Origin of the sequence: Tsukamurella spumae (assembly GCF_012396015.1) — a bacterium.
Classification (GTDB): domain Bacteria; phylum Actinomycetota; class Actinomycetes; order Mycobacteriales; family Mycobacteriaceae; genus Tsukamurella; species Tsukamurella spumae.
In genome coordinates, this window is record NZ_JAAXOQ010000026.1 from 1 (window position 1) to 57,271 (window position 57,271).

A 57,271-nucleotide genomic window follows, 5' to 3' on the forward strand; every position below is an offset into this window, starting at 1 on the left:
ACCGTCTTACCGCTGCGGATCTGATCCCAGAACGGACGCTCCCGCTCCGCCGGGCTCTTCGGTCTTCCCATCAGACAACACCTCATCTACCTCAGATGTTGCGCTGACCCCTTGGACCCAAGTGCGGTTTTCCCCTCCGTAACGGTGTTCAATCGCTGTCCGGGTCAGGTCCAGGCCTTTTCGATGGCCGTACCGCCGTCGGTGAAGGGCAGGTCCTTACCGACGGTGTCCGGCCGGTCCAGCACGGAGGCCACGACCAGCGCGACGTTCGCGCGCGACGTGCCGGGGTTGTCCGCGGACCGCGTCGCGTCCGGATCGACGCGGCCGGTGGGCTCGTCGAGGGTGAGGCGGCCGGGCATCAGCACCGTCCAGTCCAGGTCGGAGGCGCGCAGGGCGACATCGGCCGCGGCCTTGGCCTCGGCGTAGGCGAAGAACGGATCCGATTCGGGGACGCCGTGATCGGGGGCGGCGCCGAGGTACGACACCATGACATAGCGCTTCACCCCGGCCTGCTCGGCCGCGTGGATCGAGCGGATCGCGGCGTCGCGGTCGACGGCGTAGGTCCGTTCCGGGTTCCCGCCGCCCGCGCCCGCGGAGAAGACGATCGCATCGGCTCCGGCAAGAGCGGCCGCGATCTCCTCCTGGGTGGCGCTCTCGACATCGAGGACCCGCGGCGTGGCTCCGGTGGCGGCGATCTCCTCCGATTGCGCGGGGTCGCGGATCCAGGAGGTGACCGTGTCGCCCCGGGAGCTGAGAATGCGCGCCACAATCAGCGCGATCTTGCCGTGTCCACCGATGATCGTGACAGCTGCCATGCGTTCCAACGTACGCGCTCGCCCGTGTGGTCGATCGTGCCCGCTGCGCGGGAAGAATCGACCACGGCCGTGACGCCGGAACCGCACGCCGGTCCGATGCGTCCAATTGACATGGGGGACGGATCGAAGCGCTCGGCCGAGTCGTCGGCACGGCGCGGGCAGCGGAAGCTCGCGGAGCACCTCGCCGACCACGACGGCGTGATCACGCGTTCGGCGGCGCTGAGACTCGGCCTGAGCTCGTCGGCGATCGACAGACTGGTCCAGGCGAAGCTCTGGATCGGGCTCGGCGGCGGCGTGTACCTCTCCGCCACGCACACATTCACGGACGAGGCCCGATTGCGCGCTGCGGCGGGCGCCACGGGCGGTGCCGTCGACGGTGCGGCCGCGGCCTGGTGGCACGGCATCGCGATGTCGCCGCCGGACTCGGTATCGCTGACGGTGCCTCGCAGTCACCGGAGGGCGCCGACGGTCCCGTACCTTCTGGAGGTGCACCGCCGCGACCTGCTGCCGGCCGATCTCGATGTCGTTCGCGGGCTGTCGGTGACCGCGGCCCCGCTGGCGGCGCTCGAGTCGGCCGCGGTCGGGGGCAGCGCGCTGCTTGATCGCGCCCTGCAGGAGGGGATCGTCACCGTGGGCGGACTCACCGCCGCGATGACGCGCAACGCCGGGCGACGCGGAATGGCGGAGGCCCGCCGCGTGCTGGCGGTGATCGCGGGCGACGCGGAGTCCGAGGCGGAGCGGCTGTTCCAGAGGATGCTCGAACTGCATCACCTCACGGGGTGGCGCGCACAGTTCCCCTTCGGAGTCTACTCGATCGACTTCGCCTTCCCGGCGCACCGGCTCGCGATCGAGATCGACGGCTGGGCCTTCCATTGCACCCCGGAACGTGCGATGAACGACGCGCGCAAGCAGAAGCCTGGTCCTCGCCGGATGGCGAGTCCTCCGGTTCGGCTGGCATCAGCTCGACGGTGACGGTGAGGCGGTGATGACGGACGTCATCACCGCCGTGAACGCGGTCGCCGCCTGAGGTCGATAGTGCCCGGTAGGTGGGAGGAATCGACCACGGTGTCAGCCGCCGAGCGGCATCGTCGCGAGGCGCAGGGCGAGTACGAGCAGCAGCACGCCGATCCCGAGACCGATCGCGCGCCACACGCTCGGCCGGCCCAGCACTCCCGCCATCCGTCGCGCACCGAACCCGAGCAGGCAGAACCACAGGACGCTGGCGACGCAGGCGCCGAGTGCGAACCACGCGCGGTCTCCCGCGTACCGGGTGGATGCCGACCCGAGGAGCAGCACGGTGTCGAGGTAGACATGTGGATTGAGCCAGGTCAATGCCAGCACGCCGGCGACCACCGCGAGGACCGACGACGCGCCGTCACCGCCCGCGACCAGGCCGGCGGAGGTCCGTGCGGACCACAGCGATCGAAGGCCGTACCCGACGAGCACCACAACGCCGACCCACTTCACGGTCTCCAGCAGCACCGGCCGCCCGGACACGGCGGCGCCGAGCCCCGCGACGCCCGCCACGATCAGGACGACGTCCGAGGCGATGCACACCGCGACGACCGCCGCGAGCCCGCGGCCGCGGACTCCCACCTGGAGCACGTAGGCGTTCTGCGCGCCGATGGCGACGATGAGCGAGACGCCGAGGCCCATGCCGGCGAGAAGTGCGGAGGTCATGACCACGACGCTAGGGTCCGGGCGGCATAAGTACGAATGCGATTAGAAGATGACCCATTAGAATGACTTCATGCTCAGCGGGCATCATCTCGAGACCCTCGTCGCCGTGGTGGAGGAGGAGAGCTTCGGCGCGGCGGCGGCACGGCTGCGAATCACGCAGTCGGCGGTCAGCCAGCGGATCCGGGCCCTCGAACAGCAGGTGGGGCACGTCGTCGTCACCCGCGAGGGACCGTGCCGCCCCACAGCCCAGGGCGAGGTGCTGCTCGGGCTCGCCCGCGGCGTCGCCTCCCTCGAGGCCGACGCGCTGGGCCGGCTGGCGGGCGACGCACCGTCGACCGTGCTGGACGTGGGCGTCAATGCGGACTCCCTCGCCACCTGGTTCCGGGACGTGATCTCGCGCGTCGCCGCGGAGCCCGACGGTCCGCTGCTGCGGCTGGTCGTGGACGACGAGCACCACACCGCCGACCTGCTCCGTGCGGGCTCGGTCCTGGGGGCGATCACCACGGACCCCGAGCCGGTGCAGGGCTGCTCGGTGGAGTACCTGGGCACCATGCGCTACCTGCCCGTGTGCACGCCGGCGTACGCGGAGCGGTGGCGTGCGGGCGGCCGCTGGCGCTGGCGCGAGATGCCGATCGTCCAGTACGACCTGCGCAAGGACGAGTTGCAGACCCGAGTGCTGCACCGCCGCGGGATCGAGGGCGGACCGCCGATGCACCGGATCCCGTCGTCGGAGGCCTTCGCGCACGCGGTCCGGGCCGGACTCGGCTGGGGCAGCCTCCCGGAGGCCGACATCGGCGACGCCATCGACCGCGGGACGCTGCTGCGCCTCACGGACGACACCGTCGACGTGAAGCTGTACTGGCAGTCCTGGCGGTTGCACACCCGCGCCGTCGGATGGCTCACCGATGCCATCCACGCCGCGGCCGCGATCCACCTGCGCTGATCGCCGACGCGGTCCCGTCGGACACCCGCTAGGCCGTTCCCAGCAGTGTCATGTCGTTCGCGATGATGTCGGCGGCGATGAGGGTGCCGGTGCCGCTGCCGGTTCCCGTGCCGTCGGCCCGGGTGTGCACGGAGTTGACCACCCCGACGGCGGTGAAGGTCCCGTCGGGCCACTTCGCGTAGACCGGTCCGCCGGAGTCCCCTTCGACGGCGGGCACGCCCGCCCACGTGACGCGGGTGCCCGATACGTCGTCGAGCACCCCGCAGTGCCGGCCCGTGCGGGCCCCGACGATGCAGATCTCGGGCCGCTCCGCGCGCAGGCGGTCCGGGGTGCTGTACCCGGTCACGGGCCCGATCGCCGGGGCGACCGGCGCGACATCGCGGCCCGCGACCTGGATGATCGCGATGTCCTGCCCGCGCGCGCTGCGGGTCGCCTTGATGTACTCGCCGAAGGGGACGCTGCTGTCCGCGGAGGTCAGGTACCGCGCCACGGGGTTGCGGTCCGGCCGCACCTGCCGCGCCGCCTCGGCGCAGTGCCCGGCGGTGAACGCCACGACCTGCCCGTTGGGATAGCGGGCGAGGAAGCCCAGCGTGCAGATGCTGGAGTACACCCCGAACGGGTCGGCGTAGGTCGCGATCCCCGCGCCGGTGGTGGGCCGCGCCGCGACCGCGGCCGGGATGCCCGGCGCGACCACGTCGTAGGGTGCCACGCTCGGTGTCGTGACCACCACCGACGGGCTCGGCGGTGCCTCCGGCGCGGGGCCCGGGGACTCCGGGAGCGCGGTGCACGCCGTCGACAGCGCCAGTAGGCATGCCGCCGCGCCGGCTCGGTGGAGGGCGATCACGGGCGTCAGGCGCGCGAGCGGATGGCCTCGGCGACCGCGGTGATCGCGAGCGCGCGCACCAGGTCCACCTCGGCCTCCACGGCGCCGGTGGCGGCGGAGATGAAGGCGTCTCCGTCGAATCGGGTGTGCGGCGGGTCGATCGCGCGGGCGAGGCCGTCGTGCGCGCCCTGCGCGAGGATCAGGCACTCGATCTTGCTGAGCCGGGCGTTGGTGATCACCACGCCGATGGTGGTGTTCTCGCGGTTCCCGCCGCGCTCGAAGGGCTGATAGCCGAAGTCCGCGGTGGCGGTCGACTCGCCGGTGCGGATGTCGCCGAAGGCGTTCACGGCGCACAGTGCGCCCACGATCACCTCGCCGGCGCGCACCTCGGCGTACCCCAGCCCGGCGTCGTGGAGGTTCTCCAGGCCGCGGGCCTTGCCGGTGGTGGCGCCGGTGCCGGCCCCGATCGGGCCGTGCAACTCGGCATCGGCGGACGCGGAAGCCGTTGCGGCGTAACCGTCCTCGGCGGTGGGGCGCACCTTCGGGTCTCCGACCATCAGGTCGAACAGCCCGAGGGTGGGCACGATCGGGACCCGCCCGGCGACGGTCCGGACGCCGCGGCCCTCCTCCTCGAGGCGGCGCATCACCCCGTCGGCGCTGGCGAGTCCGAACGCGGAACCCCCGGTGAGCACGGCGGCGTGGATCTCCTCGACGGATCGCTCGGGGGCGAGCAGGTCGAACTCGCGGGAGGCGGGGGCGCCGCCGCGCACCTCCCCGGACCCGACGGTTCCGTCGGGGAAGGTCACGACCGTGCAGCCGGTGCGGGCCGCGGTGTCGGTGGCGTGGCCGACGCGGACGCCGGGGATGGTGACGATCGCACTGACGGGCATGTCCCTCAGGCTACGACGGTGCGCTGTCCCGCGGGCCGGACGGTCAGGAGCGGGTGGGCGCGTACGCGGCCTCGTAGGCGCGACGCGTCTCGGCGCGGCGGCGGATCACGGAGGGGTTCTCGAGCTCGGGGTCGAGGCCGTTCTTCTGCAAGCGGCGGACGCGGTTGGGGACGATGTAGACCGCGTTGTAGAAGAGAGCCAGTAGGGCGCCCAGCAGCACCGTCGCGCCGCGCAGCCACAGCGATCCGGGCAGCAGCAGTACGAGCAGCGCGTACACGGGCACGAAGGCCAGCTGACCGCGCAGCAGGTGCCGGGCGATCCAAGTGCGGCGGGTCAGGTTGTGGCGCACCCACTCCCGGTTCCGCTCCGGCAGCGAGCCGGTGTAGATCCAGGCGAGGTAGTGCAGCGGATCGGGGCGGTGGACGGTGTTCACGAGGTCTCCTTAAGGGCACCCGCGGCGAGTGCCTTGGCGTTGATGGTGGTGAGGACGCGGTGCAGGTCCTCCAGCTCGGCGAGGCTCGCACCGAGCCTCTCGACGACGGCGGGCGGCACCGCGAGGGCCTGCTCGCGCAGCGCGCGGCCGGCTTCGGTGAGCTCGACGTCGATCCGGCGCTCGTCGTCCGCGGCGCGTCCGCGGGTGAGTAGGCCCTGTGCCTCGAGCCGCTTGAGCAGCGGGCTCAGCGTGGGGGAGTCGAGCTGCAGCGTCGCGGCCAGGTCCTTGACCGACCGCGGCGACGAGTCCCACAGCGCCAGCATGACCAGGTACTGCGGGTGGGTGAGTCCCATGGGGGCCAGGATCGGCCGGTACACCGAGAGCACGGCGCGGTTGGCGAGCGCGAGTGCGAAGCACACCTGGCGTTCCAGGGCGAGCGGATCCGCGTCGGTCATGGTCTCGGTCATGACTCCGACGGTAGCACTTGAGTAGTGCACTAATCAATAGTGCACAAACTATTCCTTGGGGTCCTCCCACGGCGCCTCGTCGGCGGTCGGCAGGTCGCCGGGCAGCAGGTCGCGCCGGAAGCCCCGCCACGTGGGTTGCCGCAGGTGGCCGCCGCGGCGCAGCGACGAGTACCGGACATCGCCGATCACCTTCGGCAGCACCCACACCGCATCGCGGGCGTCCGCGTCGTCGAGCGGCGCGGTGAACGGCGAGCGCCGCATCCGCAGCGGCTCCAACTCTTCCTGCAGGGCCGCCAGGTCGCGATCCGAGAAGCCGGACCCCACCGACCCCAGGTACAGCAGCCCGGTCTCCGCGGGGAGGCCGACCAGCACCGAGCCGATCCCGTTCGCCCGCGAGCCCTTCCCGGGCTTCCAACCGCCGATCGCGACCTGCAGGTCGCGCCAGTTCTTGTGCTTGAGCCAGGCCCGCACGCGCTGCCCCGGCAGGTACGGGGAGTCGCGGCGCTTGGCGATGATCCCCTCCCAGCCGAGCTCCGCGCTCAGTGCTGCCGCCTGCGCGCCGTCGGCGGCGTCCACGAGGCCGGGCAGGCTCACCGCGGTGTCCGCTTCGAGGAGCGGTGCAAGGCCTTCCAGCACTTGCCGGCGCACCGTCCACGGACGGGTGGTGAGGTCGACTCCGTTCAGCGCGAGCACGTCGAACAGGAACAGTTGCACGGCCCCGGCCCGGGTGTCGCCGGCCGCCATCAGGTGGAACGACGGTACGCCGTTCGCGTCGAGCACCACGGCCTCGCCGTCGAGCACGACATCCATTCCGTCGAGATCGTGTGCGAGCGACTCGAATTCGGGGAACTCCCCGGTCACCACTCGCCCGGAGCGGGTGCGCAGCGAGACGGTGCCGCCGCGCACCGTCGCGATGATCCGGTAGCCGTCCCACTTGCCCTCGAAGGCCCAGTCCGCGCCGGACAGCCGGTCGATGGGGGATTCGGTGGGGAGCATGGGATCCGGCGCCGCCGTGGTCGCCGGGACCGACGCCGGTGCGGACTTGTCCTTCGTGAGGTGCGCCAGCCAGTTCTTCTCGCCGGTGCGGATCAGCGCGTATCGCTTGCCCTGCAGGCGATTCCCGTGCAGCGTCACGATCACCTCGCTGCTGCGCCACTTCTCCAGCTCGTAGGTGCCGTGATCCCAGACGGTCACGTCGCCGCCGCCGTACTCGCCCTTCGGGATGCTGCCCTCGAACGCGGCGTAGTCCATCGGGTGGTCCTCGGTGCGCACGGCCAGGTGGTTGACGGAGGGGTCGTCGGGCAGGTTCTTCGGCACCGCCCAGGAGGCGAGGACCCCGTCGTGCTCCAGGCGGAAGTCGTAGTGCAGGCGGCGGGCGTGGTGCTCCTGGATGACGAAGATCGGATCGCCCGCCGACGGTGCGCCGCCGAAGGGCTCGGGAGTCTTCCGCGCGTCCCGCTTGGCGCGGTACTCGCCCAGGTCCACGGGCGCCGCCGGTGCCGCAGCCGGCACCGCCGGTGCCGCAGCCGGCACCGCCGGTGCCGCAGCCGGCGCCGCCGCGGCGACACCGTCGTCCAGTCCCGCCAGGAGGTCACCGTCGGACAGGGCGCGCGCGAGGACCTCCCCGAACTCGAGCTGGCGCAGGCCGGGCCGGGCGAGCTCGCCCCAGGTGCGCGGCGCGGCGACCCACGGATGGTCGCGTCCGCGCAGGGAATAGGGCGAGACGGTGGTCTTGGACGCGCTGTTCTGCGACCAGTCGACGAAGATCCGCCCGCCGCGGTGGTCCTTCGCCATCGACGCGGTGACCAGCTCGGGCGACTCGGACTCGAGCTGCGCCGCGATCGCGTGCGCGACCTTCCGTGCGCCCTGCGAGGAGATCGCCCCGGGGAGCGGTGCGTACACGTGCAGCCCCTTCGAGCCGCTGGTCACGGGGTAGGCGGTCATGCCCATCGCGGTCAGGAGGTCGCGGATGCGCAGCGCGAGGGCGGCGCAGTCGTCGAGGGTGACCGCCGGACCGGGGTCGAGGTCGAGGACGAGGCGGTCGGGCGGGCCGGGGACCGCCGGGCCGGCGGGGGCGGCACCGTCGGCCACGAAGGTCCACTGCGGCACGTGGAGTTCGAGGGCAGCCTGCTGCCCGAGCCAGACCATGCCGGCGACGCTGTCGATGACCGGGTAGAGGGACTCGCCGTCGGAGTGGTGCTGGCTGCCGCGGCGGATCCACGCGGGCGCGTGACTCGGCAGCCGCTTCTCGAAGAAGGCCGTCTTGTCGACCCCGTTGGGCCAGCGCTTGCGGGTGAGCGGGCGGCCGGCCAGGTGGGGGAGCGCGAACGGGGCGATGGCCTGGTAGTAGTCGATGATCTCGGCCTTGGTGGTGCCGGTGGCGGGGTAGAGCACCTTGTCCAGGTTGGTCAGCTGCACGGCGATGCCGTCGACCTCGCGGTTCTCCCGGATCTGCGCCACGGTCCCATTATCCGGCTCCCGACGGGTCTGGCAGTCGGTTCGCCGGGTGATGCACCGGGCGCATCCCCTCTGCTGTCAGCCGATCATGCGGAGGAAAGCGGTGACCTGGGGTGACTCGGTGTGGCGGTGCACCAAGGCAGTGCCCCCCGCCGCGGACGGCGCGGACGCACTGCCAGACGAGGTCGTCGGGGATTGCGGTTCCCATGGGAATGACCGCGAAGTCGGCCTCGCCCGCGACGACTGCCGCGACGGGATCGTCCACCCTCATTTCGGAAATGGGCGGGGCGGCTTCCGGGCGAGGATGCGAGCCGTTCGTGGAGCGGGCGAACAGCTCGAACCCGACCAGGCTCTCGGCGGCTGCGACCGCGCGCGTGACGGTGGACTGCGCGACACCGTGCGCCCGGGCGGTTTCGTGGATGCTCCGCGTCCGCACCACCGTGGCGACGAGACGGAGCCGGTCGATGTCGGTCATGCGCGGATGGTAGGCGGGTGGGCTGACATGCTGTGACCGTGCAGGTGCCCGGTTCCCTCTGTCCCGGTGACCCGTGCCCCGTCGATGAGAGGTGATGCGCCCCGCGCATCGCCTCGCGATCGCACTGCACTCCGGCACGGCCGTCGACGGTGCGCCGCCCGCTCGCGAACGCGGGGTCTCGCAATCTGCACTCACACCAGTCACAATGGTCACATGCGCGCGATATGGACGGGTGAGTTGTCGTTCGGGCTGGTCAACGTGCCCGTGAAGGTGTACTCCGCGATCGAGAGCCACGACGCGAAGTCGCACCAGGTGGACGCGAAGGACGGGGTCCGGATCCGGTACAAGCGCGTCCGCGAGGGGACCGACGACGAGATCGAGTTCGCGAACATCGCCAACGCCTACGAGTCCGAGGGCGGCGACACCGTGGTCCTGTCCAAGGAGGACGTGAAGTCGATGCCGGTGGAGAAGCACCGGGAGATCGCGGTCACGGAGTTCGTGCCCCGCGAGGATGTCGACCCGATCATGTTCGACAAGCCCTACTACCTCGAGCCCTCCTCCAAGTCGCCGAAGGCCTACGTCCTGCTGCGGCAGGCGCTGCAGGAGACCGACCGCCTCGCCATCTGCACCTTCACCCTGCGCAACCGCACCCGCCTGTGTGCGCTGCGGGTCGTCGACGAGGTCATGGTGCTGCAGACCCTGCTCTGGCCGGACGAGATCCGCAAGGCGGACTTCCCCGCGCTCAGCGAGGAGGTGAAGATCCGGCCGCAGGAGCTGGCGATGGCCGCCTCGCTCATCGACTCGATGGCCACGGATTTCGACCCCGATCAGTACGAGGACGACTACCAGGTGCAGCTGCGCCAACTCATCGAGGCCAAGGCCACGGGCGGCACGGCATTCCCCGAGGCGCCGGAGGAGGAGTCCGAGGACGACGAGGTGGCCGACCTGCTCGCAGCGCTCAAGGCCTCGGTGAAGAACCGCGAGGCGCAGGCCGAGCGGCCGGCCCGCAAGCGCGCCGCCGGCTGATCGGGTTCACGCGCGGGCGCGGGCCTGCAGCTCCCGGACCACGGCGTCGAGCCAGCCGCCGACGTTCGCGCGGGCCTCGAGGGTGTCCGGATAGCGGCAGCGCAGGTGCAGGCCGGACTCGTCGAGGATGAACCAGAGCATCACGCCGTCGGTGCGGATCGTCGCGCCGACGTACTGGGCATCGAGTCGGGCGGCGTCGATGCGGACAGGAAGCCGCCGCAGGTCCAGCCACGAGATCGCGAACATGCCGGGCGCCTCGGGCATCCCGCCCCACTCCTCGAGCACGTCGGCGAGCGGCCACGACCCGAGCCGCACCGCCTCCTTCACCGCCTCCGCCGCTGCGGTCGGCTCCGCCGACGGGGAGTCCAGCACCGAGTTCGTGATGAACCAGCCCACCGAGTCGTGCCAGGTCTCGTCGTAGCGACTGTGCACCGGGAACACCGCCCGCAGTGGGGCGCCCGCGAGGTCCAGCGTCACCCGCGTCATCGCGGCGACGGTCGCGGACAGCGTCGAGACGCCCGCCGCACGAGCCGCGTCGGCGAACGCGGACACCTCGTCGGTGCCCAAGACGTCGCGCACCTCGACCCGTTCGACGTAGGGCTCGGGCGCGCCGAGCGGAAGCGGGAACACGGGCATGACGCCGCCGCTCGCGGTCAGGATCTCCCGCCACCGCCCGCGCACCTCGCCGGGGGCGCGGGGACGCTCGCGCAGGGCCCGGGTGTGATCGACGAAGGGCGGCACCGGGTCCGACGACGGTGCGCGGCCCGCACCGATCTCGTCGAGCGCGGCGAGGAGGTCGCGCGTGATCACCAGCATCGACCACATGTCGGTGTGTGCGTGATCGGCCGCCACGATGACCGTCGGGCCGGCGGCGGTCTCCAGCACGCACAGCCGGTGCGCCGGACGCCGATACGGGGAACAGGCATCGTCGAGCACGTCCCGCAGCGCATCACCCACGGCCTGCCCCGCGCCGATGGGGTGCTCGACCCAGGCTCCCGGCCCGACGGTGAGCTCGTGCAGGGTCGGGCCGTCGGGTCCCGGGAGGAAGGCGGTGCGCAGCGTGCCGTGCCGAGCGATGACCGCGAGCCACGCCTGCGCGAGCTGATCGCGCGGTACCGGTCCGGGCGGCCGGAAGGACAGGGCCATCCACGATCCGGGGCGGTCGCCGGCGCCCACGTGTCGCGCCTGGTCGAAGGACACGGGCAACTCCCGGCCCGGCTCCGACGCGGTGACGTCGTATCCGTGGAGCCGGCCGAAGGGCAAGCGCAGGTGCGCGACATTGGTCAGTCGCATGGCCGGTACCCTAGCTCTTCCACGCACCGTCCGCCCGGCGAGAGAAGACCGATGACCAGCTTCGACGTCCCCGGCGCCCGACTCGCCGCTGAGTTCAGCGACGAGGGCGGCCACCCCGTGGTCCAACTGCACGGGCTGACCTCCAGCCGCGCCCGTGACCGCGTGCTCGACCTCGACCTCGGGCGCGGCCTCAGCGGCACGCGCCTGCTGCGCTACGACGCGCGCGGGCACGGGTTCTCCACGGGCCGTGCCGTTCCCGACGACTACCGCTGGCCGAACCTCGCCGACGACCTGCTGCGGCTCCTGGACCACTGGTTCCCCGGAGAGCGGGTGCACGGCGTCGGTCCGTCGATGGGGACGGGCACGCTGCTGCACGCCGCGGTCCGCGAGCCCGGCCGGTTCAGCGGGCTCACCCTGATGGTGCCGCCCACCGCCTGGGCGACGCGCATCGCCAAGGCGGACGAATACCGCGCCGCCGCAACGCTGATCGAGGAGCGCGGGCTGGAGGAGTTCCTCGCCGCGGGAGAGGGTGCCCTCGCGCCGCCGGCCACCGTCGAACACCCGCCGACGCGACCCGATGTCACCGAGGCGCTCCTGCCCTCGCTCTTCCGGGGCGCCGCGGCGAGCGATCTCCCCGCGCTCGGGGAGATCGCCCGCATCGACGTGCCGGTCACCGTCCTGGCCTGGATCGACGATCCGGCGCATCCGGTCTCGACGGCCGAGGAACTCAGCAGCACGCTCCCGCGGGCGAGATTGTCGGTCGCTCGGACTCCGCGTGACGTGCAGGAGTGGCCGTCGGTGCTGCTCCGCGACGTCGCGGGCTGAGCCGGGATACCGCGACGCCGACGAGGCACAGGGCGCCGCCCAGCAGGCCCCACGCGGTGGGCGTTTCCGCCAGGAAGGCCCAGCTCAGCAGGATCGACAGGCCCGGAACCGCGTAGGACGACGAGGCCGTGACCCCGGCGGGCGTGTGGGCCAGCGCGTAGGCCCAGAGCAGGAAGGCGAGGGCCGTGGGCACCAGGCCCAGGTAGATCACGCCGACGGTGCTCGACAGCGGCGCGGCCGCCAGCTCGTCGAAGAGGCGGGGTGCCCAGGGCAGCAGGACGATCGCGCCGACGCCCGCGCCCAGCGCGGTCGCGGTGAGCGGATCGACGGTGCGCAGCACCAGCTTCTGCGCCACCACGCTGATGCCGTAGAGCAGGGCCGCGGCGACCGCCAGGGCGACGCCGGAACCGTCGTGCCGGCCGTCGCCGGTGACGGCGATGACCGCGGCGCCCGCGAAGCTGATCGCGATCCCCACCAGGAGCAGCGGCGGGAAGCCCTCCTGCAGGAAGGCGCCGGCCAGCACCGCGACGATGATCGGCGCGATGTTCACGAGCAGCGCGGTGGTCCCGGCGTCGAGGTGCCGCTCGGCGGCGTTGACCAGCACGGTGTACAGCGCGAACCACAGCGCGCCGTACCCGATCGTGAGCGCGAGCGTCCGGCCGCGCGGCAGCCGGACACCGCCGTTGTACAGGGCGTTCATCCCCCAGATCACGCCGAGGACGGCGGCGCCCACCAGCAGGCGGCCCTCCGCCATGGCGACGGGGGAGACGTGCGGGCCGATCCCGCGGATCACCACGAAGGCCGAGGCCCACGCGAACATCACGGCCACGAGTGCCAGGGCGGGGAGTCGCTTCGTCATGGCTCAACCCTGCGTCCGCAGCGACGTAAGCACAAGCGAACGTTTCTGCATTATCATTCAGTGGTACTGAATGGAGGCCGCCTCATGCTCGACGCACACCGGCTCATGATCTTCCGCTCCGTCGCCGCCACCGGTTCCGTCGCCGCGGCGGCGGTCAGTCTCGGCTACACGCCGTCGGCCGTCTCGCAGCACGTCGCCGCGCTGCAGCGCGAGACGGGCCTCAAGCTGCTCGAGCGGGTCGGACGGGGCGTCGAGCTCACCCCCGCGGGCCGGGTGCTGGCGACCGAGGCCGAGGGCGTCCTCGCGCACCTCAACGACCTCGGCGCCACCGTCGACGACCTGCGGGCCGGAAAGGCGAACCGGATCACCATGAACGTCTTCGCCACCGCGGGCACGCACTGGATGCCCGCGGTCGTCCAGACCCTCAGCGCGGAGTTCCCCGACACCCGGCTGCGCCTGCGGATCGAGGACGAGGTCACCGAGATCGCCGCCCGCCGACCCGATCTCGCCGTCGCGGTACGGCAGGAGCACGGGCAGGCCACCGCGGTCGCCGGCTTCTCGCACGAGGACCTGGTGGTCGAGTCGTACGTGGCCGTGGTGCCCGAGCGGCACGCGTTCGCAGGCCGGGAGGTGGTGGACATGGCCGAGCTCGAGCACGAGAGATGGATCGACAACGACGTGCGGCGCGGCGCGTGCCGGCAGGCTGTCCTCGATGCCTGCGCCGCAGCGGGATTCACGCCACGGTTCGTCGTGGAGACCACCGACTACCCGTCCGCGCTGCGGTTCGTGGCCCGCGGCGTGGGGGTCACGGTGCTGCCCCGTCTGGGTGCGACCGAGCTGCCGCCCGGCACCGTCGCCGTCGACGTGTGCAATCCCGCGCCCCGGCGCACCATCGTCGCGTACGTCAAGGATTCGGAGTGCCGGAACCCGGTGGTGCGCCGCGCCATGCACTTGCTGCGGGAGGCCGCCGCGGAGGCGAGCCGGGCCTAGTCACCCGGATCAGTCACCCGGATCGCGGAGCCGCGCGGCCACCAGCACCGTCGCCGCTCCCACCGCCAGCGGCACGAGTACGGTGACGGCGAATCCCGCATGGCCCCACGGGAGTACCTGTGCGAACACGATCCCGGCGCACGCGATGGTCAGGGCCGTGCCCACGGATTCGGCCAGCTTGAGGGCGCTGGAGTTCGCGCCCTGTTCGTCGGCCGCGCTGGCGCCCAGCACGAGCACCGACAGCGTCGGGTAGGACAGGCCCATGCCGAGGCCGCCGATCGCCCAGGCGACGAAGAGCGCGGGCCACGGGGCGTCGGCGGCGAAGCACGCGGCCACCCCGGCCACCGAGCCGAACACGAGGGCCGCCCCGAGCAGCGGCAGTCGCCGGCGCACCGCCCCGGTGGCGGGGATCCGCGCCTGCACCTGCGCCCCGCCCGCCCAGAGCAGGGCGGCTCCCGTCATCACGGAGCCGGCGGCGAAGGGCGACATCGCATCGACGTGCACGAGATACAGCGGCACGTAGATCTCGGCCGCGAAGAAGGTGCCCGCCAGGAGCAGTTCGGTGAGCACCAGCCGCGGAATCCCACGGCGCCCCAGCAGGGTTCCGGCGGGCAGCATGCGACGGGTGGCGGCCACCGCGATCAGGAGGCACGATGCCGTGAGCACCAGGAACCCCGCGCCGCCGCGGGGCGCCGCGAACTGGGCCGCCGCGGTCGCCACCCCCGCCACCAGGGCGGCGAACAGAACCGCACGGTCGGGCGGACCGTCGGAGACGAATCCGGACTCGTCCAGCCCGACGGTGGCCCGCAGCATCGCGACCAGGGCAGCGGCGGCCGGGAGCGCGATGCCGAGGAACACCCAGCGCCAGCCCACGGTGTCGGCGGTCAGGCCCGCGATCACCGGGCCCACGAGCGAGGGCACCACCCACGCGGTGGAGAACGCGGCGAAGATCCTCGGCCGGTCGTCGTCGGCTATCAGGCGGCCGACCATGGCGTAGAGCACCACGCTGAGCAGTCCGCTGCCGAGGCCCTGCACCGCCCGGCCCAGCGCCAGCACGGTCATGCTCTGCGCGGCGCCGACCACGATCAGCCCGGAGACGAACAGGATCCCGCCCGCCACCAGCGGCGGGCGGACCCCGCTGCGATCCACCCACGGACCGGCCCAGGCGATCGCCACGATCATGGCGGCGAACGCGGAGCCGAAGGCCGTCGAGTACTCGGCCGTGGCGCGGAACTGCTCGGCGGCCCGCGGCAGCACCGTCCCGACGGCGAGGGCCTCGAAGGCGATGAACGAGATCAGCGCGACCGAGCCGACCCGGAACCACCGCAGCCCGCTCGTGCGGCGCTGCGGGCCGGCGTCGGTCTCCATGCTCACCACAGCGACGCTAATACCTCGACCGCGGTTGATGACAACCTGAAATTCAGTTGATTCCGGACGTGCGAATCGGCAACGTGGAGGGGTGTTCACCGATCTCGGTACGCGCTGGAACGTGCCCCGCATGTTGCGCCCCCTCCTGCGCAGGAACTACCGGTTCCTGTTCGTGACCCTGCTGTGCGCGCTCATCGCGGACGGCATGTGGATGATCGCGATGGTCTGGCAGGTCATCCGCATGGGCGGCTCGCCCACCAGCGTCTCGGTCGTGTCCGGCGGCGCCGCGGCGGGCCTGCTCGTCTCGACCCTCGCCGGCGGCGTCCTCGCGGATCGGCTGCCGCAGCAACGCATCCTGTTCGTGCTGGAGATCGTCAACGCGATCACGATCGGCAGCGTCGGCGTGCTCGTGCTCACCGACGCGGTGACGGTGCCGATGATGCTGCTCGCCACCTTTGCCCTCGGCCTGGTCTCCGGGTTCTACTTCCCCGCGTACTCGGCGCTGGTGCCGCGGCTGGTCTCGCCCGGCGAGCTCCTCGCGGTCAACGGCTACGAGTCGGCCGTGCGGCCGGCGGCGTCCATGGCCGCGGGGCCGGCGATCGCGGGCGCCCTGATCGCGGTGCACTCGCCGGGTCTCGCCCTCGTCGTCGCCGGGTGCCTTCCGGTCCTCGGAGCCCTGTTCGTCTCCCGGATCCGCCTCGAGCCCGACGGTGCCGTCGACGACGGCTCCGACGGGCGCGAGCCGGGGCATCCGTTGCGCGAGTTGTGGGAGGGCGTGCAGTACGTGCGTCGCACGCCGTGGCTGCTGGCCACGCTGCTGTTCGCGAGCCTGCTCGTGCTCCTCGTGTCCGGCCCGCTCGATGTGCTGTTGCCCTTCGCCATCAAGGACCACGCCGGCGGCGGACCGTCGGACCACTCGATGATCCTCGCGGCCTACGGTTTCGGCGGCGTGGCGGGCGCCCTGCTCATGGCCTCGCGCAAGCTGCCCCGCCGCTACCTCACCGTGATGATGTGTCTGTGGGGCGTCGGCGCGCTGCCGCTCGCGGTGTACGGAACCGCGACGAACATCCTGGTCATGGTCGTGGCGGGCTTCGTGCTGGGCGTGGTCTTCGAGGCTCCGGTGGTGATCTGGGGGACGCTGCTGCAGCGCCGTGTGCCGCGCCGCCTGCTCGGCCGGGTCTCCAGCCTGGACTTCTTCGTCTCGCTGGTGTTCATGCCGCTGTCGCTGGCCCTGGCGGGTCCGGTCAGCCATGCGATCGGCCTCACCGCGACCTTCGTGCTGGCGGCGGTGCTGCCGATCCCGCTCGCGGCGATCGCGATCCTCGCCGCCCGGATGCCGCGCGACGAGCTGGAGCACCCGCTGCCCGACGACGACGCGCCGGTTTCGCCGACTGTGAACGCTCCGCCCGCCGAGCGCACCGTCGGATAGGGTGAAACCCATGACGAGCGGGGTGGCGAGCATCAAGACGCACGAGTCGGCGGAGGCTGCGCGCCCGCCGCTGCTGCGCGAGGTGTTCGGTCGCGTGCTGCGGCAGGAGCGGACGCGGCAGGGCCGCACGCTCGCCGAGGTCGCGGGCGAGGCGGGCGTGTCCACGCAGTACCTCTCCGAGGTCGAGCGCGGCCGCAAGGAGGCCTCGTCGGAGGTCCTGAGCAGCGTGTGCGACGCCCTCGGCGGATCGATGATCGAGTTCGTCGGCGGCGTGCACCGCGAGCTGCTCGGCACGCGCCCGCGTCCCGTGGCGCTCGCCGCCGCCTGATCGCGCCGCGACCGCTGTCGCGGGCCCGCTACTTCTTCGTGGTCGGCGGCTCGTCGACGGTGCCGGCCTCGGTCGCGTCGGCATCCTTCGCGACGACGGCGTCCTTGCTGTACCGCAGCAGGTGCGGATGCACCGCCCGGAAGCCGCGCGCGCGGTAGGCGCGCAGGCTCCTGGTGTCGATCCCGGGCTCGTCGGCGATCGCCTGCGTGAAGTTGTCGTCGATGAGCACGGTGCCGGGCCGGGCCGCACTGGTCAGGCGGGCCGCCAGGTTCACGACGCTGCCGAAGAGGTCGCCGTAGCGCTGCAGCACCTCGCCGTAGGCCATGCCCACGCGCAGCTGCGGGAACTCGATCTCGATCGCGTCCAGCTCCGGGTATTCGTGCGGCTCCTGCAGTTCCAGGCCGATCCGCGCGGCGTCCGCCGGATTCTCCGCGGCGAACATGACCTCGTCGCCCACGCCCTTGATGATCCACCCGCCGCCGCCGTAGATCACCGCCTGCATGCGCGCCTCGAAGGTCGCGACGAGCGTGTTCAGCTCCTCGATCGCGAGGCCGCGGGAGAGCCGGGTGTAGCCGACCATGTCGGCGAAGCCCACCGCCATGTGCGCCGTGAGCGCATCGGACGAGTCGAGCGTCACCAGGCGCTGCGTCGCGGTCGACAGGTGCCGGCGCCACACGTGCGCCTGCAGGTTCTCCATCCGGTCGATGACATTCGCCACGCCGGCCGAGGGGTCCTTCACTCCGGCGGCCGCGGCATCGTCGAGGTACTGCCGGACCATGCCCGCCTGCCACTCCGCGAGCCGGAACATCGCCTGGCCCAGCGACTGCGCCGCGGGCACGACGGCCTCGCGATCGATGACGCCACCGCTGAACAGTTCGCCGAGGTCCTTGACGATGGCCACGTCGTCGCGCGTGAAGGCCCGCTGCTCGTCGTCGCGGAGGTCGGCGAAGCCCGCGGAGGTCCACCACAACCGCAGGTCCGCCACGTCGATGCCCGCCTGCTCCGCGAGCTCCTGAAAGGTGAACTCGCGCTCGCCCGGGAGGAGCAGAGCGTCGATGTCCGGATTTGCGGCGTCTCCCATGGGACCACTGTATGGGGCCTACGCTGGAGGACGTGACGATCAGTGTCTTCGAGCTGTTCTCGGTGGGTATCGGCCCGTCGAGTTCGCACACCGTGGGGCCGATGCGAGCGGGGGCCGATTTCGCCGACGAGCTGCGTTCCCTGCCGTCGGCGGTGCGCGCTCTGCACGTCGATCTCTACGGCTCCCTCGCCGCGACGGGGCGCGGGCACGGCACGCAGCCCGCGCTGCTCCTCGGGCTGGAGGGCAACCGCCCGGAGACGGTGGATCCGGACTACGTCGACAAGCGCGGCGCGGAGATCGAGGCCACGTCGATCGTGCGGATCGCGGGCCGGGACGAGGTGTCCCTGAGCGCCGAGCGGATCGTGCTGCACCCGCTCACCGTGCTGCCGCGGCACACCAACGGCATCCGGTTCCGCGCCGAGCTCGCCGACGGTACGGAGCACGAGGCGGTCTACTACTCGGTGGGCGGCGGCTTCGTGGAGCGCGATTCCGGTGCGGAGACGGTGAACCCGCTGGCGGGGACGTCGGATGTTCCGCACGATTTCGAGACCGCCGCCGCGCTGCTGGAGAGCTGCCCGCGTACGGGCCTGACGGTGCCGCAGCTGATGCTCGACAACGAGGTCGCGCTCCGCCGCGCGCGGACGGGCGAGGACGAGCACGCCGCCGAGCGGGAGGTGCGGGCCGGGCTGATGCACGTGTGGTCGGTCATGGAGGCGTGCATCGAGCGGGGTTTCCACTCCGAGGGAATGCTCCCCGGCGGCCTCGGGGTCAAGCGCCGCGCGCCGGGCCTGTACCGCCGGCTCGTCGAGTCCGACGGTGCCGATGCCATGGACTGGCTCAACGTGGCGGCCATGGCCGTGAACGAGGAGAACGCGTGCGGCGGGCGGATCGTGACGGCGCCGACCAACGGCGCCGCCGGCATCGTGCCGTCGGTCCTGTACTACGCGCTCAAGTTCCGCTCCTCGCTGGCGGCGCGACGCGAGCAGGTCGTCTGCGACTACCTGCTGACGGCGGCGGCGATCGCCGTGCTCTACAAGCGGCGCGCGTCGATCTCCGGTGCGGAGGTGGGCTGCCAGGGCGAGGTCGGCTCCGCCTGCTCGATGGCGGCGGGGGCGTTGGCGCAGATCATGGGCGCCACGCCGGCGCAGGTCGAGAACGCCGCCGAGATCGGCATCGAGCACAACCTGGGGCTCACGTGCGATCCGATCGGCGGGCTCGTGCAGATCCCCTGCATCGAGCGCAACGCCATCGCGTCCGTGAAGGCCGTGAATGCCGCCCGCATCGCCCTGCACGGCGACGGGACGCACCGCGTCTCGCTGGATCAGGCCATTGAGACCATGCGCCAGACCGGCGCCGACATGCTGTCGAAGTACAAGGAGACCTCCCTCGGCGGCCTCGCCGTGAACGTGCCGGAGTGCTGACGCGAACCTGTCGGGGGTCGTCGCTAGGGTGGCGGGCATGGACGTGCTGACGGTGGCGGCGGTGTGTTTCCGGGACGAGGCCGGGCGGGTGCTCACGGTGCGCAAACGGGGGACGGACGCGTTCATGCTGCCCGGCGGCAAGCTGGAGCCGGGGGAGGCGCCGATCGACTGCGCGGTCCGCGAGATCGACGAGGAGCTGGGCGTTCGCCTCACCACGGCGGATCTGACGCACCTGGTGTCGTGGCGCGGCCCCGCCGCGAACGAGGCGAACACCGATATCGAGTCCACCGTCTTCGCCACCGCGCTGCGGGTCGAGCCGCGGGCGGCGGCGGAGATCGCGGAGGCGCGCTGGCTGGACCCGGCCGACCACGGCGGCGTGACCATCGCGCCGATGCTCGCGCAGTACCTGTTCCCGCGCCTCGCCGGCGCATGAGGATCTCGCAGCCGCAGGCCCGCCGGATCGCGCTCGCGGCGCAGGGTTTCGAGTCGGGGTTCGCGGGCAACGCCGCCCCGACGATGCGGCAGGTCCAGAAGACGATCGACCGGCTCAAGCTGATCCAGATCGACAGCGTCAACGTGGTCGCCCGCAGCCAGTACCTACCGGTCTTCGCGCGGCTCGGCGACTACGACACCGCGCTGCTCGACCGCGCCCGCGACCGGAATCCGCGGCGGCTCGTCGAGGCGTGGGCGCACGAGGCTTCGCTGGTGCCGCCCGAGACCTGGCCGCTGCTGCGGCACCGTCGGACCGCGGACCGGGTGGCGCAGCGGTTCGCGAGCTACGACGCCCGGCACCCCGGCCAGTTGGACCGGCTGCGCGGCGCACTGGCCGAGCTGCCGCCGCTCACCGCCCGCGCGCTCGAGGCGCACCTCGAGCACGAGCAGGTGGTGGAGAAGACGCACTGGGGCTGGAACTGGTCGTCGGTGAAGGAGGGGCTGGAGGTGCTCTTCCACGCGGGCGAGGTCACCAGCGCCGGCCGCACCAGCCAGTTCGAGCGGCTGTACGCGCCCACCACGTCGGTGCTGGGAGAGCTGGCCGAGCACGAGGTGTCCGACGAGGAGGCGTTCGTCGAGCTGCTGCGGCAGTCGGCCACGGCGCACGGCATCGGGACGCTGCGCTGCCTGCGCGACTACTTCCGGCTGTCCACGGCGCAGGCGGCGCCCGCCGTCGAGAAGCTCGTTGCCACCGGCGAACTCCTGCCGGTGGAGGCGGACTGGTGGCCGGGCACCGTCTACCTGCACGCGGAGGCCAAGCGGCCCCGGGCGATCGCGGCGCGGGCGCTGCTCTCGCCCTTCGACCCCGTGGTGTGGCAGCGGGAGCGGGCGGAGGCGCTGTTCGACTTCTTCTACCGCATCGAGATCTACACCCCCAAGGAGAAGCGGGTGCACGGCTACTACGTGTTGCCCTTCGTCCTCGGTGACCGGATCGTGGCGCGCTGCGATGTCAAGGCCGATCGTGCGGCGGGGGAGCTGCTGGTGCACGCCACGACCTGGGAGCCCGGCGAGCGCGATGCCGATTCCGAAGCCGCGCTGGAGCAGACGGTCGCGGAGATGGCCGGCTGGCTGGGACTGGAGTCCTATCGGCTCTGAGCCGGGGCGTCGCGGCCGGCCTCCCGCGGTGGTGCGGCCTCGGCGTCGGTGTGCTGGACGCCGTCGATCAGCAGCTCGCAGCCCGTGGTCAGGAGGACCTCCAGCTCGGAATCGGGCTGTTCGAGCCACTGGTCGTAGGCGGCGAGGGCGACGCCGAGCGCCATCCACGCGATCGTCTGCGGCGCGTGGTCGGAGACCGCGACTCCGAGGTGACGGGCGACGTGCTCCGCGATGACCTGTCGCCAATCGGCGTACATGATCATCGAATGCGCCTGGAGCGCGGGCACGGACAGGAGCAGACGCATGCGCCGGCGGTGGTGCTCGCGTTCCGATTCCGGTACCTGATTGAAGGCGACGATCGCGTCGCGGAGCTGGGTGCCGAGCGTCCCGGTGCCGGCCGCCTCGTCGAGGAGACCGCGCAGGCCCTCCAGATGATCGTCGAACTCGCCCCAGGCGAGTGAGTTCTTCGACGGGTAGTAGCGAAAGAGGGTCCGCCGGGCTATTCCCGCGGCGGCGGCGATCTCGTCGATGCTGGTCTCGTCGAAGCCGTTCTCGATGAACAGGTCCACGGCGATGGCGCTGAGCCGGCCCCGGGTGGTCGCGGAAGGACGGCCGCCGAGCGGTCCGCTGCGTCCACCACTGGCCATCGTCGCCATCCTTTTTCTGCGCGTTCCCGCCGGTCGGGGACTGTTCGCGATCGTACGGCAGGACGAATTCCGACGAACCCCTATGATTTTGCACTGAGTGCCATTACTGTGTGACGGGAACCACAACAATCACGATGAGGAGGTTGGTTCATATGTCCGACAAGGAAACTACGACGCACGACGAGCTCGTGACGGAATCGTTGGTGGAGGAAGTGTCCATCGACGGCATGTGCGGCGTGTACTGATGCCCGTCGCGCACGCGTCGGCTCCCGGCGGCCCTGTGGCCGCCGGGGCTGACGCCCCCTTCGATCCCGATCTGGGCTGGACGATCAACCCGCGCGTCGCGGTGCGGCCCGAGCCCTTCGGTGCGCTGCTCTACCACTTCGGCACCCGGAAGCTGTCCTTCCTCAAGAACCTCGTCGTCGTCGACGTGGTGCAGCGCCTCCATCTGCAGCCGAGCGCCTCAGCAGCGCTCGACGCCGCGGGCGTGGCCGTCGACGATCGCGCACCGTACCTCGATGCGCTCGACGCACTCGCCCGGTCCGGGATGATCATCCCGGCCTTCCCTCAGGAGTGAGACCATGACCACCCTCGAACGGCCCAGCCCCGCCCCGGTCGGGCGACTCGTCGATCAGTTCGAACGCGGACTCGACGCCCCCATCTGCCTCACCTGGGAGCTCACCTACGCCTGCAACCTGGCGTGCGTGCACTGCCTCTCCAGCTCCGGTAAGCGCGATCCGCGTGAGCTGAGCACCGAACAGTGCAAGGCCATCATCGACGAACTGCAGCGCATGCAGGTCTTCTACGTCAACATCGGCGGCGGCGAGCCGACGGTGCGCCCGGACTTCTGGGAGCTCGTCGACTACGCGACCGATCACCAGGTCGGTGTGAAGTTCTCCACCAACGGCCTGCGGATCACGCCCGAGGCGGCGCAGCGGCTCGCCGCGTCCGACTACGTCGACGTGCAGATCTCCCTCGACGGTGCCACCGCCGAGGTCAACGACGCGGTCCGCGGCCCCGGCTCCTTCGCCATGGCGGTCCGAGCCCTGGACAATCTCGCCGCTGCGGGCTTCAAGGACGCCAAGATCAGCGTCGTCATGACCCGCCAGAACGTGGACCAGCTCGACGAGTTCAAGGCCCTGGCCGACCGCTACGGTGCCACCCTGCGGATCACCCGGCTGCGGCCGTCGGGACGCGGCGCCGATGTCTGGGACGATCTGCATCCGCTGCCCGAGCAGCAGCGTCAGCTCTACGACTGGTTGGTGGCGCACGGCGACGGCGTGCTCACCGGCGACTCCTTCTTCCACCTGTCCGCATTCGGCGGCGCCGGCGGTGGCGGAGCCCTGCCCGGACTGAACCTGTGCGGCGCCGGCCGCGTGGTCTGCCTGATCGATCCGGTCGGCGACGTCTACGCCTGCCCGTTCGCGATCCACGAGAACTTCCTCGCGGGCAATGTCACGTCCGACGGCGGCTTCCAGGAGGTCTGGCAGAGTTCGGACCTGTTCCGCTCGCTGCGTGAACCGCAGAGCGCCGGGGCCTGCTCGCAGTGCAGCTTCTTCGACTCCTGCCGCGGTGGCTGCATGGCGGCCAAGTTCTTCACGGGCCTGCCCTTGGACGGGCCGGATCCGGAGTGCGTGCAGGGCTATGGCGAATCGCTGCTCGCCGGGGAGCGCAGCAAGCCCACCGCGAACAAGGACCATTCCCGCGGTGTGCCCCTCACGCTCATGACGCGGCCCCCCAGCCGTAGTTGCGACGAGAACCCCCTGACCGGCCTCACGCCGACCCCCTGAACGATCACACGGAAAGAGCGTTTCCATGGCACTCCTCAGCGACCTGCTGGAGAAGAATCCGTGGCGGCCGAACCCCTGGTTCGAGACCGTCCATGAGGCGCAGCGCCGCGCACAAAAGCGCCTGCCCCGCACCGTCTACTCGTCGCTCGTGGCGGGTACGCAGGGCGGAATCACCCTGACGGACAACACGGCCGCGTTCGACGAGCTGGGCTTCGCCCCGCATGTCGTGGGCGTGGCTCCCGAGCGCAACCTCGCCACCAGGGTCATGGGTCAGGACCTGTCCTTCCCGGTGATGATCTCCCCCACCGGTGTTCAGGCGGTCGACCCGGACGGCGAGGTCGCGGTGGCCCGCGCCGCCGCGGCGCGTGGCACCGCGATGGGCTTGTCCAGCTTCGCCAGCAAGCCGGTCGAGGAGGTGACGGCGGTCAACGGCCAGATCTTCTTCCAGATCTATTGGCTCGGCGATCGTGAGAGCATCCTCAAGCGGGTCCAGCGGGCCAAGGAGGCCGGGTGCAAGGGCCTGATCGTCACCACCGACTGGGTCTTCAACATCGGCCGCGACTGGGGCAGCCCGGAGATCCCCGAGCGCGTCGGCGTGAAGGCCCTCGCCCGGCTCGCCCCGGAGATCGCGGTGCGGCCGCGCTACGCCCTCGACTGGATCCGCGGTGGCAAGATCATCGTGCCCGATCTCAGCGCCCCGAACCTGGTCGACCGCAACGAGAGCGGCCCCACCTTCTTCGGCGCCTACGGCCAGTGGATGAGCACCCCGCCCCCCACGTGGGAGGACCTGCTGTGGCTGCGTGAGCAGTGGGACGGTGAGTTCATGGTCAAGGGGATCTCGCGTCTCGACGACGCGAAGCGCGCCGTCGACATCGGCGCCACCGCCATCTCCGTCTCGAACCACGGTGGCAACAACCTCGACGGCACCCCCGCCACCATCCGCGTGCTCGGCCCGATCGCCGACGCCGTCGGCGATGATCTGGACGTGCTGCTCGACGGCGGGATCCGACGCGGCAGCGACGTGGTCAAGGCGCTCGCCTTCGGCGCCAAGGCCGTCATGATCGGTCGCGCGTACCTCTGGGGCCTGGCCGCCAACGGCCAGGCCGGCGTGGAGAACGTGCTCGATCTGCTACGGATGGGCATCGATTCGACCCTGATGGGGCTGGGCCGCTCCGACATCGACGAGCTCAGCCGCGACGACCTCATCATTCCGCCGGACTTCGAGCGCACCTTCGGCGGCTGAGGCCCGATGAGCCGTCGACTCGCCGACCTGACCTGGCCGGACCTCGTGGACGACCGGCCGGTGCTCGTGGTGCCCATCGGTTCGACCGAGCAGCACGGCCCGCACCTACCGGTCGACACCGACACCCGGATCGCCGTCGCGGTGGCGCGCAGCGCCGTCGCCGCCGCGTCCGACGGTGAGGGCGGGTCGGAACCGACGGACCTCGTGCTGGCGCCCGCCCTGCCCTATGGTGCGTCGGGCGAGCACGAGGGCTTCCCCGGCACGGTGTCGATCGGTCAGGAGGCCCTGCGGCTGGTCCTGATCGAGTTGGCGCGCAGTGCGACTCGATGGGTGGGGCGGATCGCGTTCGTCAACGGGCACGGCGGCAACCTCGAGCCCCTGGTGGCGGCGGTCCGGCTGCTGCGCACCGAGGGACGCGACGTGACCTGGTTCCCGTGCGCCTTCCCCGGCGCCGACGCCCACGCCGGTGCGACCGAGACCTCGGTACTGCTGGCGCTCGAGCCGGACCGCGTGCAGCGCAGCCGGATCGAGCCCGGCACCACCGCGCCGCTGGCCACGATCCTCGACCGGATGCGAAGCGGTGGCGTCGGCGCGGTGTCCCGCAACGGGGTGCTGGGCGACCCGACCGCCGCGACCGCCGAGCTCGGCGGCCGGCTCGTCGAAGCGCTCGGCGCGGACCTGGCGAGGGCTCTGGCGCAGTGGAATCCCGACGAGACCGGACGACTCCGGTGAACGGCCCCGTCGCCCGGGAACTTCCCGACGGCTTCCGCATCCGGCTCGGTCAGGAATGCGCCCGCCGGGGGCGCCACCTGATCGGGGGTTCACCGCTACGGGTGCTGACCCTGTCCCACGCCGCGGCCGCGATGATCGACGCCGGGGGCGTCCTCCGGGTCACCGACGACGGTGCGCGGCAGGTGGCCCGCAGGCTTCTCGACGCGGGGGTCGCCGATCCCGTACCCCCGGAAGCGGGCCCCGCCGCTGACGAGGCGGTGACGGTCGTGATCCCGGTGCGCGGCAATCAGTCCGGGGTCGACCGGCTGTTGCGTGCTCTCCCCGGACTGCCGGTGATCGTCGTCGACGATGCCTCCCCCGAGCCGATCACGGTGCCGGACTCGCCCCTGATCCGGGTGGTGCGCCTGGAGCGCAACGAGGGGCCCGCCGCCGCCCGCAATCACGGTGCGGCCCTGGCGGACACCGAGGTGGTCGCCTTCCTCGACTCCGATACCGTGCCCTGCTCGGGGTGGCTTCGAGACGCGGCTTGGCACTTCGCGGATCCGACGGTGGCCCTGGTCGCCCCCCGGATCGTCGGCCTGAGCCGGCCCGGGCGGTACGCGCCCATCGCCGTCTACGCCAACCGCCACTCCAGCCTCGACATGGGCCCACGGCCGGCCGCCGCGGCGCCGGGGCGGCCCCTCTCGTACGTCCCGTCGGCGGCGCTGCTCGCGCGGCGCGCGGCGCTCGACGCGGTCGGCGGCTTCGACGCGGCGCTGCGCGTGGCCGAGGACGTGGACCTGTGCTGGCGGCTCGCCGCCGCGGGCTGGACGGTGCGGTACGAGCCCGACTCGCGGGTGGCGCACGAGCACCGGAGCGATCTGCGGGAACTACTGGGGCGCCGCCGGTTCTACGGCACCGGCGCTGCGGAACTGGCTCGCCGGCACGGTGGGGCCGCCGCCCCCGTGGTCGCCACTCCGATCGGGATCGCCGCGACCGTCGGACTGCTCTCCCGCACGCGGGCCGGCACCGTCCTCGCGCTCGGCGTGTACCTGTGGATGTTCTCGCGCCTGCGCACGGCGCTGCGCTCAGTGCCCGGGGGAGACGGACTCGCGGCCCGGAACGTGGCCTGTGCCGCGTGGTTCGGGACGCTGCAGGGCTGGTCGTCGATGCTCCGGCACCATTGGCCGATCACCCTCGTGGCGGCCCTCGCGGTACCCCGGTTCCGGCGCCGCCTCCTCGCGGCCGCCGTGGCCGAGGCCGCCGCCACCTGGGTGGCGCAGGTGATCGCGGAACCGGGTGCGCGCCATCCGGATCCCCTGTCCTGGGCGGTGCTGCACAGACTCGACGACCTGGCCTACGGCCTGGGGGTGTGGCAGGGCGTCGCAGCCCGTCGAGACCTTGCGGCGCTGCGTCCGGTGGTCACCCGTCGATGACCGCGCCCGACGTGGTGGTGATCGGCGCGGGGAGCGCCGGCTGCCTCGTCGCGGCGCACCTCGCGCACGATCGGACGCGCAGGGTGCTACTCCTCGAGCGGGGCGCGCTGACCGCAGCCGATCGGCCGACCACCGCACTCACCACGCTGCCGATCCATCCGGGCGCCGGGCGGGTACTGCGTCATCCGGAGTCACGCGGTAGGGACGTGGTGCGCGGCAGCGGAATCGGTGGGTCGTCCGTGGTGAACGGTGGCTATTTCCTACGCGGTCACCGTGACGACTACGCGCCGTGGCCGTGGCGGCTCGGCGAGATCTCGGCGGCCTTCGACCGACTCGAACCACGGATGCGGGCGACGCCCTTCGCGGACGACGAGCTGGGCGAGACCGCCACCGCCTTCGAGGCGTACTGGGGGGCTCGCCTTCCCCGGTCGCCCATCGGCGGCGCGGGGGCGGAGCCGGAGGCCGGGTCCTGGCCGATGGTGGGGCTCAACCGGGTTCGGTCGAATCGTGCGGACGGTCACCGGTGGACCGCGGCCGATGCCTTCCTCGGATCGCCCACCCGCCGCCCGCGACTGGAGCGCGGCGTCGCCCGCGCGCTGACGGCGACGGCAGGAAGGGTGACCGGCGTCCTCACCGACGGTGGCCGGATCGATTGCGGCGAGGTGATCCTCGCCGCCGGCACCCTCGGCTCCGGGGCGCTGCTGGCGCCGCTCCTCGGGCCGCTCGTCACGCAGGAGCATCCGGAGCTGCTGGTGCGGTTCTCCCCGTCCGTGCCGCTGCGCCGCAGCCCGCTGCTGCAGACCGTGCTGCACACCGTCGAGGGGCTCGAGATCCGGTGCTACTCGGACGACTTCGCGAACTACATCGAGGGACTGCCCGCGGGCGGGGTGGCCATCGGGATCGCCGATATGACGCGTCCGACGACCGGCGCGATCCGTCCGCTCGGCGCCGGCGCGGGGGTCGAGCTCGACCTGGGTGATCCGGACGGGACCTCGCGGGCACGCATGGCCGACGGTGCCGCGCAGGTGGTCGAGATGCTCGAATCCGCCGAGTTCGCGCACCTGGTCCGGCCGGGCACCGTCACCGTCGATGCGGTTCCTGGAATGTCCTCGCACGCATGGGGAACCGTGCCGCTCGGGTCCCGCACCGCCGCCGACGGGTCGGTGCACGGAATCGCCGGTCTGCGGGTGGTCGACGGCTCGGTGCTGCCCGGTCCGCTGCGGAGCGGCCCGCACGCGAGCGTGCTCATGACGGCGGGGCTGATCGCGGAGCGCCTGTCCTCCTGACCGTCCAGGGCAGGGCCGGCCCTGCCCGATCGGGTGGGATGCGGTGGTCGACCGTACGGTTGATGCGGCTCCCTGTTCCCGGCGGCGGTTCGGCAGGCCAGAGTGTCTTTGTGAGGCGTATCACAACCCTCTGAACCCCGACTCAAGGAGCCACGTCATGGCCATCGAACTGAACCAGATCTGGGACTTCCCGATCAAGGAGTTCCATCCCTTCCCCCGTGCGCTGATGGGCGTCGGCGCTCACGACATCATCGGCGTGGAGGCGAAGAACCTCGGCTTCAAGCGCGCGCTGCTGGTGACCACCGGACTGCGCGGCTCCGGCATCATCGAGGAGCTCATCGGCAAGATCGAGTACCAGGGCGTCGAGGTGGTCCTGTTCGACAAGGTCGAGTCGAACCCCAAGGACTACAACGTCATGGAGGCCGCGGCGACCTACCAGCGGGAGAAGTGCGACAGCATCATCTCCGTGGGTGGCGGCTCGAGCCACGACGCCGCCAAGGGCGCCCGCGTGGTGATCGCTCACGACGGCCGCAACATCAACGAGTTCGAGGGCTTCGCCAAGTCGACGAACCGGGAGAACCCGCCCCACATCGCCGTCTCGACCACCGCCGGTACCGGCTCCGAGACCTCCTGGGCGTATGTCATCACCGACACCTCCGACATGGAGAAGCCGCACAAGTGGGTGGCCTTCGACGAGGCCTCCATCGTGACGCTCGCCATCGACGATCCGCTGCTGTACTACACCTGCCCCCAGCACTTCACCGCGTACTGCGGCTTCGACGTGCTCGCCCACGGCAGTGAGCCCTTCGTCTCCCGCCTGGACTTCGCCCCGTCGCTGGGCAACGCCCTGTACTCGATCGAGCTCGTCGCGAAGAACCTGCGCGAGGCCACCTTCGAGCCGCGCAACCTCAAGGCTCGCGAGGGGATGATGAACGCGCAGTACATCTCCGCGCAGGCGTTCAACTCGGGTGGCCTGGGCATCGTGCACTCGATCTCGCACGCGGTGTCGGCGTTCTTCGACAGCCACCACGGCCTCAACAACGCCATCGCGCTGCCCCGCGTGTGGGAGTACAACCTGCCCTCGCGCTACGAGCGCTACGCGCAGATCGCCACCGCCATGGGCGTGGACACGCGCAACATGACCACGGTGCAGGCCGCCGATGCCGCCGTCGAGGCCGCGATCCGACTCGCGAAGGATGTCGGCATTCCCGACAACTTCGGCGAGATCCGCACGGACTCGTACGAGAAGAACCAGATGAACACGAAGAAGTACGCCGGCCGCGGCGAGCGGATCCCCGGTGACGACAAGACCATCCTGGCGATCTCCGAGCACATCCAGGACGACTGGTGCACGCCGGGCAACCCGCGCGAGGTGACGGTCGCGTCGATGCTGCCGGTCGTCGACCACGCCATCAACGGCAAGTACTGACCGAGGAGTAGAGGAGAGATGACTACCGTGGCCACCGAACGGACGAACACACCGCAATTCGCGGACGGTGCCGCCCTGCGCGACGCCCTCCGCGGGAGCGACTACATCGCGGACGACGACCTGGCCACGGTGGTCCATCTCGCAACGGTGCTCGACCGCCCGTTGCTCCTGGAGGGGCCGGCGGGCGTCGGGAAGACGGAGCTGGCCAAGACTCTGGCGGAGGTATCGGGGCGGCGGCTGATCCGGCTGCAGTGCCACGAGGGACTCGACGACAGCCGGGCCCTGTACGAGTGGGACTACGCCCGCCAGCTCCTGCACGTGCAGATGCTGCGGGACCGGATCGGTGTCGAACTCGCGGACTTCGACACCCTCGCCGAGGCCTCCGCCCACCTGGCGACGCAGGATTTCGGCCTGTACTCCGAGGCCTTCCTCGCCGCCCGGCCGCTGCTCGCCGCGATCCTCTCCGAGGAGCCGGTGGTGCTGCTGGTCGACGAGGTGGACCGTACCGAGGAGTCGATGGAGGCCCTGCTGCTCGAGGTGCTCGCGGAGAACCAGGTGACGGTTCCCGAGGTGGGAACCTTCACCGCCCGCACTCGGCCGTGGGTCATCCTGACCTCCAACGACACCCGTGAGTTGAGCGCCGCCCTCAAGAGGCGGTGCCTGCACTACCACCTGGGCTACCCCAGTCCGGAACGCGAGCGGGAGATCGTGGGCGCCCGGGCACCCGAGGTCGAGTCCGCGGCGGTCGCGGAGGTGGTGGAGCTCGCGGGCCACCTGCGCACGCTTCCGCTGCGCAAGAGCCCGTCGACCTCGGAGGTGATCGACGCGGCGCGGATCGCGGCCGTGCTCGCGGCCACGGGGCGCAGCACCGCCGACTCGTCGGAGCTGCTGTACGCGGCGCTGCTCAAGTACTCCTCCGATGTCGACCTCGTCCACGGCCGCGGGGGTACGGCGCGGGCGCCGGAGGACGACCGCGCCGTACCCCGCCCGACGGTGGCCGCGAGCCCGGCCAACACCACCACCAATGTCTTCCGGGGACACGGCGGTAAGGGCCATGGGCGGAGCTGAGCTCCCGCGTACCGGTGGGGCCGGCGTCCTCGACGTGGTCGCCGCGGCCTTCGGCATGCTCCTGCGGGTGCACGGCGTGAGCGCCTCGCCGGCGGAGGTGATCGAGGTGCGCCGGGTGCTGGGAATGCTCGGTGCGCGCGACAAGCCCCGGCTCGCCGCGGGACTGCGCGCGACCTGCGTGAAGTACTCCCATGAGAACGCCGGGTTCGACAGCGCGTTCGCCGCGCTCTTCGACAGCGTCGCCGGACCTGCCGAGGACGAGGAGCGCGACCCGGCGCGCGCGGGGCTCACCGGTGCCCTGCCCGAGGACCTGGAGCTCGCGGAGGACGCGGAACTGGGCCGCTACGCCGACTACAACGAGCGCGCCGCCGAGGTCGGCGAACTGTTCGACACGCCGGCCGCGGAGAAGGGCTTCAACCCGCACAAGGACGACGACGACTTCTCCGTCACGGCCGCCGACGAGAGCCTGTCGGTCAACGGCTCCGACGACAGCGGACGGCGCGGGGTGAGCTACACCCTGGACGTCGACCGCGCGGGCGCCTCCGAGGTCGGCGGCCTGTCCGACGGTGCCACCGTCTCCGCCTCGGGGACGCTCACGTGGGACGATCCCGCGTCGATCCTGGCCTGGCTCGACGCCTACGACCCGAACAGCCTCTACTCCGACAGCGGCGCCGAGGAACTGACCCAGGCGCAGGCCGAGCGGCTCGCCGCCGCGCTCGCGGCCTTCGTCGGTGCGCTCGCCGAGGTCGGCACCCCGGCACCCGGCGCGCCGGGCAGCGCGGAGTCCCGCTCGCATGCGGAGCTGGAGCTGGCTGTGCACGAGGTCCTGCGCCGGATGCGCGGGGCACCGCGGGAACGGGTGCGCTATCACGGGCACGGTCGGCTGGACATGCGCGCCACCTCGCGCGCGGCCCTGGGCACCGACGGGGTGCCCTTCCGGCTGGCGACCCGGGTGCCGCGGCCCGATCGGCTGCGGGTGCTGATCCTGGCCGATGTCTCGTTGTCCGTGCGGCCGGTCACCGCCTTCGCCCTGCGCATGGCGCAGGCGATCCGGCGCCGCACCAGTCGGTGCGAGGTGTTCGCGTTCGTCGACCATCCCGTCGACGTGACCGACGCGCTGCTCGCCGGGACCGGGGACGAGGCCCTGGCCCGTGTGCTCGCCGATCCCGAGATCGATCTGGAGGCGTCGAGCGACTACGGGCAGGTGTTCTCCGAGCTCCTCGCAGCGCCCACGGCACTGGGCAAGCGGACCTCGGTGCTCATCGTCGGCGACGGCCGCTCGGGCGGTCGGCCCGACGGTGCCGAGGACCTCGCCGAGCTGCGCCGGCGCGTGCACCGTCTGGCCTGGGTCACCCCGGAATCCGAGCGGTACTGGGCCCAGGCCACCTGCGCGATGACGCAGTACCGCGAACACTGCGACGGTGTGGTGGTCGCCCGCGACGCCGATCAGCTGATCGAGCGCGCCCGCGACCTCGGCAACGCACTTCGGTGAGGCCCGCACGAGCGGGTGCCTGCCTGATCGGGCAGGTGCCCGCCCGGGCCGACGGGCAGCCCTGAAACTCCTCCGTGCTTGTAGCATGGGTCGCAACGTTCTCGTTGAGGAGCAGCCCGTGACATACCTCGACAGCCGCACGTCCGGCGACCGCTCCGTGCCGCTGATCGGCCGCGAGGTCCCGCGCACCGTGAAGTTCCACGCTCCCGAGATCGTCTTCGGCGTCGGCGCGCTCGGTGAGGCGGCGCACGCGGCCGCCCGGTTGGGGGCCGTGCGACCGCTCCTGGTCACCGACCCCGGCCTGATCGAAGCGGGTTGGGTGGCCGAACTCGCCGAGCACCTGAGCGAGGCCGGCCTGCGTCCGCACGTGTTCAGCGAGGTCACGCCGAACCCCAAGGACCACGAGGTGGCCGCTGGCTTCGAGCAGTACGCCGCCGAGCGGTGCGATGTGATCATCGGGATCGGCGGGGGCTCGGCGATGGACGCGGCGAAGGGCGTCGCCATCCTGGCCAGTAACGGGGGCGACATCCTCGACTACATCGGCGTCGACCGGGTGACCCGCCCGATACCGCCGACGGTGATGGTGCCCACTACCGCGGGCACCGGCGCGGACGTCTCCCAGTTCTGCATCGTCACCGATACCGCGCGGGCCGTGAAGGTGACCATCCTCGGCCGGACCCTGGTCCCGGACGTCACCGTGATCGACCCGCGACTGCTCACCACCATGCCGCGGTGGCTCGCCGCCGCCAGTGGGCTCGATGCGCTCACCCACGGGGTCGAGGCGTACGTCTCGCTCGCGCACAACCCGCTCACCGACCACCACGCGTTGCGCGCCGTCGGCCTGGTCTCCGAGTCGCTCGCGGAGAGCATGGCGCACCCCACCCGCATGTCCGACCGGCTCGTCATGGCCCAGGCCAGCCTGGAGGCGGGCATGGCCTTCACCAATGCCATCCTCGGTGCGGCGCATGCGATGAGTCATCAGGTCGGTGGGCTGCTGGACAAGCCGCACGGCGTGATCAACGGCATCCTGCTGCCGCACGTGATCCGGTTCAACGCCGAGATCGACCCCCACCCGTACGTCGCGATCGCCGCCGGAATGGGGTTGCCCGAGCAACACGCGCCGGCCGCTGAGGCGGCGGCAGCCGTCGCCGACCGCGTCGAGGCGCTCGCCCGTGAGGTCGGCGGGCCCCGCGGCCTGTCCGAGCTGGGGGTCCCCGAGGAGGTCCTGCCGCGCCTGGCGGCGCAGAGCCTGCGGGACTCGTGCATGGCCACCAACCCGCGGTCGGCCACCGTCGACGAGATGACCGCGCTGTTCCGGGCGGCGATGTGACCGCGGAATCGGACCTGGCCGCGCTCACCGGACTCCGGTCGGGCAAGAGCTCCTTCTACCCGCAGTACCGCGGGGCGCAGGAGCGGGCCGAGCGGGTCCTGCACGCCCTGGACCTGATCGCCGGTGCGCTGGTGCGCACGGTCGACGGTCCGGAGACGGTGGTCAGCTCCGCTGCGCAGGCCGCCCGCGAACACCTGCAGGCCGACTGGGTGGTCTTCGCGCTCACCGAGGGCAGCCTCGCCGCGGCCGGCCTGCGGCGCTTGGTACTGGGTCCGGACGGCATCCCGTTCCTGGTGGGCCGGGTGACGGGGCCGCCGCTGCCCTACGAGGTGACCGAATGCCTCGAGCGGATCCGCAACGCGGACACGGTGACCGGGGAGTCGGTGCTGCAGGGCCGGCACGCGTACGTTCCGCTGGTGCTCGACGGCACGGTGGTCGGGGCGATCGCCGCCTGGACCCCGGTGGGGCGTGAGCTCGACGGGACCGATGCCGCGGTCCTGAACATCCTGGCCAGTCAGACGGCCGTGGCACTGCACAACGCCTCGCTGTACGAGGGCATCACCACGCTGCTCGATCGGTCCGAGCAGGCCCACGCGCAGCTGCGCCGCACGGCCGCGGACCTCGCGGTGCGCAACGCCGAGCTCACGGGGATGCAACGCGAACTCGGGGCGGTGCAACGGCACCGTGCGCTCGACGACGAGCGGCACCGGATCGCCCGGGAGCTGCACGACAGTGTGACCCAGGCGGTGCTGTCGGCGGGCATGCAGATCGAGGTGTGTCGCAGTGAGATCCCCGACGCCGAGCGCGCCGAGCGGCTGGATCTGGCGAAGGAGATGACCCGCCGGGCCGTGGAGCAGTTGCGCTCCGCCATCTACACCCTCAACAACAGCTCGGACCGGCACACGGACGGACTGCCCGAGATGCTGCGCCAGCTGGGCGTGGTGCACGAACCGGACGAGCTGAAGGTCGCCGTACGGGTGCGGGGCGAGATCAGGGAGCTGTCGGCGGCGGTCGAGCACGCGCTGCTGCGGATCGCGGGCGAGGCCCTGTTCAACGTGGCCGTGCACGCGGGCGCCGAGCGCGCCACGGTGACGCTGCGCTACGGAAGCGGGCACGTCGACCTCGCGGTGGACGACGACGGTGCCGGCGACCCCGCCGTGCTCCGGGAGCGGTTGCGCACGAGCCTCGGGCGGGACGTCGATGGGCACGGCCGGGGGCTGGCGAACATGGCCGATCGGGCGGCGGAATGCGGCGGGAGCCTTGCCATCCGGCGCTCGCGGCTGCACGGGATCCGCATCCAGGTGACACTGCCGGTCGAGGAGGCCTCGTGAATGGGGAAACGATGAGGACATCCGTCGACTCGCGCATCGTGCTGGTGGACGATCACGCGATCCTCCGGCAGGGGCTGCGTTCGATCCTCGAACGCGAACCCGATCTGGAGGTGGTGGGCGAGGCCGCCACCCCGGCCGAGGCCCGGGTGGTGGCGGACTCGATCCGCCCGAACGTGATGGTGATCGATCTCAAGCTCTCGGGCGGATCCGAGCTGGAGGGCCTCTCGCTCTGTCGGGAGCTCTCGGCGGCGCACCCCGAGATCGGGCTGCTGGTGCTCACCACCTTCCTGGACGAGCGGCTGGTGGTCGAGGCGGTGCACGCCGGTGCACGCGGCTACGTGGTCAAGGACGTCGACACCCGGGAGTTGGTGAGCGCCATCCGGTCCGTGACCCGCGGACAGAGCGCCTTCGACTCCCGCACCGCCGTCGCGGTGGTGCAGACCCTGGCGAACGGGCGGCCGACCGACGACGAACTCACCGCTCGGGAGCTCGAGGTACTGCGGCTGCTGGCGAAGGGCAACTCCAACAACGGGATCGGGGAGCAACTCTTCATCTCCCCGACGACGGTGAAGTTCCACGTGAGCAACGTGCTGCGCAAGCTGGGCGTCAGTCGTCGCGCCGAGGCGGCCTACGAGGCGAGCAAGCGGGGCATCATCTAGAGGTCGACCACGAGCCACGCGCCGTGGTGTTCGAAGCTGCGGCAACGCAGTCCACGGTCCGCGACCAGATCGTGCAGGCCGTCCACAGTGAACGTGCGCACGTGCCCGTAGCGCGTGTCCGGCTCCTCCTCGATCGGGACCGCGATGATCACCCGTTCGCGGGCCAGGCGCAGGGCCTCGTCGAGCACGGCGGCACCGGCCTCCGGTGGCACGTGCTCGAGTAGGTGCAGGGCGGAGACGGTGTCCGCGTAGCGGTCCGGCAGCCCGGTGTTCGTCGCGTCGGCCACGCGGGTGGACAACGGGATCTCGATCTCCCGCGCGACGGTGTCGAGGAGCGTCATGGTCCCGGCGCACAGATCGGTGGCCGTCACCCGCATCCCGGATCGCGCTGCCCGCAGCGCGAAGAATCCGAAGCAACTCCCGAGGTCCAGCAGCGAATCCCCCACCAGGAGTTCAGCGGCGGTCGCGTGCACCGGCGCGAAGTCGGCGACACCGGACTCCAGGTCGGCCATGGAATTGCGGTAGTACTCGACCCACGCTCGGGTCGCGCCGGGAACGGTGGTGCGGACCACGCCGACCAGCATGCGCTCGAACTCCTCGACCGCGCACGGCCCGGCCTCCGCGGCGATCCGCAGCGCCAGGGAGTCCCGCAGGTCCTTCGGGGCGAGACGGTGCTGCACGGCCCAGCCGCGCCCGTCGCGACGGACCGAGAGGGGCCGGCCGCGTCGGACGCGGGAGACGTGGACCCCGCCGTCCGACCACCGGTGGCCCGAACCCGCTGCGAGAGCATCGATCATGCTCATCGACTCTATGGACGCCGGGGGCCGGCCGGATCCGCCGGACGGGCGGGTCCTGACCACCCGATCGGACGGGTACCCGAGGACTCGGGGGCCGTTGACCAGCGTTGATGTGGACGGTGGTGCTGGCAGCGAGGAGCTCGCCTGTGACAAGATGCTGGACATGATCGATACCTGGCACGCCCGGTCGCGTTGCACCGTGACCCGTGACGTCGCCCGATAGGGCGCGACGGTTGCAGCGCTTCCGTCGACGGGCCGGGCGGGCGGAGCGCCCGCATGCCGAGGACCGGGACTCCCGCCGCGACAGCCGGTACTTCTACGACACCGAATTCCACTGGGACGGTGTGAGTATCCGGCTGGTATCGATCGCCGTGGTGTCCGACACCGGCCGCGAGTTCTACGAGCACTCCGACCAGTACGACCGGGAGCGGGCGGCCGCCGACCCCTTTCTGGCCGAGCACGTGCTACCGGCCGTCGCAGGGATGCCGCGTCGCAGCGATGCCGAACTGCGCGCACGCCTGGACGAGTTCCTCGTGCCGCGCCCCGCGGTGCTCTGGGCGGATTTCGGCGCGTGGGATCAGGTGGCGCTCATGCAGATCTGGGGCGCCATGGCGCAGCAGCCGAGGTGGCTGCCGATGAGCACGCGCAATGTGCGGGAGTACGCCCTCCTGCTCGGTCAACGGCTCCCCGGCTACCCGGCACGACGACACGACGCCCTGGTGGACGCGCGCCATGTGAGAAGGATGTTTCACCTCATCGAGGGTCGCCTCGACGAGGTGGAGGAGGCGGCCCGCAGGGGCGGTTCCTGAGCCCTCCCGGCGACCTTCAGCGCCCGATCTCGACCTCGCGAGTCAGGTCCAGTAGGTCCAGGAAGGCCCGGTCGTGCGAGACGATCACGAGCGCGCCCTCCCACGCCCGCAGCGCCTCCACGAGCAGCTCCACCGACGGCACGTCGAGGTTGTTCGTGGGCTCGTCCAGCGCCAGCAGCGAGGGTGCCGGGTCCCCGAGCAGCGCGATCGCCAGCGCGAGTCGAAGCCGCTCGCCCCCGCTGAGCGTGTTCACGATCCGCTCCGACTGCCGGCCGCGGAACAGCATCCGGGCCAGTGCGGCGTGCGCGTGCTGCGCATCGAGGTCGGGGTGCGCGTCCCGGACGGCGTCGAGCGCAGAGCCTTCCTCGGCGGCGCCGAACCGCACGTCCTGGGGGACGTAGCCGATCACCGTCGGGCTATCGGCGTCGCGCGCGGCGGCGACGGCGCGGCGCAGCACCGTCGTCTTCCCCGCCCCGTTGGGCCCGACCAGCGCGACCCGCTCCGGCCCGATGACCTGCAGCGGACCGTCGGAGAGCTGAGTGCGGTGCAGGCCCGGACCCGGCTCCGGCATGGAGATCCGGACGGCGCGGTCGTCGCGAACGCCGTCCTGGGCCGCGTCGAGGGCGTCGCGGGCGGAGTCCACCCGGCCCTCGTGCAGGACGCGGTGCTTGCCCGCCGACACCTCCGCCTTCTGTTTGAGCAGGCCCGCGAGGATCGGCGGCACCCGCTTCTCGGCCTCGGCCCTGTCGGCGTAGCGCTTGCGGCGATCCAGCTTGGTCCGCGCCTCGACTAGGTCGCGCTGCTGGGCCTTGAGGTCGCCCTTGGCCGTGGTCACGGCCTGTTCCGCGGCCGCCTGCTCGGCGTCGAGCACCTCGCGGTAGTGCGAGTAGGGCCCGCCGAACACCCGCACCGATCCCCGGTACAGCTCGACGGTGCTGTCCATGGTCTCGAGCAGCGTGAGGTCGTGGCTGACCACGACCGCGGTCCCGCGGAACCGGTCGAGCGCGTCGGTGAGCAGGCCGCGGGCGCGCTGGTCGAGGTTGTTGGTCGGCTCGTCGAGGAGGAGCGTGTCGGGGCGGCGCAGCAGCTGCCCGGCGATGGCCAGGAGGGTGGCCTCGCCGCCGGACAGCGTCCCGACGGTGCGCTCCAGGGTGCCCAGTCGCAGGCCCAGGCCGTCGAGGACGGCGGTCGCGCGCTCGACGACGTCCCAGTCGTCGCCGACGGTGTCGAAGTCCTCCGGGCGGCTCGAGCCGTCCTCGATGCGGCGGAGCGCGGCGACGGTGCCGCCGATGCCGAGCGCGTCGGCGAGCGTGTCCTCCGGTCGTGCCTGCGGGTGCTGGGGCACGTATCCGACGACCCCGGTGCCGGTCACGGAACCGGCGGTCGGGGTGATCCGACCTGCGAGGACGCGCAGCATCGTGCTCTTCCCGGCGCCGTTGGCTCCGACCAGGGCGGCGTGGCCGGCGGGGATGGTGAAGCTGAGGTCGTCGAAGACCATCGTGCCGTCGGGCCAGCGCAGGGAGAGTGCGGAGACGGCGAGAGAGGTAGCCATGAATGCTCCTTGAGGTCCATCGGGGCGCAGCACGGCCGGTGCGGCGGGTGCGCGAGGAACAGGTCCGGGGACGTCTCAGGAGAGCATGGGATCGAGTCTAGACAATGGTGTGTGTGCTTCGCATCCTGTTTTTCGTGACCCCACGGATGTGATCTGCGTCCCATTGGCGACCGTGGCGCTTGTGCGGCGTGAGGTGAGCGGTGCTAGGTTCATGTCATGTCTGGGAGTCTTGAGGCCCATCTGCGCGTCGGTTATGAGACCGTCGCGCTGGGTTGCCGTCTCCCCATGGTTCGCGTGCACTGTCGAATGTGTTGCTGCTGAGCGTTTCCGCTCGCACCCCCTCCGGCCCGTCGATCGGGCCGAGCCTTTCGACAATTCCATCTTCACGTCTGCGTCCCGGGTGAACCCGGAGGTCGCGGCGTACGCACACCTTCGAGGAACCATGACCGTCATCGATTTTCATGCCGACCTGCCCGCCTCTGCCTCCGCTTCGACCCGCACCGCGCCGGCGCGCACCGCACAGGTCCGCCCGGCGGCGGCCCGCACGACCCGGCCCCGCAACCCCCTCGCCCGTCCGGCCGGGGCCGAGCGGCCGGCGCGGCCGGCCGCCCCCGCTCGCGTCTTCGCCCCGCAGCTGCGGGTTTCGGAGAAGCCGGCCGCCGCCGTGCTGCGCGTGATCCGGCGCGGCGGCCTCGTGCTGCGCGACGAGATCGCCCGCGAGACGCAGCTCTCCGCCGCCACCGTGAACCGTCAGGTCACCGCGCTCATCGAGGCCGGCCTGGTGCGGGAACGCGCCGACCGCGCCGCGAGCGGCGTCGTCGGCCGCCCGCGCCTCCCGCTCGAGGTGGATCCGAACGGCCCGCTCGCGCTGGGCATCCACATCGGGTTCCGGGTGAGCACGGTGACGATGCACGATGTCGCGGGCAAGGTCGTCGGCGCCATTCAGATTCCGACGCCCGAGAGCGGCGAGCCGGGTGAGGTGCTGTCGGTGATCGCCACGAGCGCTCGGCGGTTCCTCGCTCGTTGGGACGGCCGTACCGTTCTCGGCGCTGGTATCGCGATCGGCGGTCGCGTCGACGATCGCGGCGTCGTCGCCGACCATCCGCGCCTCGGATGGAAGGATGTCGCACTGGGAGAGCGTCTTTCGGGCGCCATCGGCCTGCCGGTGACGGTGGCCCCGCACGTCGAGGCGATGGCCGCCGCCGAGCTGCACCTCTCGGAGGACTACGAGTCGCAGGGGTCGACCCTGTACGTCTACGGCCGCGAGACGGTCGGCGTGGCGCTGGCGCTGCACGGCGCGGTGCACTCGCCGAAGTCCGGTCCGCACACCATCGGCCACCTGCCGACCCGCGACGTCGTGCTGCTCGACCCGCACCGCACCGGCCGGCTCGAGGACGCCGTCACCGACACCGCAGTGGTCGATGCCGCACGGGCGCAGAAGCTTCCGGTGCGCACCATCGCCGATCTGCACAAGCTCGCGGACGCCGGTGATGCGACGGCGCGGGCGATCGTCGCCGAACGAGGCCGCGTCCTGGGTGAGGCGGCGGCTCTGGTCGCGGACATCTTCAACCCCGACCGCCTGATCCTGGGCGGCCAGGCGTTCACCGACCACACCGCGATCCTGCCGCACGTCTCGGCCGCGCTGAAGGCCACCTCGGCCGAGCCCGGCCGGGCGGTGCGGGTCAGTGGGGCGGGCGGTCGCGTCCAGCAGCAGGCCGCTGGCGCCGCCGCGCTCGACGGCGTCTACACGGATCCGCTGGGCGCTGTCGCGCGCGTGACGGCGTAGCCCGCTACTTCGCGTCCTTGGCCATGAGGTAGCTCGCCGCGGCCTGCTGGTGCGCCTGGGTCAGCGTGCCCACGGCACCGGTGTTGAGGTAGTACCGGCCGACGGCGAGGACGCACTGGTACGCCTTGCGCGGCGCGCCGTTGGCGCTGGTGGTGAACGAACTGCAGCGCGACCCGGCCAGTCCGGGAGGCGCGGCCTCCGCCACCTCGGTCCCGTCGGAGCCGCCCTCGCCGTCGCGCATCGCGTCGAGGAGGTAGCGGGCACTGGCTGCGCTCCGGGTCCGGAAGACCGTCGACCCCGCGGACCCGATGAGGTCGACCCCCGCTCGTTCGTAGAGCCGGGACCGGGGCGTCCACTGACCCGTCGTGACGTTGAGCCACGCACGGGTCGACATGTACGCGAGCGCGGGTTGCGTGCCGTCCGCGACGCGCACCGCGTCGGGAATGGTCAGGGACATGATCCCGTCCCGGTCCGGGGGCAGCGCCAGCAACTGCTCGACGGTGGTCGTGACTCCTGCGAGCTCGCGGGTCTGGCGGTCGAGCCAGCGGCCGGCGAGTGAGACCGCCCGCTCGTCGGGGACGGACTTGAAGCCGACGCCGAGAAGGTAGTCCTGGTGGGGCTGCCACCACATGGTCGGAAGATCGGTGGCGGCGTTCTCGGGCCCGCGGAACGAGCCGGGGCGCCCGGGAAGTTCCTGGTCGGCCTCCTTCCGGAGCGCGCGCAGCGCCGCCCCGGCCGCGGTGGCGGTGGCCGCGGTGCGATAGCGGATGACGTAGGTGGTCATGGACGCGGTGTCGGCCGAGGCGGTCCCTGCGGTCTGCCGGGCCGAGACCGCCCCGCCGACGAGGCCGTCGGTCTGGGCGAGCGCGGTCGACTGCGGCATACCGAAGGCCACCGCGAGACTGACCTGCGACGCGAGCACCGGAACCCGCGAGGCCCCCGCCCAGTCGAATGCGGCATCGACGTCAGCGGGGGAGATGAGGTACCCGGCGAGCTCGTAGCTGCTCTGGACACGTCGGTCGTTCGGGTCGGTCCGCTCGGGAACCGGGCGCGGGCTCGTCGGGTAGCCGCCCGTGTCGAGCCGGACGGCCGCGCTCGGATCGGGATGTGCGGTTCCGGCTACCGTCGACGAGCACCCGGTGACCGCGAGGACGGTCGCCGTGCCCACGCCGATGAGTGCGCCTCGAATTCCCCTCATGGTGGACAGCATGGCACGGGCGAGAGCCGTGTCCGCCACAGCGTCGTGGGCCGCTCGTTCGCGTAGGTGCACTTTCCGAAATGATTGCCAGTGTGAATTTCACCGCGCTCGGTGCGGTGCGAAACAAAAGAGAGTTCGCATGCGTGGGCGGGGCGTTCGTCCTTGCGCGATAGATTTCGGGAAAGGTCTTTTCCGACAGTGCTTTACCGCGAGTGTCGGGCGGCGTCGATTCTCGCCGGCCGCCGACGCTCGGGTGAAATTGCGAAGGTTGCCGTGGGTTGGGTCGGGGTGGGCGGTCGCCCGCTCGGTCGACCGGCACGCATTGTCCGACAACCGGCATTGTCGCGGACCGCGGTGCTAGCTCTGACCAGGTAATCTTGCGGTAGCAAAAGTGATAGTTCAGAAAAGTGCAGTCGCAATGCGGATGGTACATTCTTTTGCGACAACGAATTCAGGCGGCGCGTCAGTGCCGCCTGTGCTGGCAGGACAGGAGGGTGGCATGGGGTCTGAACAGGACGACGATGCGAACCTCGGCCAGAGCGCCGGCGCACGCGCGATCGAAGCGCGCGCGGCCATCGCGACGGCTCAGTTGCGGTCGACCGTGAAGTCGATCAGTTCCGCCGTGGGCTCCACCAGTGCACACGGAGAACGGATCGTCGAGACCATCGACGACCTCATCGACGATGTCGTACCCGAGCTCGAGGCCGCTGAGGCGCTGATCGCCGCGCAGTCGCCGGGCCGCGGCACGGCGCCGCGCTCGTCGGTGTGGGTGTCCGCCCAGCAGAAGGTCGGTTCTCCCTCGTGAGCACCCGGTTCGCTGCGGCCCCCGCGCCGCGCACGACCTGATTGAGGATTCGTTGTGATCGATCGCCCTGATACCCCCCACGCCGATGTTCTCCTCGAAGGCATCTGGGAGGACGAGGTGACCCCGGACGACCTGGCGTCACGGGCATTGTCCGCTGCGCAGGCGTCGTCCTACGCCTTCCGCGTCGCGAGCGAGGGAACCACGGCGACCGCTCAGCTGGGCGAGGTCGACGTCACCGAGTTCCTCGAGTCCGAGACCGGCAAGTGGGCGCAGGGCTTCATCGGGATCGTCCGGGTCGGCGAGTCGCTCGTCCACGTCTCGCACGCGCTCGGTGAGTTGGCGCGCAGCCTGCAGCAGGTGAATCTGGAGCAGTCCGAGATCGTCTACCAGGTCGAGGCCGACATCGAGGCCGCGCAGCGGCAGTCCGCCGTTGCCGGCGTCGACCCGGCGGAGCGGATCGCCGAGCTGATCGCGCTGGCCCGGGCGCGGGCCACCGAGGTCGCCGACAAGATGCCGACCCCGGAGCAGTCCACCCGGAAGAAGAAGCCCGCCGTCGGTCTGGTCAGCGGGTTCATGGCCTTCGGCCGGGTGCCGGGCACCAGCACTGAGGGCGTCGAACGCAACGGCCGGGTCGCGCGCACCGGGCACGCCCGTAACGGTGAGGCCCGCAACGGCTACTCGGTGCGCAACACCCGCGCCGCGCAGAACGGAAAGGTCGAGCACAACGGGCACGCGGAGGCCGCGGAGGCGGCCCCGATCAACGAGACCGACGGGCACGACTCGACGCTCGAGACGGCCCCGGCCGCCCTCGTCGAGCAGGACGCCGCAGTCCGGATCGAGGCGGATGCGGGCACCGTCGAGCAGGACGCCGCCGCCGCGGCGCAGGACGCCTTCGCGAACTCCGGCGACGAGACCACGATGGTCTTCGGCTTCATGTCCTTCGGCCGCACACCGTCGAGCGCCGTGCCTGCGGAGGCGGAGGTCGTCGAGCCCACGGACGGTGTCGAGCCGGTAGCGGCCGTCGAGCCCACGGTCGTCGAGCCCACGGTCGGCGCCGACGTCGACGCCGAGGTCATCGAGGGTCCGCAGATCGAGGATGCCGCGCCCGCGGCGCCCTCCGACGCGATCGACTCCGACCTCGACGTCGCCGACGTGACCGACACCAACGACGCGGCCCCGGTGGCCGAGATCGACGAGCCGGCCTCGGCCAATGGTTTCCTGGACCTCGGTCGGGTGCCCACGCGCGCGCTGCCGTCCGCCGACGACGCGGTGGTGCCGCAGCCGCTGATGAACGGCTTCCTTGCCTTCGGACGGACTCCCACGGCGAACGGGAGCTCCGCGGCTCCCGTGCCGGCGGAGCCTTCGGCCGCGAGCAGCGGTCCGATCCCGATCATGCCGCCGGCGCAGTTCGTGCCGATTCCGGCGTCGAGCCCCGTCGCCGCCGAGGTGGCGGGGCAGGCGACCGACGAGGCCGCCTCCGCGCTTCCCCTGACCGACGAGGCCCAGTCCGGTCCGGCGCCCGCGGTCGACGAGGTCCTCTCGTTCGGGCGGGTGCCGTCCACCGGCGCGTGGGCGGCGGGTGCGGGAGCGGTCCCGACGGTGCCGTCGTCGCCCGATCCCGAGCCGGTGGCGGTCGACCCGCCCGCGGCGATCGAGCCGGAGGTCGCCGAGGTGGACATCGAACCCGACGCAGTGGTCGACGAGGCGGAGCCTGCGCTGATCGAGTCCGAGGCGGTCGCCGCTGGACCGGCCGAGGATGCGGACGAGTCGCGCGATGCGGCCGACGATGCCGCGGATTCGTCGGAGGAGCAGAACGAGGCACCTGCCGACGACGAGGCGCCCGCTGACCTCGCCGCCGAGCAGGCGGCGGAGGCGGACGCGGAGGCGGACATGGACGCGGATGCGGCCGACGAGGCCGCGGCCGGGGATGAGGATGCGGATGCGGCCGGGGATGCGGACGTCCTCGCGGACGCCGCCGACGTGGTCGATGACGCCGATCCCGCGGAGGATCCGGACGTGACCGAGGACTCCGAGATCGAGAACGAGTCCGCCGAACCCGTGGAGGGAACGGAACCGGACCCGGCCGAGCCCGCCGACGCGACCGAGCCCGACGACGTGGCTGAGACCTCCGAGCCCGCCGATATGGCTGAGCCCGCCGACGCGACCGAGCCCGACGACGTGGCTGAGACCTCCGAGCCCGCCGACTCGGCCGAGCCCGCCGACCCAGCCGAGCCCGACGACCTCGTCGAGGATGCTGCGGTCGCCGACGAAGCGGACCCGGCGCAGGGACCCGACGAGCCCGCGCCCGCGCTCGAGTCCGGACCTGAGCCTGAACCTGTGCCCGAGCCAGAACCTGCGCCGGCGGCGGAACCCGCGCCTGAACCCGAACCGGTTCGGCCGCAGCGCCCGGCGCGGCAGACGGCCAAGACGGTCAAGTTCTCCGACCTGATGAAGGCCGCGGGCCGGACACCCGTCACCGACGAGCCGGTCTCGTTCGCCGTTGCCGCGGCTGCGGACCGGCGCACGGTGCCGGATCCGCCGGCGGAGCCGGAGACCCCGGCCGCCCCGGAGACACCTGAGGCGCCGGCCGCGCCCAAGGCGCCGCCCGTGCTCGCCACCGGTCCGGTGATCCTGGGACGCACGGAACCGCTCGTGCTGACCCGGCGGGCATCCCCCGCGGTGCAGCAGGTGCACGACGCGGTGGCCTCGATCCTCGGCTCGCTGCGCGGCTCGCCGCACGGCCCCGATTCCGGATTCCACTGGGCCGCCGGGTTGCTCGAGAGCGACTCGGAGGCGATCATGGTCGTCACCACGTCGGACGCGGGTTGGCTGCCGCCGGGCGTGGTGATCCCCGCGGGCGCGCGCGTCGTCTGGAACATGCCCACCGGCTACCGCTGGGCGGCCGTCGACGACCCGGTGCGTCAGCTCATCGAGTACGCGACGCTCGAGGACCTCTCGCTCACCGCGGTCGCCACCACGCATCCGAGCCGGGCCTACAGCGCCGTCGTGGGTGCCGAGAACCTCGTCGGTGTCGGTCGGCCGGGCAGGATCCTCGAAGGGGGCCGCAGCAGGCTCGAGGCCACGGTCTCGCCGGCCCGGCTGCAGCACATCCGCTCGCTGAACGCGGAAGAAGCGGGTCGTCAGGCCAGGGCTCTCGTTCGCGACCTGGAGTCGGTGGCCATCACCCCGGAACATGCGATCGGGATCGAGGCCGCCCGCCTGGACGCGCGCTGCTTCCTCGAGGCGAAGGGCACGGTGCCGCCCCCGGTGCTCGACCAGCTGCACCGGGACGAGCAGGCGCTCAGTGATGTCCTCCGCCTCGACCGGATCCCGGCCTCGGCCGAGGATCTGTTCCGCCCGACGCCCGACGCCCGCCGGCTGCAGGACCGTATGGTGGAGCGGGCGATCGTGGTGGCGACTCTTGCGGCGGCGTACGGTGACGTCGACTCGGCCCTCTACGCATGGACATTCGCCCGGTTCCTCGCGGGCCAGGATCAGGACTCGAATCAGGCACGATGACGACATCGAATCCCACTGCCCAGCGGTACTTCTCGCTCGGGCTGCGGTCTCTCGCGGCGCGTACCGACACGAAGGAGCCCGCTCAGGCCTTCCGGCTCGCAGTGGAGGCCGACCCCACGATGTGCGATGCGTGGATGGGCCTGATGGCCGTCGACAGGACCCGACTCGCCGATCCGGCCGCCGCGCGAGGGCTGCTCGAATCGGCCCGCAACTTCGGTGCGGAACTCCGCCGCAACGGCATGGTCGTCGATCCCGCCGAGGGCGCCCTCGGGCTCAAGATCCCCGTGCAGATGGGGGTGGTCGAGCTCGGCATGCCGGTCACCGATGTGATCTACGCCCGGGCCGGCGCAGCGGTGATCCTCGCCCAGGCCGGCTTCCTCGCCGAGGCGGCACAGGAGCTCACGCGCCTGCAGCGCGAGGTGACCGCCGACTCGCCGGCGCAGCGGAACTACGTCCGATACCTGTGGATCTGCCTGCTGGGGCTCGCGCACCGCTGGCCGGAGATCCTTTCGACGGTCTCCGACGGCCGCGAGCCGCTCTGGGTCTCTCCCGAGACCGACGGGGCCGTCCGCTTCTGGCAGCTCGGGGTCACGGCGCTCACGGCGCGGGCCCTCGTCGGGACCGGCGACGCGCATCAGGCGCTCTCCGCGACCAGGACCGCGCTCGCGTCCGAGGACTTCAAACTCGTGCAGGCCAGCCTGATCGTGACGCAGGCCTATGCCCTGCGCGCCACGGGCGACGAGGAGGGCGCCGTCAAACTCGTGCGCGACGCCCGCGCGTGGATCTCCAACCGCGCCGACCTGGACCATGCGGCCGCCGGGGGATCGCTGGAGGTGGTCACCGCGCAGTCGATGAAGACCCGCAGCGACCCGTGGAACCCGTCGTCGGGCACGACCGCGCAGGAGATCGAGCAGGCGACGCTCGACCGGCAGCGCGATGTCGTCCTCGCCGACGCCTGGCGCGAGTTGGACGGGCTCGTGGGCAGCCCCGATGTGAAGTCGCAGATCCGTCGTCTCGCGTCGAAGGTCGAAATGGACCGGGAGCGCAAGCTGCTCAGCGAGGAGCTCGGGGAGGAGTACAGCGAGGAGGAGATGCGCCTGTCGGCGATCATCACCGGCCCGCCCGGCACCGGCAAGACGACCGGCGTGCGGATCCTGGCCAAGCTGTACTACGGCCTCGGCGTGATCGCCCGGCCCGAGGTGTTCGAGCACCAGCCGAGCGACATGATGACGGGCTACGTGGGGCAGGCGGGCATCCGCACCAACAAGCTCATCGACGAGTCCCGGGGCGGCCTGTTCTTCCTCGACGAGGCCTACGGGCTGGTCGCGGGGGACGGCGAGGATCAGGCCTCGCGTTTCGGTCGCGAGGCGCTCGAGGCGCTGTTGGCCCGGATCGAGAACGAGGGTGACAAGCCGCTGCGCGAGAAGGTGGTCGTGGTGCTCGCCGGCTACGACGATGACATGAACCGACTCCTGCAGGTCAATCCCGGTCTCCCGCTGCGGTTCCCGACCCGGATCTCGTTCAGCTCCTTCACCCCGGAGGAACTGGTCGCGATCGCGGAGTCGGTGGCGGCGAAGAGTCGCGAGGAGCTGGGTGAGGGGGTGCGGGGCTACCTCGACGAGCACAACAAGCGGCTGGCGGAGGTGAGCGCGCTGGACCTCAAGGGGCGCATGTGTTCCGGCGTCGACCTCATGTCCAACGCCCGCTTCATGCGCACCGTGATCTCGGGCGCGCGGGGTTTCCGCGACTTCCGGGTCAGTGGCATCGACCGTTCGATGCTCTCGACCGAGGAGAAGCGCGCCCTGCTGCGCACCTTGGAGTTGGAGGACGTCCGGCTCGCGTACGAGGAGACGCTGCGCGTATCACCGAACTTCCCGTGGTCGGAGTGGCACTTGTTGGCGGATTGGCAGGCGGAGGCGAATGGCTGAGACGACCCCGGATCCGTCGAGCGCGAAATCGGGCCTGCAGGAGCGGGTCCGCGGTTTCCGGCTCACCTCGAAGTATCAGAAGTCGGGCGAGGCCTACCTGCAGCGCCGCAACGAGGAGGCGCTGGTCCGCCGCGATACGCGGTGGATCGACGACGTGAAGAAGTACCAGGGGTCGCCCCTGTACATCGCGCTCGCCGCCGGCCTGATCGGGGTGCTGGGCTGCGTCATCGGCGCGGTGATCTTTCCCGCGGGCAAGGTCAAGGACGGCGACATCATCCAGGACAGCCAGACCGGTGCCCTGTACGTGAAGGTGGGCGACGCGCTCAGCCCGATCCCGAACGTGGTCTCGGGGCAACTGATCATCGGCTCCCCGGCGAAGCCGGTGCAGGCGAAGTCGTCCGAGATCGAGAAGCTGCCGCGCGGACCGATGGTCGGGATTCCCTACGCCCCCACGGTGATCCGCAACTCCGACAGCACCTCATCGCGATGGGCCATCTGTGACAGCACGGCGACCGGATCGGCCGTCCCGCTCGACCCGTCGACCGGCCTGCCGACGACCGCCACCTCGGCGGTGAAGGTCACCGTCATCGGCGGGGAGCCGACGCCCGCCGACGGTACGGACGAACTGACCGGCGACCGCGCCCGCGTCGTGGCCTTCGACGGCCAGACCTGGCTGGTCTACGAGCACGACGGCGTGGTCGGCCGCGCGCGGCTCGACCTCGGCAACTCCGCGATCCGGGAGACCCTGGGCATCTCGATCGACCAGCGCGTGATCCCCATGTCGGCGGGCCTGTTCAACGCTCTCGCCGCGCGCGAGCCCATCGACGTCCCGCCGATCAGCGACCTCGGGAAGCCGGTGCGGTTCCCCAACACGGACAAGCTGCTGGTGGGAACGACGCTGCGGGTACCGACCGTCGACGGGAGCTGGACCTACTACGTCGCCGCGGCCGACGGCATCCAGCAGATCGGGCAGACCGCGGCCGCCATCCTGCAGACCGTCTCGCCCGTCAAGAGCGGAGTCGTGGAGACCGAGGCGGCCAAGGCGAACCAGTGGCCCAAGGTCGGCGGCCGGATCGCGGTGGACCACTTCCCGGCCGGCAAGGTGCGGATCGAGGACACCACCGCCGACCCGGTGACGTGCCTGGCCTGGGCGCACGACGGCGACAAGCCGACCGCTTCGGTGCGGGTCATGGTCTCCAGCGGGCTGCCGCTCACCCCCGAGCAGAACGCCGCCCGGATCCCGCTGATCGGGGCCGCGGGGTCGGCGGGCACCGTCGCCGACGATGTCTACCTGCCGGCCAACAGCGGCCGGTTCGTGTACGCCACGGGCTCCGCGAAGGACTCGCGCGAGCACAGCGGGGAGTTCTGGATCGCCGACACCGGGATCCGCTTCGGCCTCGACGATCAGGGCTCGAACGAGGTCGGATCCACGGCCAAGGCCTTGGGCCTGCGCAATCCCGTTCCTGCGCCGTGGACCATCATCAGCCTGCTGGCGCAGGGGCCGACGCTCTCGCAGGCGAGCGCATCCATCAAGCACGACGGCGGCGCGCAGGACCCGGTCGTGGCGAAGTTCGATCCGCGCGGCACGAAGTGAGGGATGGACGATGAGTAGGCAGGTCTTCGAGCCCCCACTGCACCCGAAGAAGGAGCCCCGGGTCATCAAGAAGGAGGTGGAGGTCCGGACCCCGGACACCATCGACGAGATCGACCCGCCCGGTAAGTGGCGCACGGTGATGATGCCGGTGGTCATGGTGGTCGCCGTGCTCGGCATGCTGTTCATGATGATCCGCATGAATCGGGGCTTCAACCCGGTGATGCTGCTCATGCCGATGATGCTGCTGTTCGGCATGTTCGCCTACATGGGCGGAGGTCCCGGCGGCAGCGGCAGCAAGTCCAAGGGGCAGCTGCTGCACGACCGCAAGCAGGCGAGTCGCTCGATCGGCGCCTCGCGGGAGAAGGCCCTCGCCCGCGGCCGCAACTACCACGACGCGCTCGCGCACGCCTATCCGGACCCGGCCGTCGTGGCCTCGCTCATCGGCACCGAGCGGATGTGGGAGGTCGGCGACGGAGACCCGGAGCGCCGGAGCCGTTTCACCGCGGCCCGGTACGGCCGGGGTCGCATCGTGCCCAAGGCCAAGCTGCTCACCCCCGAGGCGCCGGACGGCGAGTTCCTGGACCCGGTGCAGTGGACCGAGACCGTGAAGTTCCTGCACACGCACTCCACCGTCGCCGACATGCCGGTCGCCTTCACCCTGCGCAACCTGCCCGTGCTCGGCGTGGGCGGCGATCGGGAGCGCAGCGCGGGCATGGTGCGCGCGATGCTCAACCACCTCGCGATCACCCACGGTCCGGACCGGCTCCGCATCGCCGTCGTCGCCGACGCCCCCGACGGCGGTCGCTGGGAGTACCTGAAATGGCTACCGCAGGTGCAGCATCCGACGCTCATCGATGCGCTCGGATCGCGCCGCATGATCTACGGCAACTGGACCGACTTCCTCGAGGACCTCGCCGGCGGTGATGAACAGCCGGCCGCCGAGGGGGACCGCATCGTCGACTACGCCCGCCCGTTCACCACCGAGTCGGAGGTGACCGGCCGCACCCGGCACACCGTCGTGATCGTGGAATCCGCGGAGCGGGCCCGGATGACGGACCAGGCGATCGCCTCCCTCGCGGACGTCACCTGGGTCCTCATCGCCCCGCCCGACGGCGTCATCGACTCCTTCCCGCACGCCGTGCTCCTCGACGTCGACCAGGCGGGCATCGTCACCCGCTGGGACTCCGACCTCCCGCTGGAGGCGCCCAAGGAGATCGCCCGCGCCGACTACGTCGACCTCGTGGATGCGCACACCACCGCCCGGAAGCTGGCCCGCTGGGAGCTCGAGACCACCGCCTCGCTGCTGTCCAAGGAGCGGCACGACACCGGTCGCGATTGGGCGAACCTCGTGCAGGTCGACGATCCCGGGGCCATCGACGTCGTCGACTTCTGGCAGCGCATCAAGCGGTTCGACGACCCCCGTCGACTCAACTTCCCGATCGGGTTCGCGCCCGACGGGACCCGGATCTTCCTCAACATGCGCGAGGCGAGCCAGGGCGGCACCGGTCCGCACGGCGAGATGATCGGCACGTCGGGCTCGGGCAAGTCGGAGTTCCTGCGCTGCCTCGTGCTCGACGCGTGCCTGTTCCATCCGCCGTCGATGCTGAACCTGCTCCTGGTGGACTTCAAGGGCGGCGCGACCTACCAGGGCATGGAGGACATCCCGCACGTCGCGGCCGTGGTCACCAACCTCGAGAAGTCCGAGAGCATGGTCGACCGCATGATGGAGGTCATCACCGGCGAGCTCAAGCGGCGCCAGCAGCTCTTCGACAGTGCTGCCGCGAAGTACCCGTCGTTCAACATCATCGGGCTCACCGAGTACGAGAAGGCCCGCGAATCGGGGCACTGCCCCGACCTCGAGCCGATGCCCGCGCTGCTCGTGCTCATCGACGAGTACACCGAGCTCCTCGAGGCCAAGCCCGAGTTCGTCAACATCTTCAGCCAGATCGGGCGCGTCGGCCGGTCGGTGGGTGTGCACCTGCTGCTCGCGTCGCAGAACGCGGAGATGGCCCGCTCCCGCGGCCTCGAGTCGAACATCCACTACCACATCGCACTTCGCACCGGCACCGCCGGCGATTCGCGTGCGGTGATCGGTGTGCCCGACGCGAAGAACCTGCCCGGCAAGCCCGGCAACGGCCTGATCAAGACGCTCCACGAGGACGACCTGATCCGGTTCTACGCGGGATTCACCGGCAAGCCCTACTTCGCGCCGGAGGCGGCCCCCGAGCCCGTCGTGCGCGAGGTGGTCCAACCGACCGCCGACGATCTGTCCTCGCGCGGCTTCACGGCCCGTCGCGTGGACATCCCGGACCTCGAGGTCGAGATCATCGAGGACGACGAGATCGAGCGGACCGAGGAGGAACTGCTCGCGGCGCCGACGGTGTTCACGGTGGTCAAGGAGCTGCTGACGCAGGCCCCCGCCCGCCCGGCCTACAAGCCGTGGCTGCCGGAGCTGACCTCGACCACGCTGGACACGGTGGCACCGTCGTTGAGCGCGGACGAATGGGTGGCGCCGAAGGTGACCACCCCCGCCACCCTCAAGGCGCCCTTCGGCGTCTTCGACGACCCCGCCAAGCACCAGCAGCCCGTGTGGGAGCTGGACCTCTCGGGCGGCCAGGGCAATGTGCTCATCTACGGTGCGCCGCAGAAGGGCAAGACCACCGCGGCGATGACTCTGGTGACCTCGCTGGCGCTGACCCACTCCCCGGAGCAGGTGCAGTTCTTCGTGGTCGACTACACCGGCGGCGGCTGGATGCGGCTCGAGGATCTGCCGCACGTCTCGCGGATCGCGACCCGCGCCGAGGAGGACGCGATCAACCGGATCGTGTCCCAGATGTCGGACCTGATCGACCAGCGTGTCAAGCTCTTCCGCAAGTACCGGGTCAACTCGATGGCCGAGTACCGCCGGCTGCGCAGCGACCCCGAGTCGGCGGTGACGGCCGAGGACGCCTTCGGCGATGTCTTCATCGTGATCGACGGCTTCGACGCCGCCGTCACCGAGGGCGGTGTGTTCGAGGACAAGGTCGCCGTGCTGGAGGCGCTGGCCTCGGGTGCGCTGAACTACGGCGTCCACTTCGTGGTCACCACCGCGCGGAACACGGTGCTGCGCGGCCTCGCGAGCCACATGCACACCATCATCGAGGGCCGGGTGTCCACCGCGAGCTACGACATGTCCGTGGTGAACTCGCAGCGCAACAAGGTGGTTCCCGACCGGGCCGGCCACGTGATCACCACCGATCGCGAGCTGCTGGCGTTGGTGGCGCTCCCGCGCGCCGACGGCGACAGCTCACCCGAGACGCTCAGCGCCGGCATCGAGGAGGTGGTCGAGCGGATCCGCCGGGCCAACACCTCCGGCGCGACGGCGCCGAAGCTCCTCGCGCTCCCGGAGGTCGTGCTCCAGCAGGACCTGTTCTCCGTGCTTCCCGCCGCCGCGAGCGAGCGGGAGCGGGTGCGCCTTCCCTTCGGCGTGCGCGAGACCGACGGCGGCCTCGCCGTCGCGGACTTCGGGCGCGAGGCGCACATGTACGTGGTCGGCGAGAGCGGTTCGGGCCGCTCGGCCCTCGTGCACACGCTCATCGAGGCGATCAGCCGTCGGTACCCCACGATCGACGACGGTGCCATCGCGCTGCTCGATCCCAAGCGCGTGCACCGCGGCGCCTTCGCGCCGAACCCGAAGAACCTCGGGCTGCACGGCTCCGACCTCTACGACTTCCTGCGCAGATGGCAGGACAAGCTCGTCGAGTGGATGGGGGAGGGCGAGTCCGACCCGAACGAGGTCACCTACCGCCGCGTCCCCGACGCGGCCGACAGCGCGGCCCTCGCGCGACGGGACTGGTGGACCGGGCCCGAGGTGTTCCTCATCATCGACGACTACGACGCGGTCGTGGCGCGCGGCGACCGCACCAACCCCCTCACCCAGACCGTGAAGCTGATGAACGACGGTGTCATTCGGGGCTTCCACGTGATCGTCGTCCTCAACGACACCGAGTTCCTCTACAAGGCCAGCTCCGACCCGTTGATCCAGTTCCTGGACACGCACAGCTCGATGGCGCTGGCGCTGTCGGCGGACAAGTTCAACCTCAACATCGCAGGTGAGCGGGGGCAACGCTTCGGCATCCCCGGCCGCGGCCGGTTCCATCCGGGCCGAGGGGCGGCGTCGGACATCGTCCAGGTCGCCTGGAACGGGGTGCGGCGGGACGAGTCGGTCGCCGAGGAGGATGTTTGGGGATGAGAATTTCGGACAACTGGGGATTGACGAAATTTGACAATTCTGTTTTAGTTGCAACTTGAAAATCAAGCAAAGGGGATAGCAGGTGGGCCTGAACGTGGCGCCTATACAGCTCTTGGCAGGAACCAACGAGGTCCTGGCGAACGTCGCCACCACCTCGGGCTTGATCGGTGGTGCCGCCGGCACCATCGGTGCGGTGGTGCCCGCGGGCGCCGACGACGTGTCGCTGCTGGTCTCGGCGGGCTCCGCCGCGCACGCGGCGAACTTCCTCGCGACCTCCGTGGTCGATCATGCGGAGGTGGCCCAGTACGGCGTCAGCCTCGCGGCCGTCGCGTCGACCTACATCATGGCCGACAACGCCGTCCAGTTCTGACGTGAGTGTGATGTCGTGACCTTTCCAGCGCTTCCTCCCGAGGTCAACGTCGGCCGCCTGATGTCCGGGGCCGGCCCTGCGCCCGCCACGGCGGCAGCCGCCGGCTGGGCCTCGGTGGCGGCGTCGGTGAGCGCGCGCTCGGTCTTCCTCAGCTCGCTGCTCCCGCGCCTCGCGGCGTCGTGGCAGGCTCCGGAGACGGCGCTGATGACGCGCAATGTCGCGATGTACATGGCGCACAACGAGGCCCTGCGGGTGCAGGCGCTGCTCGCCTCCACCCGGCACACCAAGCAGGCGGCGGACTACTCGGCTGCACTGACCGGGATGGCCCAGCTGCCGGAGATCGCGCAGAACCACATCACCAACGGGGTGCTCAACGCGACCAACTTCCTCGGCGTGAACACCGCGGCCATCGCCGCGAACGAGGCGCAGTACGCGGGCATGTGGGCGCAGAACGCCTCGATGATGGCGGTGTACCTGGCGAACTCGGTCGCCAACATGACCTTCGAGCCCTTCATCCCGCCCAAGCCCATGGCCACGGCCATCGGCGTGCCGATCCCCGCCGCCGCTGCCGGCGCCGCGTCCGTCGGCGATGCCGTGGTCACGAAGATGACCCTCGCGGCGCAGGGCGCGCAGGCCACGGCCAGCATGCTGGCGATGCGCGTCGCGGGCGGCGTGCTCACCGCCACCAAGCTGGCCCAGACCGTCGCGGTCAACGCGCAGCGGTTCGAGCAGGTCGCGTCGAACGCGGCCACCGCGGAATCGCAGTCGCGCGACACCCCGGGCGCCGTCCGGACCACCACCGGGCAACAGCTGGGCGGCGCACTCGTGCAGCAGCTCGGCGGTGCCGTGCCGCAGGTCGCGGGCGTCGCGGGCGGCGTCGCCGCCGCCGGGGCCCAGCAGGCCCTCCAGGGCGCGGGCGGCAGCGCCCAGGTCGTCGGTGGCGGCGTGGGCGGCGGTGTCGTCTACCAGCCGATGAGTTCGCTCATCGGCGGCATCAACGCCGAGAACCGCACCAGCACCGTCGGGTACTTCGGAGCCCGGCCCGGCTCGCCCACGCTCGAGCGGATGTCCCGCGGCGAGCGGTCCACGAGTTCGGCGGCGGCCCTCCGGGCCGCGCCGGGAGCGCCGACCGCACTGCCGCAGGTGGCGGCACCGTCGAACTGGATGACGGACGGCCTGACGGTGGCGCCCCCGCCCCCGCCGGTCCCGCGGGTGGCCGTCGAGCCGCTGCGCCCGATCCTGCCGACCGGGACCAGTGCGCCCGTCGCGCGGTCGAAGGGCAAGCAGCGCGAGCGGATCGTGGTGCCGGACACCGCGGCCGTCCCGATCTATCAGGACTCGGTGCCCGAGTTCGAGTCCGTCCCCGTCGACGTGCCGTCGAGTGGGGAGGCGCGCTGATCCCCGCCGTAGCCCGCACCGACCGACATCATCTCTGAACTGGAGGAATCATGCCCCCGCAGATCTACGACCTGAACACCATCTCGCACGCCGCCGGTACCGCGAAGACCCACGACGTCGCCGCGATGACACTGGCGAACATCAAGTTCGTGCGCACCACCGCCGAGGCCTATCGCGCCGCCAACGCCGGCGACACCACCAACAAGGCCTCCGCGCACATGGAGGAACTGATCGCCGTGTGCAACGCCGAGCAGCAGAAGCTCGAGGCCGTGGCCGAGGCACTGGGTCGTAACGGCGGCCTCATCACCAGCACCGACGGCGACGCCGGCGGCCTGTTCACCGGCTACGTCGTCTAGACCGCCGCACCGATACACGAAGGAGTACCGAGATGACCTCCGCCGAGCGCATCACAGTCAACTACGCGAGCTACGACGGCACGTCCGCCGGGCTGGGCAAGGCCGCGGCCGTGGCCGACGCCAACATCGCCGAGCTGACGGCGAACAACACCGCGAACCTCAACACGGGCAACTGGGTCGGTGTGGACCAGGAGAGCTACCAGCACGTGCACGAGGTGTGCCTCAAGGCCAACGAGAACCTCGCCATGGCGATCCGCAAGACCGGCGTGAACATCCAGACCGCCGCCGCGATCCATCAGGCCGGCCAGGCGCAGGCCGCGGGCCTCTACGGCGTCTAGAACGATCGGGGCCGGTCTCGGACCGGCCCCGCAGGGCAACAACCGGAGGAGCGGGTAGCTGTGCTGCGCGAGGAACAGGCGGCGAAGCTGTCCGCCTTCGCCGTCGACATCGACGAACTGCTGCTGTTGATGCGGCTGTCGGACGTCACGGAGTTGGCGCCGATCGTCCTGGCGGTGCACCCCACCGTCTACCGGCCGGACGATCAGCTGATGGTCGACCTCGCCGTTATGCCCGGCCTGCTGACCGCGGGTCTGGTCGACGGCACGGGGCGCGTCGATGCCCAGGTGGCCCAGTGGCTGCGGGTCCTGCAGTCGCCGTCCGCCGAGCTCGCGATCCGCATCTTCGACGGTGACGCGGTGCTCCGCGGGGCGGCCGTGCGCCGCGCCGACCAGGTGGTCATCGCGTTCCGCAACGACGATCAGCTCACGGTCCAGGGCTTCACGACCGACCGCGAGGACTTCGACGCGACGATCGTGGAACCGTTGTGGCGGGTGCTCGGCGCCCGGGAGCCGGCCGAGTTCGACTCGCTCACCGTCGACGCCGCCGAGCTCGCGGAGATCGTCGCGACCTTCGATCCCTCCGTGGGGGACGCCCGCAGCGAGCGGGCGATCCGCGGCAGGCTGCGGGAGCACGACCTCTCGCCGCAGACGATCGACCTTCTCGTGCAGGCCGCGCGGTACTCCGGTCGACGGGCCGAAATCGTCTACCACCGGGCCGATTCCAGTGGCGTTCGGGCGCAGGCACGGTGGGCCGTCGGTGTGATGGACACCGACGCCGGCCGCGTGCTCTCGACGACGAAGCGCGGATCCGACGGCGTGCTCGACGTGACGATCAGTCCGGGAACGCGGCGGAGATTCTCCGAGGGACTCGTGGAACTGGTCGAGCGCGGCGGCTCCGCCGGGTGGTTCGACACGGTGAGCTGAGAGCCGACCCCTCTGGCTCTCTGACCTGCCCGTGTATTAATCTGCAAAACATAC

50 protein-coding genes and 1 pseudogene are annotated in these 57,271 nt (G+C 71.4%); 35 read left to right on the plus strand and 16 right to left on the minus strand.

The genetic code is table 11. From position 1 onward, the window contains the following. Positions 1–164: 164 nt before the first annotated feature. Positions 165–815 carry an NAD(P)H-binding protein gene (locus tag HF999_RS17150; RefSeq protein WP_168547067.1) on the minus strand — a complete coding sequence of 217 codons (651 nt, stop codon included), beginning with the start codon at positions 813–815 and terminating at the stop codon, positions 165–167. A gap of 111 nt (positions 816–926) precedes the next feature. Between HF999_RS17150 and HF999_RS17155 the strand changes: the two genes are divergently transcribed. Next, positions 927–1,787, plus strand: coding sequence for a type IV toxin-antitoxin system AbiEi family antitoxin domain-containing protein (locus HF999_RS17155; protein WP_168547068.1), 861 nt, complete (start codon positions 927–929; stop codon positions 1,785–1,787). 96 nt (positions 1,788–1,883) lie between these two features. Here HF999_RS17155 and HF999_RS17160 read toward each other — a convergent pair whose 3' ends face one another. Then, the gene (locus HF999_RS17160; RefSeq protein ID WP_168547069.1) at positions 1,884–2,495 is read right to left on the minus strand and encodes a LysE/ArgO family amino acid transporter; all 612 of its coding nucleotides are present in this window, start codon (positions 2,493–2,495) and stop codon (positions 1,884–1,886) included. Positions 2,496–2,565: 70 nt separating this feature from the next. On the opposite strand from HF999_RS17160, the gene HF999_RS17165 reads away from it, so the two are divergent. After that, positions 2,566–3,438 (plus strand): LysR family transcriptional regulator ArgP, encoded by an 873-nt coding sequence (locus tag HF999_RS17165; RefSeq protein WP_168547070.1) that lies wholly within the window; start codon positions 2,566–2,568, stop codon positions 3,436–3,438. Between the two features lie 28 nt (positions 3,439–3,466). Here the strand turns inward: HF999_RS17165 and HF999_RS17170 are convergent, their stop codons facing one another. Genes HF999_RS17170 through HF999_RS17195 form a run of 6 tightly spaced genes read right to left on the minus strand, consistent with a single transcriptional unit; the run spans position 3,467 to position 8,983 of the window. After that, positions 3,467–4,282, minus strand: coding sequence for a chymotrypsin family serine protease (locus HF999_RS17170; RefSeq protein ID WP_168547071.1), 816 nt, complete (start codon positions 4,280–4,282; stop codon positions 3,467–3,469). Between the two features lie 5 nt (positions 4,283–4,287). Continuing rightward, positions 4,288–5,151 carry a P1 family peptidase gene (locus tag HF999_RS17175; RefSeq protein ID WP_168547072.1) on the minus strand — a complete coding sequence of 288 codons (864 nt, stop codon included), beginning with the start codon at positions 5,149–5,151 and terminating at the stop codon, positions 4,288–4,290. 43 nt (positions 5,152–5,194) lie between these two features. Continuing rightward, a complete protein-coding gene (locus tag HF999_RS17180) occupies positions 5,195–5,584 on the minus strand; it encodes a DUF5313 family protein (RefSeq protein ID WP_168547073.1) in 390 nt (129 codons plus the stop codon). After that, entirely contained in the window at positions 5,581–6,039 is a 459-nt protein-coding gene (locus HF999_RS17185) for a MarR family winged helix-turn-helix transcriptional regulator (RefSeq protein WP_168547113.1), read from the minus strand. Before HF999_RS17185 ends, HF999_RS17180 begins: the two co-directional genes overlap by 4 nt. A gap of 60 nt (positions 6,040–6,099) precedes the next feature. Next, positions 6,100–8,511, minus strand: a complete 2,412-nt coding sequence (locus HF999_RS17190) for an ATP-dependent DNA ligase (RefSeq protein WP_168547074.1) — start codon at positions 8,509–8,511, stop codon at positions 6,100–6,102. Positions 8,512–8,518: 7 nt separating this feature from the next. Beyond that, positions 8,519–8,983, minus strand: coding sequence for a helix-turn-helix domain-containing protein (locus tag HF999_RS17195; protein WP_168547075.1), 465 nt, complete (start codon positions 8,981–8,983; stop codon positions 8,519–8,521). 213 nt (positions 8,984–9,196) lie between these two features. Here HF999_RS17195 and ku point away from each other — a divergent pair, with 213 nt between their 5' ends. Further along, positions 9,197–10,009 carry a non-homologous end joining protein Ku gene (ku, locus tag HF999_RS17200; protein ID WP_168547076.1) on the plus strand — a complete coding sequence of 271 codons (813 nt, stop codon included), beginning with the start codon at positions 9,197–9,199 and terminating at the stop codon, positions 10,007–10,009. Between the two features lie 9 nt (positions 10,010–10,018). Here the strand turns inward: ku and HF999_RS17205 are convergent. Next, a pseudogene (locus HF999_RS17205) lies at positions 10,019–11,302 on the minus strand (condensation domain-containing protein); the annotation flags it as partial. Between the two features lie 51 nt (positions 11,303–11,353). Here HF999_RS17205 and HF999_RS17210 point away from each other — a divergent pair. Next, complete coding sequence (locus tag HF999_RS17210) at positions 11,354–12,127, plus strand: alpha/beta fold hydrolase (protein WP_168547077.1); 774 nt, start codon at positions 11,354–11,356, stop codon at positions 12,125–12,127. On the opposite strand, the gene HF999_RS17215 is transcribed toward HF999_RS17210, so the two are convergent. Then, entirely contained in the window at positions 12,030–12,986 is a 957-nt protein-coding gene (locus tag HF999_RS17215; RefSeq protein ID WP_168547078.1) for a DMT family transporter, read from the minus strand. The genes HF999_RS17210 and HF999_RS17215 overlap by 98 nt on opposite strands. An 84-nt stretch (positions 12,987–13,070) precedes the next feature. On the opposite strand from HF999_RS17215, the gene HF999_RS17220 reads away from it, so the two are divergent. Beyond that, positions 13,071–13,976 (plus strand): LysR family transcriptional regulator, encoded by a 906-nt coding sequence (locus HF999_RS17220; protein ID WP_168547079.1) that lies wholly within the window; start codon positions 13,071–13,073, stop codon positions 13,974–13,976. A gap of 9 nt (positions 13,977–13,985) precedes the next feature. On the opposite strand, the gene HF999_RS17225 is transcribed toward HF999_RS17220, so the two are convergent. Further along, positions 13,986–15,344, minus strand: coding sequence for an MFS transporter (locus HF999_RS17225; protein WP_246208004.1), 1,359 nt, complete (start codon positions 15,342–15,344; stop codon positions 13,986–13,988). 130 nt (positions 15,345–15,474) lie between these two features. Here HF999_RS17225 and HF999_RS17230 point away from each other — a divergent pair, with 130 nt between their 5' ends. After that, on the plus strand, positions 15,475–16,773 hold the full coding sequence (locus HF999_RS17230) for an MFS transporter (RefSeq protein WP_168547081.1): 1,299 nt from the start codon (positions 15,475–15,477) through the stop codon (positions 16,771–16,773). 10 nt (positions 16,774–16,783) lie between these two features. Continuing rightward, the gene (locus HF999_RS17235) at positions 16,784–17,101 is read left to right on the plus strand and encodes a helix-turn-helix domain-containing protein (RefSeq protein WP_168547082.1); all 318 of its coding nucleotides are present in this window, start codon (positions 16,784–16,786) and stop codon (positions 17,099–17,101) included. A 28-nt stretch (positions 17,102–17,129) separates the two neighbouring features. Here HF999_RS17235 and HF999_RS17240 read toward each other — a convergent pair whose 3' ends face one another. Then, positions 17,130–18,182: an adenylate/guanylate cyclase domain-containing protein gene (locus tag HF999_RS17240; protein WP_168547083.1), complete on the minus strand. Its 1,053-nt coding sequence runs from the start codon at positions 18,180–18,182 to the stop codon at positions 17,130–17,132. A 32-nt stretch (positions 18,183–18,214) separates the two neighbouring features. On the opposite strand from HF999_RS17240, the gene HF999_RS17245 reads away from it, so the two are divergent. Genes HF999_RS17245 through HF999_RS17255 form a run of 3 tightly spaced genes read left to right on the plus strand, consistent with a single transcriptional unit; the run spans position 18,215 to position 21,190 of the window. Beyond that, positions 18,215–19,603 (plus strand): L-serine ammonia-lyase, encoded by a 1,389-nt coding sequence (locus HF999_RS17245; RefSeq protein ID WP_168547084.1) that lies wholly within the window; start codon positions 18,215–18,217, stop codon positions 19,601–19,603. Positions 19,604–19,640: 37 nt separating this feature from the next. Then, the gene (locus tag HF999_RS17250) at positions 19,641–20,036 is read left to right on the plus strand and encodes an NUDIX hydrolase (RefSeq protein WP_168547085.1); all 396 of its coding nucleotides are present in this window, start codon (positions 19,641–19,643) and stop codon (positions 20,034–20,036) included. Further along, complete coding sequence (locus HF999_RS17255) at positions 20,033–21,190, plus strand: winged helix-turn-helix domain-containing protein (RefSeq protein ID WP_168547086.1); 1,158 nt, start codon at positions 20,033–20,035, stop codon at positions 21,188–21,190. The genes HF999_RS17250 and HF999_RS17255 overlap by 4 nt, the downstream gene beginning before the upstream one ends. Here the strand turns inward: HF999_RS17255 and mftR are convergent. Then, the gene (mftR, locus tag HF999_RS17260) at positions 21,178–21,837 is read right to left on the minus strand and encodes a mycofactocin system transcriptional regulator MftR (RefSeq protein ID WP_168547087.1); all 660 of its coding nucleotides are present in this window, start codon (positions 21,835–21,837) and stop codon (positions 21,178–21,180) included. The two genes, HF999_RS17255 and mftR, sit on opposite strands and share 13 nt — an antisense overlap. 152 nt (positions 21,838–21,989) lie before the next feature. On the opposite strand from mftR, the gene mftA reads away from it, so the two are divergent. From mftA to HF999_RS17325, 13 genes are all read left to right on the plus strand, one after another. Then, positions 21,990–22,082 carry a mycofactocin precursor MftA gene (mftA, locus tag HF999_RS17265; RefSeq protein ID WP_068573665.1) on the plus strand — a complete coding sequence of 31 codons (93 nt, stop codon included), beginning with the start codon at positions 21,990–21,992 and terminating at the stop codon, positions 22,080–22,082. After that, positions 22,082–22,414 (plus strand): mycofactocin biosynthesis chaperone MftB, encoded by a 333-nt coding sequence (mftB, locus tag HF999_RS17270; RefSeq protein WP_068573668.1) that lies wholly within the window; start codon positions 22,082–22,084, stop codon positions 22,412–22,414. The genes mftA and mftB overlap by 1 nt, the downstream gene beginning before the upstream one ends. Positions 22,415–22,418: 4 nt before the next feature. Next, positions 22,419–23,627, plus strand: a complete 1,209-nt coding sequence (gene mftC / locus HF999_RS17275) for a mycofactocin radical SAM maturase (RefSeq protein ID WP_068573670.1) — start codon at positions 22,419–22,421, stop codon at positions 23,625–23,627. 25 nt (positions 23,628–23,652) lie between these two features. Then, the gene (mftD, locus tag HF999_RS17280; protein WP_068573672.1) at positions 23,653–24,870 is read left to right on the plus strand and encodes a pre-mycofactocin synthase MftD; all 1,218 of its coding nucleotides are present in this window, start codon (positions 23,653–23,655) and stop codon (positions 24,868–24,870) included. A gap of 6 nt (positions 24,871–24,876) precedes the next feature. Then, complete coding sequence (gene mftE / locus HF999_RS17285) at positions 24,877–25,602, plus strand: mycofactocin biosynthesis peptidyl-dipeptidase MftE (protein WP_168547088.1); 726 nt, start codon at positions 24,877–24,879, stop codon at positions 25,600–25,602. Continuing rightward, positions 25,599–27,017, plus strand: coding sequence for a mycofactocin biosynthesis glycosyltransferase MftF (gene mftF / locus HF999_RS17290; protein ID WP_168547089.1), 1,419 nt, complete (start codon positions 25,599–25,601; stop codon positions 27,015–27,017). The genes mftE and mftF overlap by 4 nt, the downstream gene beginning before the upstream one ends. Continuing rightward, positions 27,014–28,303 carry a mycofactocin system GMC family oxidoreductase MftG gene (gene mftG / locus HF999_RS17295; RefSeq protein WP_168547090.1) on the plus strand — a complete coding sequence of 430 codons (1,290 nt, stop codon included), beginning with the start codon at positions 27,014–27,016 and terminating at the stop codon, positions 28,301–28,303. Before mftF ends, mftG begins: the two co-directional genes overlap by 4 nt. Positions 28,304–28,460: 157 nt before the next feature. After that, a complete protein-coding gene (gene mdo, locus HF999_RS17300) occupies positions 28,461–29,732 on the plus strand; it encodes an NDMA-dependent methanol dehydrogenase (protein ID WP_068573681.1) in 1,272 nt (423 codons plus the stop codon). Between the two features lie 18 nt (positions 29,733–29,750). After that, a complete protein-coding gene (locus tag HF999_RS17305) occupies positions 29,751–30,800 on the plus strand; it encodes a MadB family AAA-type ATPase (RefSeq protein ID WP_168547091.1) in 1,050 nt (349 codons plus the stop codon). Next, positions 30,787–32,292 carry a MadC family VWA domain-containing protein gene (madC, locus tag HF999_RS17310; RefSeq protein WP_168547092.1) on the plus strand — a complete coding sequence of 502 codons (1,506 nt, stop codon included), beginning with the start codon at positions 30,787–30,789 and terminating at the stop codon, positions 32,290–32,292. The genes HF999_RS17305 and madC overlap by 14 nt, the downstream gene beginning before the upstream one ends. 118 nt (positions 32,293–32,410) lie before the next feature. Then, on the plus strand, positions 32,411–33,622 hold the full coding sequence (locus tag HF999_RS17315; protein WP_312854180.1) for an iron-containing alcohol dehydrogenase: 1,212 nt from the start codon (positions 32,411–32,413) through the stop codon (positions 33,620–33,622). Beyond that, positions 33,619–34,953: a MadS family sensor histidine kinase gene (locus HF999_RS17320; RefSeq protein ID WP_068573686.1), complete on the plus strand. Its 1,335-nt coding sequence runs from the start codon at positions 33,619–33,621 to the stop codon at positions 34,951–34,953. The genes HF999_RS17315 and HF999_RS17320 overlap by 4 nt, the downstream gene beginning before the upstream one ends. Positions 34,954–34,964: 11 nt before the next feature. After that, positions 34,965–35,612 (plus strand): MadR family response regulator transcription factor, encoded by a 648-nt coding sequence (locus HF999_RS17325; protein ID WP_168547094.1) that lies wholly within the window; start codon positions 34,965–34,967, stop codon positions 35,610–35,612. On the opposite strand, the gene mftM is transcribed toward HF999_RS17325, so the two are convergent. After that, on the minus strand, positions 35,609–36,409 hold the full coding sequence (gene mftM / locus HF999_RS17330; protein ID WP_246208002.1) for a mycofactocin oligosaccharide methyltransferase MftM: 801 nt from the start codon (positions 36,407–36,409) through the stop codon (positions 35,609–35,611). The two genes, HF999_RS17325 and mftM, sit on opposite strands and share 4 nt — an antisense overlap. Before the next feature lie 206 nt (positions 36,410–36,615). Between mftM and HF999_RS17335 the strand changes: the two genes are divergently transcribed. After that, positions 36,616–37,218: a 3'-5' exoribonuclease domain-containing protein gene (locus HF999_RS17335; RefSeq protein ID WP_312854181.1), complete on the plus strand. Its 603-nt coding sequence runs from the start codon at positions 36,616–36,618 to the stop codon at positions 37,216–37,218. Between the two features lie 16 nt (positions 37,219–37,234). On the opposite strand, the gene HF999_RS17340 is transcribed toward HF999_RS17335, so the two are convergent. Further along, on the minus strand, positions 37,235–38,770 hold the full coding sequence (locus tag HF999_RS17340) for an ATP-binding cassette domain-containing protein (protein WP_168547096.1): 1,536 nt from the start codon (positions 38,768–38,770) through the stop codon (positions 37,235–37,237). A 442-nt stretch (positions 38,771–39,212) separates the two neighbouring features. Here HF999_RS17340 and HF999_RS17345 point away from each other — a divergent pair, with 442 nt between their 5' ends. Next, the gene (locus HF999_RS17345) at positions 39,213–40,556 is read left to right on the plus strand and encodes an ROK family transcriptional regulator (protein ID WP_168547097.1); all 1,344 of its coding nucleotides are present in this window, start codon (positions 39,213–39,215) and stop codon (positions 40,554–40,556) included. 4 nt (positions 40,557–40,560) lie between these two features. Here HF999_RS17345 and HF999_RS17350 read toward each other — a convergent pair whose 3' ends face one another. Then, positions 40,561–41,754 (minus strand): DUF7373 family lipoprotein, encoded by a 1,194-nt coding sequence (locus HF999_RS17350; protein WP_168547098.1) that lies wholly within the window; start codon positions 41,752–41,754, stop codon positions 40,561–40,563. Positions 41,755–42,253: 499 nt separating this feature from the next. Here HF999_RS17350 and HF999_RS17355 point away from each other — a divergent pair, with 499 nt between their 5' ends. The 10 genes from HF999_RS17355 (at position 42,254) to HF999_RS17400 (ending at position 57,217) form a co-directional block, all read left to right on the plus strand. Beyond that, the gene (locus tag HF999_RS17355; RefSeq protein ID WP_168547099.1) at positions 42,254–42,559 is read left to right on the plus strand and encodes a hypothetical protein; all 306 of its coding nucleotides are present in this window, start codon (positions 42,254–42,256) and stop codon (positions 42,557–42,559) included. A gap of 54 nt (positions 42,560–42,613) precedes the next feature. Continuing rightward, a complete protein-coding gene (locus HF999_RS17360; RefSeq protein WP_168547100.1) occupies positions 42,614–46,078 on the plus strand; it encodes a hypothetical protein in 3,465 nt (1,154 codons plus the stop codon). After that, positions 46,075–48,006 carry an AAA family ATPase gene (locus tag HF999_RS17365; protein ID WP_168547101.1) on the plus strand — a complete coding sequence of 644 codons (1,932 nt, stop codon included), beginning with the start codon at positions 46,075–46,077 and terminating at the stop codon, positions 48,004–48,006. Before HF999_RS17360 ends, HF999_RS17365 begins: the two co-directional genes overlap by 4 nt. Further along, positions 47,999–49,600 carry a type VII secretion protein EccB gene (gene eccB / locus HF999_RS17370; RefSeq protein WP_168547102.1) on the plus strand — a complete coding sequence of 534 codons (1,602 nt, stop codon included), beginning with the start codon at positions 47,999–48,001 and terminating at the stop codon, positions 49,598–49,600. The genes HF999_RS17365 and eccB overlap by 8 nt, the downstream gene beginning before the upstream one ends. Before the next feature lie 10 nt (positions 49,601–49,610). Next, positions 49,611–53,831 (plus strand): type VII secretion protein EccCa, encoded by a 4,221-nt coding sequence (gene eccCa / locus HF999_RS17375; protein WP_168547103.1) that lies wholly within the window; start codon positions 49,611–49,613, stop codon positions 53,829–53,831. 94 nt (positions 53,832–53,925) lie between these two features. Then, positions 53,926–54,201 (plus strand): PE family protein, encoded by a 276-nt coding sequence (locus tag HF999_RS17380; protein ID WP_312854182.1) that lies wholly within the window; start codon positions 53,926–53,928, stop codon positions 54,199–54,201. 15 nt (positions 54,202–54,216) lie between these two features. Then, complete coding sequence (locus HF999_RS17385; RefSeq protein ID WP_168547105.1) at positions 54,217–55,599, plus strand: PPE family protein; 1,383 nt, start codon at positions 54,217–54,219, stop codon at positions 55,597–55,599. A gap of 50 nt (positions 55,600–55,649) precedes the next feature. Next, the gene (locus tag HF999_RS17390) at positions 55,650–55,955 is read left to right on the plus strand and encodes a hypothetical protein (RefSeq protein WP_168547106.1); all 306 of its coding nucleotides are present in this window, start codon (positions 55,650–55,652) and stop codon (positions 55,953–55,955) included. Between the two features lie 32 nt (positions 55,956–55,987). After that, a complete protein-coding gene (locus HF999_RS17395; protein ID WP_168547107.1) occupies positions 55,988–56,293 on the plus strand; it encodes a hypothetical protein in 306 nt (101 codons plus the stop codon). A 60-nt stretch (positions 56,294–56,353) separates the two neighbouring features. After that, entirely contained in the window at positions 56,354–57,217 is an 864-nt protein-coding gene (locus HF999_RS17400) for an ESX secretion-associated protein EspG (RefSeq protein ID WP_168547108.1), read from the plus strand. Positions 57,218–57,271 lie beyond the last annotated feature (54 nt).

Excerpts from the sequence above, each read along its gene's own strand:
- HF999_RS17150 (WP_168547067.1), bottom strand. The coding sequence starts at position 815 with ATGGCAGCTGTCACGATCATCGGTGGACACGGCAAGATCGCGCTGATT.
- HF999_RS17155 (WP_168547068.1), top strand. The coding sequence starts at position 927 with ATGGGGGACGGATCGAAGCGCTCGGCCGAGTCGTCGGCACGGCGCGGG.
- HF999_RS17160 (WP_168547069.1), bottom strand. The coding sequence starts at position 2,495 with ATGACCTCCGCACTTCTCGCCGGCATGGGCCTCGGCGTCTCGCTCATC.
- HF999_RS17165 (WP_168547070.1), top strand. The coding sequence starts at position 2,566 with ATGCTCAGCGGGCATCATCTCGAGACCCTCGTCGCCGTGGTGGAGGAG.
- HF999_RS17175 (WP_168547072.1), bottom strand. The coding sequence starts at position 5,151 with ATGCCCGTCAGTGCGATCGTCACCATCCCCGGCGTCCGCGTCGGCCAC.
- HF999_RS17185 (WP_168547113.1), bottom strand. The coding sequence starts at position 6,039 with ATGACCGACGCGGATCCGCTCGCCCTGGAACGCCAGGTGTGCTTCGCA.
- HF999_RS17195 (WP_168547075.1), bottom strand. The coding sequence starts at position 8,983 with ATGACCGACATCGACCGGCTCCGTCTCGTCGCCACGGTGGTGCGGACG.
- ku (WP_168547076.1), top strand. The coding sequence starts at position 9,197 with ATGCGCGCGATATGGACGGGTGAGTTGTCGTTCGGGCTGGTCAACGTG.
- HF999_RS17210 (WP_168547077.1), top strand. The coding sequence starts at position 11,354 with ATGACCAGCTTCGACGTCCCCGGCGCCCGACTCGCCGCTGAGTTCAGC.
- HF999_RS17215 (WP_168547078.1), bottom strand. The coding sequence starts at position 12,986 with ATGACGAAGCGACTCCCCGCCCTGGCACTCGTGGCCGTGATGTTCGCG.
- HF999_RS17220 (WP_168547079.1), top strand. The coding sequence starts at position 13,071 with ATGCTCGACGCACACCGGCTCATGATCTTCCGCTCCGTCGCCGCCACC.
- HF999_RS17225 (WP_246208004.1), bottom strand. The coding sequence starts at position 15,344 with ATGGAGACCGACGCCGGCCCGCAGCGCCGCACGAGCGGGCTGCGGTGG.
- HF999_RS17230 (WP_168547081.1), top strand. The coding sequence starts at position 15,475 with ATGTTGCGCCCCCTCCTGCGCAGGAACTACCGGTTCCTGTTCGTGACC.
- HF999_RS17235 (WP_168547082.1), top strand. The coding sequence starts at position 16,784 with ATGACGAGCGGGGTGGCGAGCATCAAGACGCACGAGTCGGCGGAGGCT.
- HF999_RS17240 (WP_168547083.1), bottom strand. The coding sequence starts at position 18,182 with ATGGGAGACGCCGCAAATCCGGACATCGACGCTCTGCTCCTCCCGGGC.
- HF999_RS17250 (WP_168547085.1), top strand. The coding sequence starts at position 19,641 with ATGGACGTGCTGACGGTGGCGGCGGTGTGTTTCCGGGACGAGGCCGGG.
- HF999_RS17255 (WP_168547086.1), top strand. The coding sequence starts at position 20,033 with ATGAGGATCTCGCAGCCGCAGGCCCGCCGGATCGCGCTCGCGGCGCAG.
- mftR (WP_168547087.1), bottom strand. The coding sequence starts at position 21,837 with ATGGCCAGTGGTGGACGCAGCGGACCGCTCGGCGGCCGTCCTTCCGCG.
- mftA (WP_068573665.1), top strand. The coding sequence starts at position 21,990 with ATGTCCGACAAGGAAACTACGACGCACGACGAGCTCGTGACGGAATCG.
- mftB (WP_068573668.1), top strand. The coding sequence starts at position 22,082 with ATGCCCGTCGCGCACGCGTCGGCTCCCGGCGGCCCTGTGGCCGCCGGG.
- mftC (WP_068573670.1), top strand. The coding sequence starts at position 22,419 with ATGACCACCCTCGAACGGCCCAGCCCCGCCCCGGTCGGGCGACTCGTC.
- mftD (WP_068573672.1), top strand. The coding sequence starts at position 23,653 with ATGGCACTCCTCAGCGACCTGCTGGAGAAGAATCCGTGGCGGCCGAAC.
- mftE (WP_168547088.1), top strand. The coding sequence starts at position 24,877 with ATGAGCCGTCGACTCGCCGACCTGACCTGGCCGGACCTCGTGGACGAC.
- mftG (WP_168547090.1), top strand. The coding sequence starts at position 27,014 with ATGACCGCGCCCGACGTGGTGGTGATCGGCGCGGGGAGCGCCGGCTGC.
- mdo (WP_068573681.1), top strand. The coding sequence starts at position 28,461 with ATGGCCATCGAACTGAACCAGATCTGGGACTTCCCGATCAAGGAGTTC.
- HF999_RS17305 (WP_168547091.1), top strand. The coding sequence starts at position 29,751 with ATGACTACCGTGGCCACCGAACGGACGAACACACCGCAATTCGCGGAC.
- madC (WP_168547092.1), top strand. The coding sequence starts at position 30,787 with ATGGGCGGAGCTGAGCTCCCGCGTACCGGTGGGGCCGGCGTCCTCGAC.
- HF999_RS17325 (WP_168547094.1), top strand. The coding sequence starts at position 34,965 with ATGAGGACATCCGTCGACTCGCGCATCGTGCTGGTGGACGATCACGCG.
- mftM (WP_246208002.1), bottom strand. The coding sequence starts at position 36,409 with ATGATCGATGCTCTCGCAGCGGGTTCGGGCCACCGGTGGTCGGACGGC.
- HF999_RS17340 (WP_168547096.1), bottom strand. The coding sequence starts at position 38,770 with ATGGCTACCTCTCTCGCCGTCTCCGCACTCTCCCTGCGCTGGCCCGAC.
- HF999_RS17345 (WP_168547097.1), top strand. The coding sequence starts at position 39,213 with ATGACCGTCATCGATTTTCATGCCGACCTGCCCGCCTCTGCCTCCGCT.
- HF999_RS17350 (WP_168547098.1), bottom strand. The coding sequence starts at position 41,754 with ATGAGGGGAATTCGAGGCGCACTCATCGGCGTGGGCACGGCGACCGTC.
- HF999_RS17355 (WP_168547099.1), top strand. The coding sequence starts at position 42,254 with ATGGGGTCTGAACAGGACGACGATGCGAACCTCGGCCAGAGCGCCGGC.
- HF999_RS17365 (WP_168547101.1), top strand. The coding sequence starts at position 46,075 with ATGACGACATCGAATCCCACTGCCCAGCGGTACTTCTCGCTCGGGCTG.
- eccB (WP_168547102.1), top strand. The coding sequence starts at position 47,999 with ATGGCTGAGACGACCCCGGATCCGTCGAGCGCGAAATCGGGCCTGCAG.
- eccCa (WP_168547103.1), top strand. The coding sequence starts at position 49,611 with ATGAGTAGGCAGGTCTTCGAGCCCCCACTGCACCCGAAGAAGGAGCCC.
- HF999_RS17390 (WP_168547106.1), top strand. The coding sequence starts at position 55,650 with ATGCCCCCGCAGATCTACGACCTGAACACCATCTCGCACGCCGCCGGT.
- HF999_RS17395 (WP_168547107.1), top strand. The coding sequence starts at position 55,988 with ATGACCTCCGCCGAGCGCATCACAGTCAACTACGCGAGCTACGACGGC.